Source organism: Flavobacterium sp. LHD-80, from assembly GCF_030929605.1.
Lineage (GTDB): Bacteria > Bacteroidota > Bacteroidia > Flavobacteriales > Flavobacteriaceae > Flavobacterium.
The window spans coordinates 288,356-346,026 of sequence record NZ_JAVFVS010000008.1; the positions used below are offsets into that span (position 1 = coordinate 288,356).

The 57,671-nt window shown below is 33.3% G+C and carries 52 protein-coding genes and 1 pseudogene (1 of these 53 cut by a window edge); 43 read left to right on the plus strand and 10 right to left on the minus strand.

What is annotated here, in order from left to right; translation table 11 throughout:
• Positions 1 to 24: 24 nt before the first annotated feature.
• The 30 genes from RB619_RS12740 (at position 25) to RB619_RS12885 (ending at position 33,412) form a co-directional block, all read left to right on the plus strand.
• On the plus strand, positions 25 to 807 hold the full coding sequence (locus RB619_RS12740; RefSeq protein ID WP_308097985.1) for a hypothetical protein: 783 nt from the start codon (positions 25 to 27) through the stop codon (positions 805 to 807).
• Between the two features lie 90 nt (positions 808 to 897).
• Positions 898 to 1,467 carry a DUF3109 family protein gene (locus RB619_RS12745; protein ID WP_308097987.1) on the plus strand — a complete coding sequence of 190 codons (570 nt, stop codon included), beginning with the start codon at positions 898 to 900 and terminating at the stop codon, positions 1,465 to 1,467.
• 336 nt (positions 1,468 to 1,803) lie between these two features.
• Positions 1,804 to 2,781 (plus strand): ribonucleotide-diphosphate reductase subunit beta, encoded by a 978-nt coding sequence (locus RB619_RS12750; RefSeq protein WP_142451695.1) that lies wholly within the window; start codon positions 1,804 to 1,806, stop codon positions 2,779 to 2,781.
• A gap of 266 nt (positions 2,782 to 3,047) precedes the next feature.
• Positions 3,048 to 5,441, plus strand: a complete 2,394-nt coding sequence (locus RB619_RS12755) for a ribonucleoside-diphosphate reductase subunit alpha (RefSeq protein WP_115887403.1) — start codon at positions 3,048 to 3,050, stop codon at positions 5,439 to 5,441.
• Between the two features lie 144 nt (positions 5,442 to 5,585).
• Positions 5,586 to 5,846, plus strand: coding sequence for a histidine kinase (locus tag RB619_RS12760; protein WP_308097991.1), 261 nt, complete (start codon positions 5,586 to 5,588; stop codon positions 5,844 to 5,846).
• Positions 5,847 to 5,911: 65 nt separating this feature from the next.
• Positions 5,912 to 6,259 carry a type II toxin-antitoxin system RelE/ParE family toxin gene (locus RB619_RS12765; RefSeq protein WP_308097993.1) on the plus strand — a complete coding sequence of 116 codons (348 nt, stop codon included), beginning with the start codon at positions 5,912 to 5,914 and terminating at the stop codon, positions 6,257 to 6,259.
• Positions 6,243 to 6,548 carry a helix-turn-helix transcriptional regulator gene (locus RB619_RS12770; protein WP_308097995.1) on the plus strand — a complete coding sequence of 102 codons (306 nt, stop codon included), beginning with the start codon at positions 6,243 to 6,245 and terminating at the stop codon, positions 6,546 to 6,548. Before RB619_RS12765 ends, RB619_RS12770 begins: the two co-directional genes overlap by 17 nt.
• A gap of 167 nt (positions 6,549 to 6,715) precedes the next feature.
• A complete protein-coding gene (locus tag RB619_RS12775; protein WP_308097996.1) occupies positions 6,716 to 8,113 on the plus strand; it encodes a DUF1800 domain-containing protein in 1,398 nt (465 codons plus the stop codon).
• Between the two features lie 12 nt (positions 8,114 to 8,125).
• Positions 8,126 to 9,295: a DUF1501 domain-containing protein gene (locus RB619_RS12780; protein WP_308097998.1), complete on the plus strand. Its 1,170-nt coding sequence runs from the start codon at positions 8,126 to 8,128 to the stop codon at positions 9,293 to 9,295.
• Between the two features lie 544 nt (positions 9,296 to 9,839).
• Positions 9,840 to 10,679 carry a prephenate dehydratase gene (locus RB619_RS12785; RefSeq protein ID WP_308098000.1) on the plus strand — a complete coding sequence of 280 codons (840 nt, stop codon included), beginning with the start codon at positions 9,840 to 9,842 and terminating at the stop codon, positions 10,677 to 10,679.
• 102 nt (positions 10,680 to 10,781) lie between these two features.
• On the plus strand, positions 10,782 to 11,927 hold the full coding sequence (locus tag RB619_RS12790; protein ID WP_308098002.1) for an aminotransferase class I/II-fold pyridoxal phosphate-dependent enzyme: 1,146 nt from the start codon (positions 10,782 to 10,784) through the stop codon (positions 11,925 to 11,927).
• A gap of 136 nt (positions 11,928 to 12,063) precedes the next feature.
• Positions 12,064 to 12,924 carry a prephenate dehydrogenase gene (locus RB619_RS12795; protein ID WP_089054267.1) on the plus strand — a complete coding sequence of 287 codons (861 nt, stop codon included), beginning with the start codon at positions 12,064 to 12,066 and terminating at the stop codon, positions 12,922 to 12,924.
• A 13-nt stretch (positions 12,925 to 12,937) separates the two neighbouring features.
• The gene (locus RB619_RS12800; RefSeq protein ID WP_026728420.1) at positions 12,938 to 14,020 is read left to right on the plus strand and encodes a bifunctional 3-deoxy-7-phosphoheptulonate synthase/chorismate mutase type II; all 1,083 of its coding nucleotides are present in this window, start codon (positions 12,938 to 12,940) and stop codon (positions 14,018 to 14,020) included.
• Positions 14,021 to 14,330: 310 nt separating this feature from the next.
• A complete protein-coding gene (locus RB619_RS12805) occupies positions 14,331 to 15,032 on the plus strand; it encodes a VIT domain-containing protein (RefSeq protein ID WP_308098006.1) in 702 nt (233 codons plus the stop codon).
• 38 nt (positions 15,033 to 15,070) lie between these two features.
• On the plus strand, positions 15,071 to 15,328 hold the full coding sequence (locus RB619_RS12810; protein WP_308098009.1) for a hypothetical protein: 258 nt from the start codon (positions 15,071 to 15,073) through the stop codon (positions 15,326 to 15,328).
• Between the two features lie 114 nt (positions 15,329 to 15,442).
• Positions 15,443 to 17,974, plus strand: coding sequence for a carboxypeptidase-like regulatory domain-containing protein (locus RB619_RS12815; protein WP_308098011.1), 2,532 nt, complete (start codon positions 15,443 to 15,445; stop codon positions 17,972 to 17,974).
• A gap of 138 nt (positions 17,975 to 18,112) precedes the next feature.
• Positions 18,113 to 19,090 carry a ribosome small subunit-dependent GTPase A gene (rsgA, locus tag RB619_RS12820; protein WP_308098013.1) on the plus strand — a complete coding sequence of 326 codons (978 nt, stop codon included), beginning with the start codon at positions 18,113 to 18,115 and terminating at the stop codon, positions 19,088 to 19,090.
• Positions 19,091 to 19,120: 30 nt separating this feature from the next.
• Positions 19,121 to 19,483 carry a four helix bundle protein gene (locus RB619_RS12825; RefSeq protein WP_308098015.1) on the plus strand — a complete coding sequence of 121 codons (363 nt, stop codon included), beginning with the start codon at positions 19,121 to 19,123 and terminating at the stop codon, positions 19,481 to 19,483.
• A 34-nt stretch (positions 19,484 to 19,517) separates the two neighbouring features.
• On the plus strand, positions 19,518 to 19,970 hold the full coding sequence (gene dtd / locus RB619_RS12830; protein WP_308098018.1) for a D-aminoacyl-tRNA deacylase: 453 nt from the start codon (positions 19,518 to 19,520) through the stop codon (positions 19,968 to 19,970).
• Positions 19,971 to 20,033: 63 nt separating this feature from the next.
• Positions 20,034 to 21,290, plus strand: coding sequence for a DUF3857 domain-containing protein (locus RB619_RS12835; RefSeq protein WP_308098020.1), 1,257 nt, complete (start codon positions 20,034 to 20,036; stop codon positions 21,288 to 21,290).
• A 195-nt stretch (positions 21,291 to 21,485) separates the two neighbouring features.
• On the plus strand, positions 21,486 to 21,941 hold the full coding sequence (locus tag RB619_RS12840) for a hypothetical protein (RefSeq protein ID WP_308098022.1): 456 nt from the start codon (positions 21,486 to 21,488) through the stop codon (positions 21,939 to 21,941).
• Between the two features lie 37 nt (positions 21,942 to 21,978).
• On the plus strand, positions 21,979 to 22,278 hold the full coding sequence (locus tag RB619_RS12845) for a hypothetical protein (protein WP_308098023.1): 300 nt from the start codon (positions 21,979 to 21,981) through the stop codon (positions 22,276 to 22,278).
• Between the two features lie 8 nt (positions 22,279 to 22,286).
• Positions 22,287 to 23,993, plus strand: coding sequence for a transglutaminase domain-containing protein (locus RB619_RS12850; protein ID WP_308098024.1), 1,707 nt, complete (start codon positions 22,287 to 22,289; stop codon positions 23,991 to 23,993).
• Position 23,994: 1 nt separating this feature from the next.
• A complete protein-coding gene (locus RB619_RS12855; RefSeq protein WP_308098025.1) occupies positions 23,995 to 25,917 on the plus strand; it encodes a transglutaminase domain-containing protein in 1,923 nt (640 codons plus the stop codon).
• A gap of 3 nt (positions 25,918 to 25,920) precedes the next feature.
• Entirely contained in the window at positions 25,921 to 27,912 is a 1,992-nt protein-coding gene (locus RB619_RS12860; protein ID WP_308098026.1) for a DUF3857 domain-containing protein, read from the plus strand.
• Positions 27,913 to 27,914: 2 nt separating this feature from the next.
• Positions 27,915 to 28,241: a nucleotide pyrophosphohydrolase gene (locus tag RB619_RS12865; RefSeq protein ID WP_012022600.1), complete on the plus strand. Its 327-nt coding sequence runs from the start codon at positions 27,915 to 27,917 to the stop codon at positions 28,239 to 28,241.
• A gap of 134 nt (positions 28,242 to 28,375) precedes the next feature.
• A complete protein-coding gene (locus tag RB619_RS12870) occupies positions 28,376 to 29,605 on the plus strand; it encodes a 3-phosphoshikimate 1-carboxyvinyltransferase (RefSeq protein WP_308098027.1) in 1,230 nt (409 codons plus the stop codon).
• Between the two features lie 364 nt (positions 29,606 to 29,969).
• Positions 29,970 to 31,019 (plus strand): tRNA preQ1(34) S-adenosylmethionine ribosyltransferase-isomerase QueA, encoded by a 1,050-nt coding sequence (queA, locus tag RB619_RS12875; protein ID WP_308098028.1) that lies wholly within the window; start codon positions 29,970 to 29,972, stop codon positions 31,017 to 31,019.
• A 352-nt stretch (positions 31,020 to 31,371) separates the two neighbouring features.
• Positions 31,372 to 32,649 (plus strand): kynureninase, encoded by a 1,278-nt coding sequence (kynU, locus tag RB619_RS12880; RefSeq protein WP_308098029.1) that lies wholly within the window; start codon positions 31,372 to 31,374, stop codon positions 32,647 to 32,649.
• Positions 32,650 to 32,986: 337 nt separating this feature from the next.
• Positions 32,987 to 33,412: a YMGG-like glycine zipper-containing protein gene (locus tag RB619_RS12885; protein ID WP_308098031.1), complete on the plus strand. Its 426-nt coding sequence runs from the start codon at positions 32,987 to 32,989 to the stop codon at positions 33,410 to 33,412.
• A 60-nt stretch (positions 33,413 to 33,472) separates the two neighbouring features.
• Here the strand turns inward: RB619_RS12885 and RB619_RS12890 are convergent, their stop codons facing one another.
• Positions 33,473 to 35,281, minus strand: a complete 1,809-nt coding sequence (locus RB619_RS12890; protein WP_308098032.1) for a hypothetical protein — start codon at positions 35,279 to 35,281, stop codon at positions 33,473 to 33,475.
• Between the two features lie 245 nt (positions 35,282 to 35,526).
• Here RB619_RS12890 and RB619_RS12895 point away from each other — a divergent pair, with 245 nt between their 5' ends.
• Positions 35,527 to 35,841, plus strand: a complete 315-nt coding sequence (locus RB619_RS12895; protein ID WP_308098034.1) for a GIY-YIG nuclease family protein — start codon at positions 35,527 to 35,529, stop codon at positions 35,839 to 35,841.
• A 103-nt stretch (positions 35,842 to 35,944) separates the two neighbouring features.
• Here RB619_RS12895 and RB619_RS12900 read toward each other — a convergent pair whose 3' ends face one another.
• Positions 35,945 to 37,501, minus strand: a complete 1,557-nt coding sequence (locus RB619_RS12900; protein ID WP_308098035.1) for a hypothetical protein — start codon at positions 37,499 to 37,501, stop codon at positions 35,945 to 35,947.
• Between the two features lie 117 nt (positions 37,502 to 37,618).
• On the opposite strand from RB619_RS12900, the gene RB619_RS12905 reads away from it, so the two are divergent.
• Positions 37,619 to 40,006 (plus strand): penicillin acylase family protein, encoded by a 2,388-nt coding sequence (locus RB619_RS12905; protein WP_308098037.1) that lies wholly within the window; start codon positions 37,619 to 37,621, stop codon positions 40,004 to 40,006.
• Between the two features lie 126 nt (positions 40,007 to 40,132).
• Here RB619_RS12905 and RB619_RS12910 read toward each other — a convergent pair whose 3' ends face one another.
• The 5 genes and pseudogenes from RB619_RS12910 to RB619_RS12930 all read right to left on the minus strand — a co-directional run bounded on the left by RB619_RS12910 (position 40,133) and on the right by RB619_RS12930 (position 45,186).
• Complete coding sequence (locus RB619_RS12910) at positions 40,133 to 40,582, minus strand: hypothetical protein (RefSeq protein ID WP_308098039.1); 450 nt, start codon at positions 40,580 to 40,582, stop codon at positions 40,133 to 40,135.
• Positions 40,583 to 40,754: 172 nt separating this feature from the next.
• A complete protein-coding gene (locus RB619_RS12915; RefSeq protein WP_308098041.1) occupies positions 40,755 to 42,203 on the minus strand; it encodes a serine hydrolase in 1,449 nt (482 codons plus the stop codon).
• A 363-nt stretch (positions 42,204 to 42,566) separates the two neighbouring features.
• A pseudogene (locus RB619_RS12920) lies at positions 42,567 to 43,550 on the minus strand (serine hydrolase domain-containing protein); the annotation flags it as partial.
• Between the two features lie 171 nt (positions 43,551 to 43,721).
• Positions 43,722 to 44,516 carry a helix-turn-helix transcriptional regulator gene (locus tag RB619_RS12925; RefSeq protein ID WP_308098044.1) on the minus strand — a complete coding sequence of 265 codons (795 nt, stop codon included), beginning with the start codon at positions 44,514 to 44,516 and terminating at the stop codon, positions 43,722 to 43,724.
• Between the two features lie 76 nt (positions 44,517 to 44,592).
• The gene (locus RB619_RS12930; RefSeq protein ID WP_308098046.1) at positions 44,593 to 45,186 is read right to left on the minus strand and encodes a GNAT family protein; all 594 of its coding nucleotides are present in this window, start codon (positions 45,184 to 45,186) and stop codon (positions 44,593 to 44,595) included.
• 226 nt (positions 45,187 to 45,412) lie between these two features.
• Here RB619_RS12930 and RB619_RS12935 point away from each other — a divergent pair, with 226 nt between their 5' ends.
• The gene (locus RB619_RS12935; RefSeq protein ID WP_308098048.1) at positions 45,413 to 46,765 is read left to right on the plus strand and encodes an NAD(P)/FAD-dependent oxidoreductase; all 1,353 of its coding nucleotides are present in this window, start codon (positions 45,413 to 45,415) and stop codon (positions 46,763 to 46,765) included.
• 130 nt (positions 46,766 to 46,895) lie between these two features.
• Here the strand turns inward: RB619_RS12935 and RB619_RS12940 are convergent, their stop codons facing one another.
• Positions 46,896 to 48,413: a helicase HerA-like domain-containing protein gene (locus RB619_RS12940; RefSeq protein ID WP_308098050.1), complete on the minus strand. Its 1,518-nt coding sequence runs from the start codon at positions 48,411 to 48,413 to the stop codon at positions 46,896 to 46,898.
• A 380-nt stretch (positions 48,414 to 48,793) separates the two neighbouring features.
• Between RB619_RS12940 and RB619_RS12945 the strand changes: the two genes are divergently transcribed.
• The 8 genes from RB619_RS12945 (at position 48,794) to RB619_RS12980 (ending at position 55,285) form a co-directional block, all read left to right on the plus strand.
• Entirely contained in the window at positions 48,794 to 49,618 is an 825-nt protein-coding gene (locus tag RB619_RS12945) for a MotA/TolQ/ExbB proton channel family protein (RefSeq protein WP_133527305.1), read from the plus strand.
• A 60-nt stretch (positions 49,619 to 49,678) separates the two neighbouring features.
• Positions 49,679 to 50,305, plus strand: a complete 627-nt coding sequence (locus RB619_RS12950; RefSeq protein ID WP_308098052.1) for a biopolymer transporter ExbD — start codon at positions 49,679 to 49,681, stop codon at positions 50,303 to 50,305.
• Between the two features lie 19 nt (positions 50,306 to 50,324).
• On the plus strand, positions 50,325 to 50,879 hold the full coding sequence (locus RB619_RS12955) for a biopolymer transporter ExbD (protein ID WP_308098054.1): 555 nt from the start codon (positions 50,325 to 50,327) through the stop codon (positions 50,877 to 50,879).
• 37 nt (positions 50,880 to 50,916) lie between these two features.
• A complete protein-coding gene (locus RB619_RS12960) occupies positions 50,917 to 51,717 on the plus strand; it encodes an energy transducer TonB (protein WP_308098056.1) in 801 nt (266 codons plus the stop codon).
• The gene (locus tag RB619_RS12965) at positions 51,717 to 51,947 is read left to right on the plus strand and encodes a hypothetical protein (RefSeq protein ID WP_133527309.1); all 231 of its coding nucleotides are present in this window, start codon (positions 51,717 to 51,719) and stop codon (positions 51,945 to 51,947) included. The genes RB619_RS12960 and RB619_RS12965 overlap by 1 nt, the downstream gene beginning before the upstream one ends.
• Before the next feature lies 1 nt (position 51,948).
• The gene (locus RB619_RS12970; protein ID WP_374119701.1) at positions 51,949 to 52,869 is read left to right on the plus strand and encodes a PstS family phosphate ABC transporter substrate-binding protein; all 921 of its coding nucleotides are present in this window, start codon (positions 51,949 to 51,951) and stop codon (positions 52,867 to 52,869) included.
• Positions 52,870 to 52,885: 16 nt separating this feature from the next.
• The gene (locus RB619_RS12975; protein ID WP_308098059.1) at positions 52,886 to 54,553 is read left to right on the plus strand and encodes a tetratricopeptide repeat protein; all 1,668 of its coding nucleotides are present in this window, start codon (positions 52,886 to 52,888) and stop codon (positions 54,551 to 54,553) included.
• A 99-nt stretch (positions 54,554 to 54,652) separates the two neighbouring features.
• The gene (locus tag RB619_RS12980) at positions 54,653 to 55,285 is read left to right on the plus strand and encodes a 7-carboxy-7-deazaguanine synthase QueE (RefSeq protein ID WP_133527312.1); all 633 of its coding nucleotides are present in this window, start codon (positions 54,653 to 54,655) and stop codon (positions 55,283 to 55,285) included.
• Between the two features lie 60 nt (positions 55,286 to 55,345).
• On the opposite strand, the gene RB619_RS12985 is transcribed toward RB619_RS12980, so the two are convergent.
• Both RB619_RS12985 and RB619_RS12990 read right to left on the minus strand, forming a co-directional pair.
• Positions 55,346 to 55,891: a YfiT family bacillithiol transferase gene (locus RB619_RS12985; protein ID WP_308098060.1), complete on the minus strand. Its 546-nt coding sequence runs from the start codon at positions 55,889 to 55,891 to the stop codon at positions 55,346 to 55,348.
• A gap of 13 nt (positions 55,892 to 55,904) precedes the next feature.
• A complete protein-coding gene (locus RB619_RS12990; protein WP_308098061.1) occupies positions 55,905 to 56,609 on the minus strand; it encodes a class I SAM-dependent methyltransferase in 705 nt (234 codons plus the stop codon).
• 74 nt (positions 56,610 to 56,683) lie between these two features.
• Between RB619_RS12990 and RB619_RS12995 the strand changes: the two genes are divergently transcribed.
• Together RB619_RS12995 and RB619_RS13000 are read left to right on the plus strand one after the other, a co-directional pair.
• The gene (locus RB619_RS12995) at positions 56,684 to 57,178 is read left to right on the plus strand and encodes a YkgJ family cysteine cluster protein (protein ID WP_308098062.1); all 495 of its coding nucleotides are present in this window, start codon (positions 56,684 to 56,686) and stop codon (positions 57,176 to 57,178) included.
• Between the two features lie 107 nt (positions 57,179 to 57,285).
• Positions 57,286 to 57,671 carry the start of an FtsX-like permease family protein gene (locus RB619_RS13000; RefSeq protein WP_308098063.1) on the plus strand. It continues 850 nt past the right edge of the window, so only the first 386 of its 1,236 coding nucleotides appear in the window; it begins with the start codon at positions 57,286 to 57,288; the stop codon falls past the right edge of the window.

Sequence of the window (57,671 nt, forward strand, 5' to 3'; positions counted from 1 at the left end):
TGTTGTAACTTAAAAAGGAAGGTTATGAAAAAGATGATGTTTGTTATAGTTTTCTTGTGTTTATTGTTTTCGCCTAATAATTCACAAGCCCAAATCTGGCAACAAATTAAAAAAGCAGCGCAACAAAAAGGCCAAAATGGCAGCGGAACTGCTGATCAAAATGTAAATATGGAAAATGCCGTTTTAAGTTACGGTAAAAACAAAGTTGATCCCTCGGTTGTGCCAAATTCCTATAATTTTAGTTGGAAATATATAATGGAAATTAAAACCGATGAAGGAAAAGCAATGAATGCAAATTATTTATTAGAACCTAATGCGGCTTATTTCGGAATGAATATTTCGCAGGGACAAGGACAGGATATGTTCATGATCATGGATTCTAAAAACAGTATTACGGTAACTGCTTTTGGAAACGGCAAGGAAAAAATGGCATCAGCGTCAAAAATGGCTGATTATTCGGGCATGGCAAAAAAAGAAGGAGAGAAGTCTAAATTTACTTATAAGACGCTTCCAAACAAAACCTTTTTAGGCTACAACTGCAAAGGAATTCAGATGACGAATGATGAATATGATATTATTTGTTATTACACGAGTGAAGCAAAAGTGAGTTTTGGTGATATGTTTAAAAACCAAAAAGGCTGGAAAATGCCCGAAGGATTGTCGAGTTACTTTAAACCTGAAGATCGTACTTTATTAATGGATATGACCATGAAAGATTTAAAAAGCCGAAAAGTAACCACAATGAAATGCCTCAGTTTAGAAAAAAGCGCTTATACATTTAATAAATCCGACTATAAATTTATGTAGATAAAATGGTAACATTCTAAATAAGTTGGGTTTGCAAACATATATTGACGAGCGGTTTTTATTTCCTGAATCTTTAATTACCTTTGCAAAATGTTTCAACTAGGAAAAACCATCGTATCAGAGGATATACTCGAAAAAGAATTTGTTTGTAATTTATCAGCATGCAAAGGGGCTTGTTGCGTCGACGGAGATGCTGGCGCGCCTTTGAATGAATCTGAAACTAAAATCTTAGAAGAGATTTATCCGAAAGTAAAACCTTTTTTAAGAAAAGAAGGGATTGCTGCTATTGAAGCCCAGGGAACTTGGGTAAAAGGAACAGACGGTGATCTTGAAACGCCATTAATTGATGAGAAAGATTGCGCGTATGTTATTTTTGACGGAAAAACGGCACTTTGCGGTATCGAGCAAGCTTACAATCAAGGAATCGTAGACTGGAAAAAACCAGTTTCATGTCATTTATATCCAATCCGTGTGAAAGACTTTACGGAATTTGCCGCGGTCAATTACGATAAATGGGATATTTGCGATGATGCCTGTTCTTTAGGCAAAGAATTAGAAGTTCCGGTTTATAAATTTGTTAAAGAAGCCTTGATTCGCCGTTTTGGTGAAGATTGGTATTTGGAACTTGAAAAAGTTGCTGCCGAACTTAAGAACTCGTAAAAATCAAGTGTAGAAAAGACCCTATTGCGAGGGCGTGATTTAACTCAAAAAAATAAAGTTTTAGCTCAAAAAAAACTTTTAAAAACAATTTAAAATTTCTTGCTTTTTATTTCAAAAAGTCTATATTCTACGGGACTTCAAGATGCTATTTATGCTTTTAAAGTGTTCATTTGCAATAAATTAATTATTGTATGAAAATCATTTCAAATTTCACCCGTTGTTAAAAACTACAGCGAATTGTGAATAAGTTTGACTTTCATTTTTGGCAGTAATTGACAATCTTTGTAGTCTACTGAATTAGTAAAGTTTCAGTATAAAAATTAAACAAAAATTGTCATGTCACAAGTCGAACCAATATTACAAGAAAATAAAAATCGTTTCGTTATTTTTCCAATTAAACATCATGATATTTGGGAATGGTACAAAAAGATGGAAGCTAGTTTTTGGACTGCGGAAGAAATCGACTTGCACCAAGATTTGACAGACTGGAATAACAAATTAAATGACGATGAAAGATATTTCATCAAACATATTCTTGCATTCTTTGCTGCTTCTGACGGAATCGTAAACGAAAATCTTGCTGAGAACTTTGTAAACGAAGTTCAATATGCAGAAGCGAAGTTTTTCTATGGTTTTCAAATCATGATGGAAAACATTCACAGTGAAACGTATTCTTTATTGATTGATACTTACGTTAAAGACGAAGCTGAGAAAACAGAATTATTCAATGCTTTAGAAGTTTTCCCTGCAATTGCTAAAAAAGCAGAATGGGCTTTAAAATGGATCGAGTCTGATTCATTTGCTGAAAGACTTATTGCTTTTGCTGCTGTTGAAGGTATTTTCTTCTCTGGTGCTTTTTGTTCAATTTATTGGTTGAAAAAACGTGGTTTAATGCCAGGTTTGACTTTCTCTAATGAGTTGATTTCTCGTGACGAAGGCGTACATTGTGATTTTGCGGTTCATTTGCATAACCATCACTTGGTTAACAAAGTTCCAAAAGAGAGAATCAAAGAAATCATTGTTGATGCTCTTGATATCGAAAGACAATTTGTGACAGAATCTCTTCCGGTAAGTTTAATTGGTATGAACGCGACTTTAATGACGCAATACTTAGAATTTGTTGCCGACAGATTATTAGTAGAATTAGGTTGTGAGCGTGTGTATGGATCAGCGAATCCGTTTGATTTCATGGACATGATCTCTCTTCAAGGAAAAACTAATTTCTTTGAAAAACGTGTTGCCGAGTATCAAAAATCGGGTGTGATGAACACAGATAGTGATGCTCAGAAAATTTCATTTGACGCAGATTTTTAGAACAACAGTATTTTAATTTTGGCTGATTTTATCTAAGGCTTTAATTAATTATTTACAGAACATTTATTAGGTTGAATCTCTATCACCCAAATCGGAGATTTAATAGCAATTTTAACGGCTTTTCGGTTTGATATTCAAATTGGAAAAGGACAACTATTGAGAATCCTGTAATTCTCGAAAAATAATTTAAAAACACGCAATGTTTAAGTGCTAGAATTCGTTTTCTAGATGCTTTCATTTTTTCAATAACTATAAATAGTAAGCTTATGTATGTAGTAAAAAGAGATGGCCACAGAGAGCCCGTAATGTTTGATAAGATTACAGAAAGAATCAAAAAATTGTGTTACGGCTTGAATGAGCTCGTAGATCCGGTTAAGGTAGCGATGAGAGTTATCGAGGGATTGTATGATGGGGTTTCTACTTCTGAATTGGATAATCTTGCAGCAGAAACAGCGGCTTCTATGACTATTGCGCATCCAGATTATGCACAATTGGCAGCGCGTGTGGCAATTTCAAACCTACATTCAAATACTAAAAAATCGTTCTCTGAAACGATGAAAGATATGTATCACTACGTAAATCCAAGAAATGGTCAAGATGCGCCATTAATTGCTGATGACGTATTTAAAGTGATTCAGGAAAATGCTGCTTTTTTAGATTCTCATATCATTTATACAAGAGATTTTAATTACGATTATTTTGGCTTCAAAACTTTAGAGCGTTCTTATCTTCTTAAAATAAACGGAAAAATAGTTGAGCGTCCACAACACATGTTAATGCGTGTTTCTGTTGGTATTCACTTAGACGATTTAAAATCGGTTATTGAAACGTACGATTTAATGTCTAAAAAGTTCTTTACGCATGCAACGCCAACGTTGTTCAATGCTGGAACTCCAAAACCACAAATGTCTTCTTGTTTCCTTTTGGCAATGCAGGATGATAGTATTGATGGTATTTACGATACATTAAAACAAACAGCAAAAATCTCGCAATCAGCGGGAGGAATTGGTTTGTCAATTCATAATGTTCGTGCAACAGGATCTTATATTCGTGGTACAAACGGAACTTCAAACGGAATTGTTCCGATGTTGAGAGTATTCAATGATACTGCTCGTTACGTAGATCAAGGTGGTGGAAAACGTAAAGGAAGTTTTGCGATTTATATCGAAACTTGGCACGCTGATATTTTCGATTTCTTGGATTTGAAGAAAAATACAGGAAAAGAAGAAATGCGTGCGAGAGATTTATTCTTCGCCATGTGGACTTCAGATTTATTCATGAAACGCGTTCAGGAAGATTCAACTTGGACTTTAATGTGTCCAAACGAATGTCCTGGATTATATGATGTTTACGGAGATGAATTCGAAGCATTATATACGGATTACGAATTTAGAGGAAAAGGAAGAAAAACAATCCGTGCTCGTGAATTATGGGAGAAAATCCTAGAATCACAAATCGAGACTGGAACACCTTATATGTTGTACAAAGATGCAGCAAACCGTAAATCAAACCACAAGAATTTAGGAACAATTCGTTCTTCTAACTTGTGTACAGAGATTATGGAGTTTACTTCTAAAGATGAAATTGCAGTTTGTAACTTGGCTTCTATTTCGTTGCCAATGTTCATCGAAAACGGAAAATTTGATCACGAAGCGCTTTACAATGTTACAAAACGTGTAACTCGTAACTTGAACAAAGTAATCGATAGAAACTACTATCCAGTAAAAGAAGCTGAAAATTCAAACATGCGTCACCGTCCGGTTGGTTTAGGTGTGCAAGGTTTAGCTGATGCTTTTATCATGTTGCGTTTGCCGTTTACAAGTGATGAAGCAAAAGCGTTGAACCAAGAAATTTTCGAAACATTATACTTCGCAGCTGTAACCGCTTCTATGGAAATGGCAAAAGAAGAAGGGCCATATTCAACTTTCGAAGGTTCGCCAATGTCACAAGGAGAATTCCAACACAATATGTGGGGAATGAAAGATGAGGAATTATCAGGCCGTTGGGATTGGGCTTCATTAAGAAAAGAAGTTGTAGAGCACGGAGTTCGTAACTCATTGTTAGTTGCGCCGATGCCAACTGCATCGACTTCTCAAATTCTTGGAAACAACGAGGCTTTCGAGCCATATACATCAAACATTTACACACGTCGTGTATTGTCTGGAGAGTTCATTGTAGTAAACAAACATTTACTAGAAGACTTAGTAAAACTAGGTTTGTGGAACGAAGATTTGAAACAAGAAATTATGCGTCATAACGGATCTGTTCAAAATATTGATAAGATTCCGCAAGACTTAAAAGATCTTTATAAAACAGTTTGGGAAATGTCGATGAAAGATATTATCGATATGTCACGTCAAAGAGGATACTTTATTGACCAATCTCAATCGTTGAACTTGTTCATGCAAGATGCAAACTATTCTAAATTAACGTCAATGCACTTTTACGCTTGGCAGTCTGGTTTAAAAACAGGAATGTATTACCTAAGAACAAAAGCGGCTGTAGATGCGATTAAATTCACATTAAACAACGATAAAAAAGAAGAAACCGCTCCAGCTTTAGTTGCTGAAACTGAAGAAATCAGTGTTGAAGACTATAAAGCTATGTTGCTTAAAGCACAAGCTGCAGGTCCTGAGGATTGTGAAATGTGTGGGTCTTAATCTTTTTTAGAAGAAAGAAAATAGAACAAAGAAGAAAGATTTATTCTTAATTTATAGAAAAGCAGTTATTGTAATGATAACTGCTTTTTTTGGCTATATTTGTTTTTTATTAACAGTAAAAATACTACTTTTAAATTGTCTTTTATGAAACTTGAAATTGAAAATTACAATAAAATTGCCAAAGAATTGAAAGAAGAATATTCAAAATTATCTGATTTTGAAGTTTTGTCATTAGCGATTCAAATACAAAGAAACCAAATTTTAGAAAATGGATTAGTAGTTAGTTCGTCAGACAAACATCCAGTTGGTTTAGAAGCGATAGCGATCGCTTTAGGTTATGAAGGAAATAAATCAATTACTATTACTGATGTTTTGCGAAATATTGCAAATAGAGAGGAAGTTTAATTGTTTTAAATGTTTTTTGAATTAACAAGTTGCACTTTCGTGCAACTTTAATACATTTGTACTTTATGAGTAATAATCAAAAGATTAGAACTGTTATTTTTTTTAAAAATTATTTCAATGAGTTTTTTGTCAAGCAAAAAGAAAAAGTACAACAAAAAATTGTTTGGACGATTGATTTAATTGAAGAATTAGATAGAATTCCTGAAACATATTTGAAGTATATTGAAAACACAGATGGACTTTATGAAATTAGAATTCAACAAGGAAATGACATTTTTAGAATTTTTTGTTTTTTTGATGAAGGAAAGTTAGTTGTATTAACTAATGGATTTCAAAAGAAAACTCAGAAAACACCAAAGAGAGAAATTAAAAAAGCTTTAAAAATTAAAAAGAATTATGAAAACGAAAAATAAGAATCTAACAACTTTAGAAGAGTTTAAAGAGCTTCATTATGGGAAAATTGGAACACCAAAACGAGATGAACTAGAAGCTGGTTATGAGAATTTTAAAATAGGAGTATTACTTCAAGAAGCAAGACTTCAAAAAGGAATGACTCAAGAAGAACTTGCAATAAAAGCAGGAACAACAAAATCATATATTTCTAAGATTGAGAATAACGTAAAAGAAGTCAAATTTTCAACACTTCAAAAAATCGTAGAACTTGGTTTGGGAGGGCATTTAGAGTTGTCAATTAAATTTTAAATTTGCAATTCTTCTTTTTCCAAAAACAATATCTTCAAAAATTCCCCGTTCTAATTATTACCAAAGATTTTTAAAACTTAGCATCTCAGTAACTAAGTAACTCAGCATCTTTCTCTAAATTAAACCTTTAAGAGAAAGTCAAGTCTTATTGTAATAATTTCTGCATCATGAAAAAAAGCAATCTTTGGTCACTACGATTAGGTTTTTCGGGGAAACAAGCAGCTCAAATTGAGAAATTAGGTTTAGAGAAATTTCTAAAGCATTCTTTTGATTCAAAATTTGATGACAAGCTTCCTGCTTTTTTAGATGATGATCCCAAAACATTAATCGAACTTAAAGAATTAAAAGAATCCATAAAAACCGCCGATTCTGAAGCTAAAAAGAAACTTCTCAAAAAAGAGGTTTACTCTTCGGTTGAATTAAAAAAATGTTGGATTTCTAAAATGCGCAATGACGAGTTTCCGTTGCGTGAAAATATGGTTTGTTTTTGGCACAATCATTTCGTTTCCACTTCTCAAAAAGTAAAAGTCAATTACTGGATTTATCAGCATAATATGATTTTGCGTGAAAATGCTTTTGGAAATTTTAAAGAATTGACCAAGCAGATTTTGAAATCAAACGCCATGATAAAATATCTGGATAATGTCGATAATAAAAAAGGAAAATTCAACGAAAATCTAAGCCGTGAATTACTCGAATTATTTACACTCGGAATTGGGAATTACTCCGAAAGTGATATTAAAAACGGCGCAAGAGCTTTGGCGGGATTAAATTACGGAAATGAAGAAGCGCATTACAGAAGCCTTGCTCAAGATTTTTCAGATAAAACCTATTTCGGCAAAACCGGAAACTGGAATTCAGATGATTTGATTGACATTATTTTCGAGCAAAAAAATATTCCGTATTTAATTACCAGAAAAATTTTAAAATGGTTTATTGACGATTCTCCGTCAGAAGATTTAGTAGTTTATTATGGAGATTATTTCAGAAAGGTAAAATTCGAAATACAGCCTTTATTGATCAAGATTTTTATTGAAGAATATAAAAAAGAAAAGTCGGGAACAAAAATCAAAAATCCGCTCGTTTATATTTTACAGCTTTTGGATGAGCTTCATATTGATGATCTCGACGACGAAATGATTTTGTTCTTCTTGAAACAGCAAGGAATGGATTTGTACAATCAGGTCAATGTAAAAGGTTGGGACGGCGGGAATTCATGGCTGACGTCACAAATTTATCTGCAAAGAAATAATACTTCAGATTTGCTTTGCAGCGGAAGAAGCATTACCAGAAAAGTATTAAATAACATGAATGCTGATGATGAAAAGCCAAAAGCAGCATTGGAGAAAATTGATGTAAAAATCGATTTTGACACGAACGGAAATAATAAAACCATAATTTCAGAATTATCCAACCGATTGTTATTTAAAGTAAATGATTCGATGCAAAAAGACATGGAAAATTTGCTGAAATATGATTTTGATCCACAAGAAGCACACGCCAATTTTGCTGTAATAAGACTCTTTAATTACATTACAAAATTACCAGAATATCAATTAATTTAGAAAGCTACAGCTATGAACAGAAGAAATTTTCTAACATTGACAGGAACTTTTACAGGTGGAATGCTGGTACTTCCTGATTTTTTACATGCTTTTGGTTCACAGAATAATTTAATAATTGGAGAGCAATGCGTTGTTTTTGTGCAATTGAATGGCGGAAACGACGGATTAAATACTTTCATACCATATGATGATCCTTTATATTATGAGTATAGAACCAAAATTGCGTTGAGTAAAGATTTGGTTATCAGTAAAAATAAAGGAATGGCGTTTCATCCGTCATTGAAAGATTTTGCCCAAATGCAACAAAACGGAGATTTGACCGTAATTCAAAATGTGGGATATCCGGAGCCTATTCGTTCTCATTTTAGAAGTCAGGAAATTTGGCAGACTGCAACTGATTCTAATAAATATATAAACGAAGGCTGGCTAGGAAGATATTTAGATTTGCAATGCAACGGACATCAGGCGACAGCCGGTATAAATTTAGATTCAATTGATAATCTTGCCTTAAAAGGTATCGAACCTAATTTTATAACGGTAAAAGATCCAAGCCGATTTAAAATAAAATCAGATAAAGAAGAAGATGTGACGCTGTCAAATAATCCGCATTTGGATTTTGTTCGAAAAATTGCCAATTCGGTTACTGAAGGTTCAGATGAAATTCAGAAAGCTTTGGCAAAATCAAAAGCCGAAATAAGTTATCCAAAAACAGAATTATCCAAAAAACTTGAATGGATTGGAAGATTGATAAAAGGAAATTTGAATTCGAAAATATATTACACTTCGCTTGGTGGATTTGACACGCATGACAATCAGCTAGCAATTCACGAACGAAAATTGACAGATTTGAACGATTCGTTATATAGTTTTTATCAAGATTTGAAACAAGCGCAATTATTGCAGAATGTGACCGTCGTTGTTTTTTCTGAATTTGGGCGACGAGTAAAAGACAACGGCAACGGAACTGATCACGGAACGGCTGCGCCAATGTTTATTATTGGAGGAAATAATAAAGGAACGATTTTAGGAAATAATCCAAATTTAGCCGACTTAGATAACGGCGATTTAAAATATCAAACTGATTTTAGAAGTGTTTATGCGTCTTTATTAAAAGAGAAATTGAATTTTGATTATTCTAAAATCGGGATTTCAAATAAACCGGTTTCTGGAATATTTGGATAATCGCAATCTTGTCATTCCGAGGAACGAGGAATCTTCGTAAGTAACTCCGCAATCAAAAGCGCCAATCTTTGTAGAGCTACTTACGAAGATTCCTCGTTCCTCGGAATGACAAGAAAGGAGAAAAACATTCTTTAATTAGAGAAATTGAATGCTAAAAGGACAATGATTTACAGTAATTCGTGAATTCGTGGTGAAAAAAAACTTAGTGACTTAGTATCTCAGCATCTTAGAACCTCGTTTTAATATTCTCATTTTAAGCCCATATTTTTATATTATCATACAAAACCTGCTAAATTTGTTAAGAAATCCCTTTTTGTTTCATAAAATGCAATCTTTTTTTTGGTGCGGTAAAAATAATTTATACATTCGCAGAGAATTTAAACAATAACACAAACGAAATGGCATCTAACCGTTTTTATTTTAGCAACTCTTTTTATTTCTTCTTTAGTAGAAGTGAGGATTGTGCTATGGTTATTTGAGAAATATAAAGACAAATAAAACTAATATACAATCCTGATGCAAATCAGGATTTTTTTTTGAATATATGACAACGAAAATTGCAATACAAGGTATAAAAGGATCTTTTCATCATCAAGTTGTGAAGGAGTATTTCTCTGAAAATGTGGCTATTGATGAATGTTTGTCTTTTGAAGAATTAATCGACAGCCTTCTTTCAGGAAAATCTGATCAGGCGGTTATGGCGATTGAAAATTCGATTGCAGGTCCAATTATTCCGAATTATGCTTTGATTGACAAGAATAATTTACACATTATTGGAGAGCATTATTTAAATATTAGTCAAAATTTAATGGCTTTAAAAGGTCAGAAAATTGAAGACATAAAAGAAGTTCATTCGCACCCAATGGCCATTTTGCAATGCATGGATTTCTTAAAGCAATATCCAAATATCAAATTGGTTGAGGATAAAGATACAGCTGAAACGGCAAGAAGAATTCAGGAAAAACAATTAACCGGAATTGCAGCAATTGCAAGTAAAACGGCTTCTGAAATGTATGATTTAGATATCATTGCGCCGGAAATTCAAACGATCAAAAATAATATGACTCGTTTTGTGATTATCAAAAAACAAAATTCATTTTTGCCAGAAAGCGAAATCAACAGAGCGTCTATCAAATTTGAATTGGATCACAAAAGAGGAAGTTTAGCGGCGGTTTTGAATGTAATGAGTGACTGCAAATTGAATTTGACAAAAATTCAGTCGCTTCCAAAAATTGAAACACCTTGGAAATATTCATTTTTCGTAGACGTAACATTCGAGAAATACGAAGATTTTGCAAAAGCCAAAACGTTATTAAACATCATGGCAGAGTATTTTAAAGTGTTGGGAGAATATAAGAATACAAAACCTTTAAGTCAGTCTTAAAGTTGGAAAGTCGAAAGTCTTAAAGTCCAAAAAGCAGAAAACAAATTAAAAAGTTTAAAAGAGCCTAAAGCCTAAAGCTTGTGGCCTAAAGCAATAAAAACAATGATTACAACAGCAAAAAGATTAGATACAGTTGAAGAATACTACTTCTCATCAAAATTGAGAGAAGTTCGTCAACTGCAGTCTGAAGGAAAATCGATCATCAATATGGGAATTGGAAGCCCTGATTTGAGTCCGTCAAAAGCAGTAATTGAAGCAGTCGCTGCGGCAATTCAAGACGAAAACGGGCATGGTTATCAAAGCTATCAGGGATTACCGGAATTGAGAAAAGGGATGGCCGATTTTTATCAGAATCAATTTGGTGTTGAATTAAATCCGAATAATGAGATTTTGCCTTTGATGGGTTCGAAAGAAGGAATTATGCACATTTCGTTAGCATTTTTAAATGAAGGCGATCACGTTTTAATTCCGAATCCGGGTTATCCAACTTATACTTCGGTAACAAATTTGGTAGGAGCTGCTCCGGTTTATTATGATTTGAAAGAAGAAAATGGCTGGGAACCAGATTTTGAAGCTTTAGAAAAATTAGATCTTTCGAAAGTAAAAATTATGTGGTTGGGATATCCCCACATGCCAACAGGAGCGAGAGGAAGTTTAGCGTTATTTGAAAAATTGGTTGCTTTTGCTAAAAAACACAATATATTATTGATCAACGACAATCCATATAGTTTTGTTTTGAATGATAATCCGATGAGTTTATTGCAAGTTGAAGGAGCGAAGGATGTAGCTTTAGAATTAAATTCATTAAGTAAAACCTTCAACATGGCAGGCTGGAGAGTCGGGATGGTTTTAGGAAATCCTGAAATTATCGATGCAGTCCTAAAAGTAAAAAGCAATATGGACAGCGGAATGTTCTACGGAATCCAGAAAGGTGCAGTTGCAGCTTTAAATTGTGATAAATCTTGGTTTGAAGATCAAAACAAAATCTACAGACGCCGAAGAGAATTAACAGAAAAACTAGCAGAGAAATTAGGTTGTAAAGTCTATAAAGAAGGAGTTGGGCTTTTTGTTTGGGCAAAACTTCCGGAAGGAATCGAATCAGCAGAAAAGTTCATTGACGAAATATTATATGAGAAACACATTTTCATTACACCGGGAACTATTTTTGGTAGCAACGGCGAAGGTTATATCAGATTCTCATTGTGTGTGAAAGAAGAAAAAGTACAGGAAGCGATAGATCGATTTTGAAAATTTTAGATATCAGATTTTAGATTTTAGATTGTCAGGCTGAGCGAAGTCGAAGCCCACGTTCCAATTGGAAAACCCTTCGACTTCGCTCAGGGTGACAAGTCGAAAAACAAGATTTGAAAATTAAAGAAATAGTATGAAAGTATACGTAATAGGAATAGGATTAATAGGCGGTTCGATGGTGCTGGACATCAAAGACCAACATCCTGATTCGACCATTTTTGGAATCGACAGCAATGAAAAACATTTGCAGGAAGCCATTGATCTAGGGGTTATCGACGAAGCGGGAAGTTTTGAAGATTTGGCTGAAGCTGATTTTGTAATCGTTTCGGTTCCGGTGGATGTGGCGCTGACGGTTTTGCCAAAAGTTTTGGATTCAGTTGGAGATAAAACGATTGTTTTTGAAGTTGGTTCGACAAAAAAACCAATTTGTGATGCAGTTGCCAATCATCCGAAAAGAAGGAATTTTATTGCCACGCATCCAATAGCAGGAACGGAGTTTTCAGGACCTTCGGCGGCGATAAAAGGTTTGTTTAAAGGAAAGACAAACATCATTTGCGAAGTGGAAAAAACCACTTTTAAATTGCAGGAAAAGGCTTTGAAGCTTTTTAGCGAAATTGGAATGAGGATTCGATATATGGACCCGACTTCGCACGATAAACACATTGCTTACGTTTCGCATTTGTCGCACATTAGTTCGTTTATGCTCGGGAAAACCGTAATGAATAAAGAAAAAGACGAGCAGGATATTTTTGACATGGCGGGAAGTGGATTTGAAAGCACCGTTCGTTTGGCAAAAAGTTCTCCAGCAATGTGGACACCAATTTTTAAGCAGAATAAAGAACACGTTCTGGAAACATTAGAAGAATATATTTCAAATCTCAGTCGGTTTAGGGATTTGTTGAAAGACGAAAATTACAATGCCATTTTTGAAGAAATGGAAAGCACAAATAAAATAAAAGAAATACTAAACGGATTAACAACAACTAAAAAGTAAAATTAGAATTAAGATGGAAAATAAGAAAGAAATGAGAAAGTGGTTAGAAGATTTCAATTTAAATCACCCACTTGTGATAGCAGGACCATGTAGTGCAGAAACTGAAGATCAAGTATTGAAAATTGCTCACGAATTGAAAGATTCAAAAGTTAGTGTATTCAGAGCTGGAATCTGGAAACCAAGAACTCGTCCGGGAGGATTTGAAGGTGTTGGAGAAATTGGTTTGAAATGGTTGCAAAAAGCAAAAGCTGAAACTGGTTTATTAATGGGTACTGAGGTTGCGACTGCTGCTCACTGTAAACTAGCTTTAGAACATGATATCGACGTTTTATGGGTTGGTGCTCGTACAACTGCAAACCCTTTCGCAGTTCAGGAAATTGCTGATACTTTGAAAGGAACTGATAAAATCGTTTTGGTTAAAAACCCTGTAAACCCAGATTTAGCTTTATGGTTAGGTGGTGTTGAGCGTTTACACATGGCTGGAATCGAGAAATTAGGAGTTATCCACAGAGGTTTCTCTACTTACGAAAAAACAAAATACAGAAATATTCCAGAATGGCAAATTGCTATCGAATTGCAAAATAAATTCCCTGATTTACCTTTAATCATCGATCCATCTCACATTACAGGAGATCGTAAAATGATTTTTGAAGTAACACAAGAGGCTTTAGATTTGAACTACGATGGTATGATTATCGAAACGCATATTGATCCAGACAATGCTTGGTCTGATGCGGCTCAACAAGTTACTCCAGATGCTTTGAAACAAATCATTAAAGATTTGACGATCAGAAAAACGGATGATACTACAGATGAGTACAGCCAAAAAATGAAAAAACTAAGAGCTAACATCGATGTTTTGGATGCTAACTTATTAGAATTGTTAGGAAAACGTATGAAAGTGGCTGACGAAATTGGTCAAGTGAAAAAAGATGCAAACGTTGCGATTCTTCAAAACAACCGTTGGAACGAAATCTTAGGAAAAATGATTCTTGAAGGTGAGAAAAAAGGTCTTACTGAAGAGTTTGTTTTGAGAATGTTCAAAGCAATTCACCAAGAAAGTATTGGTCACCAAGAGAAAATTTTCAACGCATAATTTTCTTTAAACCATATAAGTGATATAAGTTAATTTTGGTTTTTATAAACTTTGATTTTGAATTTTCTTATATCACGTTTTTAAAAACAGATTGTTTTTTTTATATTAAATCTCCATTGCTTTCGGGCTTTGGAGATTTTTTTTGCGCTTGTTTTAAATAGAAAATAAATCTGCTAATCGGCCAAATCTGCGAGAGAAAATAGTCGCCCAAAAATTTGGCAGATTTAACAGATAAAAATAAAATAATTATCTTCCCAACCTTTTGCAGTTTTTTGTTCTCTATAACAATATAAACCTTAATTTTTGTGTCATGAAATTAAAATCGTTTTCGTCTGTGCCGGGCATTTTTCAAATGAATTTGAATGTGTTGCTTTTCCTTCTGTTTTTTATTGGAACAAAAACTTTCGCACAAAGTCCTGAACTTACCGTTAAAGGAGAAGAAGCAGAAAAAGTACGAATGAATAAACTGTTCGTCAATGTAAAAGTGGTGGGCAACATTGCTTATACAACTGCCGAAATGCATTTTTTTAATTCGGGGACACGACAAATGGAAGCAGAACTTATTTTTCCGTTGCCAGAAAATGTTTCGGTTTCAAGATATGCGATTGACATAAATGGGAAATTACGTGAAGCTGTTCCGGTGAATAAAAATAAAGGGAAACAGGTTTTTGAGGCCATCGAACATCGTCGTGTTGATCCAGGATTATTGGAGAAAGTCGACGGGAATAATTTTAAAACGAGAATTTATCCACTTATGCCAAATGGCGAACGAACTGTTGTTATTGGTTATGAAGAAGAACTTTCGGCTTTTGACAAAGATAATTTGGCGTATCAATTGGTGAGCCGATTTCCGAAAAAATTAGATCAGTTTGAAATTAATGTTTCGGTATTAGGAGCTTCAACCGCGCCAATTGTTACTGGAAATTCAGGAAACGAAATTACTTTTTCAAAGTGGAATCAGGCTTTTCAGGCTTCGGTAAAAAAAGAAAATTATCAGCCTGAGGAAAATTAGTTTTTAAGATTCCGATACAGCAAAATAGTCCAAGTGTTTTGATGCAGAATGCGGGCGGTCAATATTATTTTTACGGAAATACTTTTATAGAAGGAAATAAAAGCGCTAGAAAAACTCCGGATTCAATTGGTTTGATTTGGGATAATTCTCTGAGCTGTAAAAACCGAGATACAAAGAAAGAATTGGATTTACTGAATGCTTATTTCCAAAAGATAAAAAACACAAAAGTGACTTTGTATTTTCTAAATTATACTTTCGAAAAACAAAAAGAATTTGTGATTTCTAACGGAAATTAGTCTGAATTAAGAACTATTTTAGAAAATACAAAATACGATGGCGGAACGCGTTATTCGCAAATCAGTTTTGAAAATCAGGATGAATTTTTATTTTTCTCTGATGGATTATCTTCTTTGAGTGAAAATCTTCTTCCAAAAACTAAAAAACCGGTTTACACTATTACATCCTCAGTTTCTGCAGATTTTGCTTTTCTGAATTTTTCTTCTACTAAAACTGGCGGAAATTTCATCAATTTGAATCAGATAAATTCGGAAACGGCTTTGGATAAAATGACAAATTCAAGTTTGAAGTTTCTTGGTATAAAAGAGAATTTGACTGTAACTGATTTGTTTCCTATGGAAGGAACTTCTGTTTCTGGAAATTTTAGTTTTTCGGGAATTTCTTTGAATCCACAAAACGAAATTACACTTCTTTTTGGCTACGGAAATGAGGTAGTTTTAGAACGAAAAATTTCGCTTGACGTTACAGCTCAGAATGCTGGAGATATTAATGTGGAAAAACTTTGGGCACAGAAAAAAATCGCTAATCTTGAATTGCAATATTCAAAAAATGCAGATGAAATTGAGCTTCTTGGAAAGAAATTCGGAATTGTAACTAAAAATACCTCGTTGATTGTTCTGGAAAATCTAAGTGATTATATTTTATATGATATTGTACCGCCTGCAGAATTGCGTGCCGAGTTTGACCGAATTAAAAAACAGGAACATGATGCTACATTGGCACAACAAAAAAATAATTGGGAAAGTATTGAAAGTTATTTTGGAAGTATAAATGCTTGGTGGAAAAAAGACACGAAGTATTCTGCAACTAAATTAGCGTCAAAATCTAAAGTTAAGAATCCCCAAAGAGCAAATAATAGCAATGTTGCAAATACAATTTTAAGAACTAGCCAAACAGTCCCGGCTGGATTTATTTCTGGAGTTGTTTTAGATGGAAATGATCAGCCATTGCCAGGAGCGAGCGTTAATATAAATGGACGAAATGAGGGAGTTCAAACTGATTTTGATGGAAAATTTAGTATAAAAGCTCCTCAGAATACTATTCTTAATATTACCTATATTGGTTTCGAACCTGCTCGTGTTAATGTTGGCAGAAATAATCTAGTTTCTATAAGATTGAGAGAGAACTCACAGAATTTGCAGGAAGTAGTTACTGTTGGCTACGGTACTATAAAAGGTGATCCTGATGCTGTTTTAACAGTTGATGAACCCGTTGGTAGAGGAACAGCTACGACAGTAATTGAAGAAGACAATAATGTGTATAATACTTCTCCACCGCCAACAGCATCAAAAGTTGATCAGGTAAAATTTGTTGCACCATTAGTAGCAAAATCACAAGAAGTTACCGAAGATATACCGGTAGTCACTGAATTAAAAGATAAAAAAGTTGGAAGTGAAGTAATAAATGGAAGTGCCAGAGAATTAAAAGTAGTTGCAGTTGTTGGACCTGGAACTCAAAAAAAATCAGATGTTGTTGGTGCGATTTCAGAAGGCCTTTTAAAAAATAAGGATCTTTCGGAAGATTTAAATTTCAGTAGAGGTTATTCAACAGGAGATACAAGAAAACCTTTAATTATAGTTGATGGTCAGTTTTATGAGGGTGAATTGACCGATTTAAAGTCAGATGATATCGAAAGCATAGAAGATTTGAAAGATGCTTCGAGAATTGCTACTTATGGCAGTAGAGGGGCAAATGGAGTTATCATTATAACAACAAAAAAGAAGTCTTCAAATAGTGGCGTTGTTCAAACAAAAAGTTGGAATCCAGATCGATTGTATTTAAAAGCATTGGCTTCGGCACCAAAAGAAAAACAATATGATTTGTATTTTGAATTGAGAAAAGCTCAGGAAAGAAATCCGAGTTTTTATTTTGATGTGGCTCATTTTTTCTACAATCAAGGTGATGTAAAAAAAGCACTGCTGATCCTTAGTAATATTGCTGATTTAGGTTTAGAGAATCATCAGCTTTATAAAACTTTGACGTATACTTTGCGTCAGTGGAAAGATTATAATGATGCCGTTTTTACCGCAAAACAAGTTGTAAAATGGAGAGAACATGAACCACAGAGCTTAAGAGATTATGCATTAACACTAGAAGATGCAGGAAAATATCAAGAAGCTTTTGATCAATTAATCAAGGCGCTTGAAGTGAATTATTATGGAGAAATGAGCGGTCAGTATGAAGGTGTAGAGGATATTGTTTTGATGGATATTAATCGAATGATAACAGAACATTCTGGCATAAAAACAGGTAAGCTTGCTAAAAAGTACCTTGCAAAAATGCCGGTTGATATCAGAATCATTATGAACTGGAATCAAATGGATGTTGATTTGGATTTGCATGTAATTGAACCAACGGGTGAAGAATGTTACTACAGCCACACTTCTACACAAATTGGAGGAAGATTTTCTAAAGATTTTACAGAAGGTTATGGGCCAGAGCAATATATACTTCGAAATGCAGTAAAAGGCAAATATCAAATTAAGACTGATTTTTATGGCGAAACAGAATTAACCGAAAATGGTCCAGCAACAATTTTGGTTGAAATTTATACGACTAAAGCCGGAAAAACATCCAGAACTTTGAAAACAATTCAGTTAGGAAAAATTAAAGAGAATGATATTTTAGCCGAAATTATCTGGTAAAGTCTGCATATTAAGCTGATGTCTTTCAAATTTAAAAGGCGAAATTGCGTTGTTCCATTCTAAAAACGTAATTTTGCCTTTTATTTTTTAGGTTTTACAACATTCTAAAATCTAAAATCTACAATCTAAAATTAAAGAATGACAGGAACCGTTTATAAATCTACAGGAAGCTGGTATACCGTAAAATCTGAAAAAGGTGATTTTATCGAATGCCGTATGAAAGGGAAATTTAGAATTAAAGGTATTAAAAGTACCAACCCAATTGCTGTAGGCGATATTGTTGATTATGAATTAGAGGAAACGTCAGATACTTTGACCGGAACGATCCATAAAATTCACGAAAGAAAAAACTATATCGTTCGTAAATCGGTTAACTTATCGAAACAAATTCACATTATTGCTTCCAATATTGATCAAGTTTTTTTGCTGATTACTATTGATAATCCACCAACAACTACAAGTTTTATCGACCGCTTTTTGGTTACTGCCGAAGCATACGGAATTGAAGCAGTTCTGATTTTTAATAAAATTGACACGCTTAACGATCAGACTTTAGATGATCAGCTTTACTTGCAACATATTTATCAGGAAATTGGATATAAATGTCTCCGAATTTCATCTACAGAAAATAAAGGTGTTGATAAGCTGAAAGAAATGATGATTGGTAAAGTAAGTATGTTTTCAGGACATTCTGGAGTTGGAAAATCGACTTTGGTAAATGCGATGGAACCAAGCCTTCATTTAAAAACAACTGTAATTTCTGAGCAAAGCAAGCAAGGACAGCATACGACAACTTTTGCCGAAATGTATGATTTGTCTTTTGACGCTAGAATTATCGACACGCCAGGAATTAAAGGTTTCGGAATTGTTGATATGGAACCAACAGAAATTAGCGGTTATTTTCCAGAATTCTTCAAATTAAAAGATCAATGCAAGTTTAACAATTGTTTACACAAAGAGGAACCGCATTGCGCAATAAAAGCAGCTCTAGAAAGAGATGAAATCGCTTGGTCGCGCTACAATAGCTACCTTAAAATATTGGAAGGAGATGAAGAACATTATCGAACTGACAGCTATGGAGAAGATCGTGCGGCGAGTGATGAAACGAGAAAATAATTGTGAATTGTGAATGGTAAATTGTGAATTATGGCTGATAACATAATAAAAACAAAGTCTTTTAATTTTGCACTTAGAATTATCAAACTTTTTCAATTTTTAAAAGATGATAAAAGAGAATATGTTTTAAGTAAACAATTACTTCGAAGTGGTACAGCTATTGGTGCATTAATTAGAGAATCTGAGCAGGCAGAAAGTAAAAAGGATTTTATTCATAAACTTGCAATTGCACAAAAAGAGGCAAATGAAACAGATTATTGGCTGGAATTGCTTTTTCAATCTAATTACTTAAGTGAAATTCAATTTCAATCTATAAAGTATGATATTGTAGAAATAAATAAAATTTTAGCTTCAATTATTATAACATCCAAGCAAAAACTAAGTACTACATAAATTCACAATTTACCATTCACAATTCACCATTTCTATGAAAATTGTACTTCAAAGAGTTTCCCAAGCGTCAGTAACAGTTGATTCTAAAATTGTTGCCGATATTCAAAAAGGATTATTGATTTTAGTTGGAATTGAAGATGCCGATACTCAGGAAGATATTGATTGGCTTGCTGGGAAAATCATAAAAATGCGAATCTTTGGTGACGAAAATGATGTTATGAACTGCTCGGTTCAAGATATTGATGGCGAAATTATTGCCGTAAGCCAATTTACACTTCACGCTTCTACTAAAAAAGGAAACCGTCCCTCTTATATAAAAGCAGCAAAACCTGATTTTGCTATTCCAATGTACGAACGTTTTGTTGAAGCATTGGAAAAGGAATTCAATAAAAAAATACAAACCGGAATTTTTGGTGCCGATATGAAAGTCAGTCTTTTAAATGATGGCCCCGTAACGATTGTTATGGACAGCAAAAATCGCGATTAAAAAAAGTTTGACAAATGTTAAGGATTTCTAAAAAAAATATATATTTGAAGAAATTACTTACCAATGAGAAGCCCTTTTTTTTCGTTATTTTTTTGTTTAATTGCCCTTACTACATACGCTCAAAAGGTTAATTACAATATTACTTCAATTCCAGATAGTCTAAAACAAAACGCAAATGCAGTTGTTCGATTAGATCAAATGGATATCACGATTGTTTCCCAGCGAAGCATGAATGTGAAAACACAAAGAGTTGTAACGGTTTTAAATGACAAAGGACTTAGTCATATTGATGCTTATAAGCATTATGACAAAACTACTTCAATAAATAGCATCGAAGCTATTGTTTATGATGCAGCCGGAAACGAAATCAAAAAAATTAGACGAAAAGATTTTAGAGATCAAAGTGCTGTAAGCGGTAGTACACTTTTCTCAGACAGCCGTGTTGTTTATTTAAATTATACCCCAATTTCATATCCGTTTACGATTGTTTACACGTGCGAAACAGAAACTTCAAATACGGCTTTTATACCACGATGGTATTTTTTAAGTGGTTATAATGCAAGTGTCGAAAAATGTATTTTGAATGTTTCCTATCCAAGTGATTTAGGATTCAAGAAAAAGGAATTTCAGTTTTCTGGATATAACATAAAAAAAACAGAAGAATCAGCTACAAAACTGAGTTACATTGCAGAAAATATTTTAGCTCAAAAATCAGAAGATTTGAGTCCATCTTCAGAAGATTTGTTTCCAAGAGTCATGATGGGATTGGAAAAATTTCATTTAGAAGGTGTTGACGGAAATGCCACAACTTGGGAAGCATTTGGAAAATGGTACGGAGATAAAATTTTAACCGGAACAACTACTTTGCCAGAAGAAACCAAAGCGAAAATGAAAGCACTTGTTGGCGATGAAAAAGACCCAATCAAAAAAGCAAAAATCATTTACGATTATGTGCAGAAGAAATCAAGATATGTAAATATTGCGATTGGAATTGGTGGTTGGAAACCAATGCTGGCCAGCGACGTTGATCGTTTAGGTTATGGCGATTGCAAGGCTTTGTCAAATTATACAAAAGCACTTTTGCAGGCAGTTGATGTTCCGTCATACAATACAATTTTATATGGCGATTCTGAAAAGGCAAATATTCAGTCTGATTTTGTTTCAATGCAAGGAAATCATATGATTTTGGCAATTCCAAATGGAGATAATTACACTTTTCTAGAATGTACAAGTCAAGATAATCCGTTTGGTTATCAAGGAACTTTTACAGACGACAGAGATGTTTTAGTAGTGAAACCAGAAGGCGGGCAAATTGTTTGAACAAAAGTTTACGATGATAAAGGCAACGTACAAAAAGACAAAGGAATTTATTCGATTGATGAAAACGGACATTTTTCTGGCTCGATTTCAATAACTTCTGAAGGTTCTCAGTATAATGAAAAATACAGAATCGAAACCTATCAGCCAACAGAGAAAGAAGCGCATTATAAAGAATATTGGGACAATATCAATAATTTGAAATTAGGGAAAATTACATTTTCAAATGATAAAGAAAATGTCCGTTTTACTGAAGATGTACAGTTAAGCGCCATAAATTATGCTTCAATTTCGGCTAACAAAATGATTTTTGCAATTGATGCTTTTAATCAAAATGGTGAAAGTGTTAAGCGCATCAGAAACAGAAAAAATCCATTCGAGATTCAGCGTGGTTATTTAGATTCTGACGAAATCGAAGTTAATCTTCCGCCTGGTTTTACAATCGAATTTCTTCCAGCAAATTATGAACTTAAAGGGAAATTTGGTGAATACAAAACTGAAATTATCAAAAAAGACAATAATAAACTGATTTACAAACGCAGCATGTTTTTAAACAAAGGAAAATATTCAAATAAAGAATATGATGAGTATCGACTTTTTAGAGAACAGATTTCAAGGAATGATAATGCAAAAATTATTTTAATAAAAAACTAACATACCAATAAATAAACTAACCAAGACCTAACCCCGCATGAAATTAATTAAAATCTTAAGCCTTTCAATTGTGCTTTTAGTTGTATCAAAAACAACAGCACAGGAGTTTAAATTAGGAAAAGTATCTGTTTCTGAATTAGAGCAGAAAGTACATCCTAAAGATTCTACGGCACCTGCTGCTATTTTGTATAAAAAAGGAAAAGCCAGAATTGAGTATGATCAAACAGAAGGCAACTTTATAACCTTGACCGATGTTGAAGTCCGAATAAAAGTATATAAAAGGAAGGCTACGAATGGGCAAATAAGGAAGTATGGTATTTTAAAACACCTGGACTAACTGAAAAAGTGTTTTTTTCTGATGCTTACACTTATAATTTGGTTGGTGGCAAAATTGAAAAAACGAAACTTAAATCAGAAGGTACTTTTGATGAGGTTTTAAATAAATTTAGAGCTCAGAAAAAAATTACAATGCCAAATGTAAAAGAAGGTTCTGTAATTGAATATAAATATACGATCAAAAGTCCAAGTGACCGACTTATAAGAGAGTGGAACTTTCAAGAAACTATTCCTGTGAATTATTCGGAATTTATTACTTATGTACCTGAATATTATGTTTTTAATTCAAGACAAAAAGGATATTTTTTTCCGAAAATGACTGTTGAAAAAGGCCCTCGTTCAATAATGTTTACAAGTAAAGAAAGATCTGAGGGACGTGTAACGACAACTACATTTTCAACTGACAAAATTGATTATACTGAAACAAGAACAACTTATATAGCACAAGATTTTCCAGCAATGAAAGAAGAATCTTTTGTAAACAACATGGATAATTATGTTTCAAGCATTCAGCATGAGTTATCGATGACGAAGTTCCCAGGTTCCCAAATGAAAATGTATTCTACAGATTGGGAATCGGTCGTAAAAACAATCTACGATTATGAGAGTTTTGGCCCAGAATTAAATAAAACAGGTTATTATGAAGATGATCTAAAAGTATTGCTTGCTGGAAAAAACACGCCTGAAGAAAAAATTTGGACTATCTTAAATCACGTGAAAGCAAATGTAAAATGGAATGGCTATACGGGTTATGATTGTGATAATGGAGTTAAAAAAGCATATAAAGAAAAAACAGGAAATATTGGCGATATCAATTTAATGCTGACTTCAATGCTTCGTTATGCGGGATTGACTGCAAATCCAGTTTTGTTGAGTACACGTGAAAACGGAATTGCATTATTTCCTAACAGAACTGCTTTTGATTATGTAGTTGCAGCGGTTGAAACCCCACAAGGAAATTTATTGTTAGATGCTTCAAATAAATTCTCAACACCAAATATTCTTCCTTTTAGAACCATTAACTGGACAGGAAGGTTGATTCGTAAAGATGGCACTTCTGAAGAGATTGATTTGACGCCTAAAAAAGTATCAAATGATATTGTCTTTTTAAGCTATAGCATTGATGCTGAAGGAAAAGTTTCAGGAAAAACCAGAAGACAATACACAGATCACATGGCGATGATTACCAGAGAAAGAATTGACGGTGTGAAGCAAGAAGATTATCTTGAAAAGCTTGAAAACAAAAGCGGAAAAATAGAAATTAGTGATTATAGCAGAACTAATGAAAAAGAAATTTTATTGCCTGCAATAGAAACATATGCCTTTACCGGAAATGATTTATGCGAGATTATTGGCGGTAAAATATACATTAGTCCAATGTTATTTTTTACCAATGATAAAAACCCTTTTAAGCAAGAAGTAAGAGAATATCCAGTTGATTTTGGATTTCCGCAAATGGATAAATACAATATTACAATTCAAATTCCCGAAGGTTTTGCCGTTGAAACATTGCCAGCTCCTGCGCTTATAAATATGGAAGACAATGCAGGAAGTTTTAAATTTAATGTTGCTACAAACGGAAACAGTTTACAGGTAATTATTGCAAATCAAATTAATGAAGCTATTTTTTCTGCAGAAAAATACGAAATGCTGAAAGAATACTATAAAGGAATGATTGCGAAAGAAACTGAAAAAATTGTTTTAAAACGTATCTAATATGAAGTTCCAAAACTTCGTAGTAGTTTTTTTTCTGTGCATTGGTTTTTCAAAAATCAATGCGCAGAATTTTGCATTAGGAAAAGTAAGTATTGCCGAGCTGGAGGAAAAAGTACATCCAATAGATTCTTCTGCTCCTGCAGCAATTTTGTTTACAAAAGGTCTTGTCAAGATAAACAATATGGGCTATACAGAACGTATCACGCAGACAAGAATAAAAATCTACAAAAAAGAAGGTTATCACTGGTCTAATATGCAATTTACATTTCCGTCGGGGAAATTAAGCGCGATCAGTATTACCGATGTTTACACGTATAATTTAGTTGACGGAAAAATTGTCAAATCTAAATTAAAGTCAGAAAGTGAGTTTTTAGATAAAATCACAAAAGATTTTTGGGCTAAAAAGTTTGCATTTCCAGATGTCAAAGAAGGTTCAATTTTAGAATTTCAGGTCAAAATTATTGGAGGTTCATTAAACATTCCGGATTGGGATTTTCAAAAAAGTATTCCGGTGAATTTTTCAGAATTCAGAACTATTATTCCAGATGTGTTTTCATTCAAAAAAAACATGAAAGGATTTTTTATTCCAAAATCAAATTCACAAGTCGCGAATACATACGGTTACATGGCGATGGAAAGTATCTATTCACTTCAAAACGTGCCGGCAATGCAAGAAGAGGATTTTGTAAATAATATGAATAATTACCGCGCTTCTATTTCGCACGAGCTTGAGTCGATTTCTATTCCTGGACAACTCTTCAAAACATTTTCTTCAAGTTGGCCTTCTGTTGCAAGAACCATTTATGAGTTTGAAGACTTTGGTCCAGAATTAAGAAAAACAGGTTATTTTGAAGATAATCTGAAATTATTATTGGCAGATAAAATAAAGCCAGAAGATAAGATTTCGACCATTTTTAATTATGTGAAATCAAACATAAAATGGAATCAGCACCTTGGTTACGGATGCGAAAACGGAGTCAAAAAAGCGTATAAAGAAAAATCAGGAAATTGTGCCGACATTAATTTAATGCTTACATCAATGCTTCGTTATGCAGGTTTAGATGCAAATCCGGTTTTGATCAGTACGCGCTCTAACGGAATTTCATTTTTTCCAAGCACTAGCGGATTCAATTATGTAATTGCAGGCGTAGAAACTCCGCAAGGAATGATTTTATTAGATGCAACTGATGATTATGCTACTATAAATGTTTTGCCCGTAAGAGATTTAAATTGGTTTGGAAGATCAGTTCGCAAAGATGGCGCTTCTAAACTGGTTGAATTAATGCCAAAAAAGAGCTCAGCAGATATTGTTGCATTGAGTTTTGAAATTTCGGAATCAGGAAAAATTGAAGGAAAAGCAAGAAGACAATATTCAGATTATCACGCGTTGAATTTTAGAGAGAAAATAGCAAAGGATAATGAAGAGACTTATATCGAAAAATTTGAAAATGAAAACAATAAAATCGAGTTAAGCGATTATAAAAGAGTAAATGAAAAGGAGTTTTCATTGCCAATTTCTGAATCGTTTTCTTTCGCAGGATCTGATTTGGTCGAAATAATCGGTGGAAAAATATATCTAAATCCGATGTTGTTTTTCTTGAGCGAAAAAAATCCTTTTAAACAAGAAAAAAGAGAATATCCAGTCGATTTTGGATTTCCATCTTCGCAACGCTATAATATTGATATAAAATTACCGGATAATTTTACAGTCGAGAATTTGCCAAAACCAATTGCAGTTGTGATGCAGGATAATTTGGGCGTTTTTAAATTTGATATTGCGCTTTCAGAAAACAGAATTCAGCTTTCGATCATTCATCAAATAAATGAAGCCATAGTCCCAATTGGAAAATATGATATGCTAAAAGAATATTATAAAACTATGATTGCAAAAGAAACAGAAAAAATTGTTTTAAAAAGAATATAAAAAATGAAGTTTTCAAGTGTAACGTTTACCATTTTATTTCTCCTTCTTTCACTAAAAGGGCATTCTCAAAACTATGAGCTTGGCAAAGTCACAGTTGCTGAATTGCAGGAAAAATCGAATCCAAAAGATACCGCTGCTCCGGCGACCATTTTATTTAAAAAAGGAAAAAGTTTTTTTACTTATACTAACGATAAAGGTTTTTCGGCAAATCATGTTTATGAATTTAAAATCAAAATCTACAAAAAAGAAGGGCTGAAATGGGCCGATCAAAAGGTACGATTTTTTATTGGTTATGAGAACTTAAACGAAGATCGAGTAGAGTTTTCAAACGCGATTACCTATAATTTGGAAAATGGCACAATAGTAAAAACCAAGCTAGAGAGCCAAGGAACGTTCAAGAAAAAAGTCAATAAATTTTGGAACGAAAAAATGATTACACTTCCCAATGTAAAAGTGGGTTCTGTTATCGAATACAAATATATTTTGAAATCAGAGAATCTTTTGAAATTGCCTGATTTTGAATTTCAGTATGATGTTCCTGTCAATTATTTCGAATATAAAACTGAAATTCCAGAATACTACATTTATAAATCACTCTCAATTGGAAATTTTCCAATAGAATCTGATTCCAAATTGGTTGGAAAGAGTCAAAGTTATGAGAACGAACACAATCAATCTGGAATTCTTTCGTATAAGCAGATCAATACTTTTTATAAAGGAAAAGATGTTCCAGCTTTGACGGAAGAACCGTATGTAAATAATGTGGATAATTACAAAGGTGCTCTACAATTTGAAATTGAACGAGTTCGTTATCCTGATAAACCAGACAAAGATTATTCGGTTACTTGGGAAGGTGTTGCAACGAATATTTTTAAAAATGAGCATTTCGGAAAAGAACTGAACGAAAAAAGTTTCTTGGTTGAAGATGTTAAAAGATTATTGACAGGGATTGAATCTCCTAAAGATCGAATGAATATCATTTTCAAATTTGTTCAAAATAAAATGCACTGGAATGAAGTTAATGATTATTATACTGATAAAGGAATTGCGAAAGCCTATACGGACCAAACAGGAAATGTAGCCGAAATTAATTTTATTTTGATCAATATGCTGAAACTAGGCGGTATTGATGCCAATCCTGTTTTAGTGAGTACAATTGAAAATGGTGTGCCAGTATATCCAACAAGAACGGGCTTCAATTATGTGATTGCAGGCGCACTCATAGATGGAAAATTAGTTTTGCTGGATGCGACAAATAAATACACATGTCCAAATATATTGCCATTGAATGTTTTAAACTGGAAAGGTAGGCTGATTAAAATTGATGGATCTTCGCAAGAAATCAATTTAGACCCAACTGCGTTGTCTAAAGAAACTTCGACTGTTTTTGGCAAAATAACAGATGTTGGTAAAGTTGATGGCAAAATAAGAATTCAAAGAACAGATTATGATGCATATAATTTCAGAACAAAACATTCAGCTCAAAATCAGGAAAATTATCTTGAAAAGTATGAAGAAGAACTGGGAGATTTAAAAATCGCCAATTATAAAATTGAAAACGCGAAGGCTAATTTCGCTGAGCCTGTAACGGAGACTTTTGATTTTACTTCTGATAATGTTACAGAAATTATAGGCGGGCAATTATTTATCAATCCATTATTGTTTTTTACTAGATCTAAAAATCCTTTTACACAGGAAAAAAGGCAAATGGGAATTTATTTTGGCTATCCGAGCCAAGAAAAAATGAATCTGAATCTTCAAATTCCAGATGGATATGAAGTAGAATCTATGCCAAATCCAATCCGAATCTCATCAGAAAATAAAGAGATCGTTTTTACATTAAATATTTCGAAACTAGAAAATAAAATTCAGATTAGCTGTATCAAAGAAATAAACAGTAGTATTTTTGCAGCTGGCGATTATAACGGATTGAAAGATCTTTTTCAGAAAATGATTGCCAGTCAAAATGAAAAAATTGTCCTTAAAAAAATATAGCAATGGATTTGAAAAATGCACAATTAGATGTTGATACTTGGATCAAAGAACACGGTGTTCGTTACTTTAACGAATTAACCAATATGGCGCAGCTTACAGAAGAAGTAGGTGAAGTTGCCAGAATTATTGCGCGCCGTTACGGAGAACAGTCTGAAAAAGAAAGCGATAAAAATAAAGATTTAGGCGAAGAATTAGCCGATGTTGTTTTCGTGGTTTTATGTTTGGCCAATCAAACGGGAATCGATTTACAAGCCGCTTTTGATAAAAAAATGGATTTAAAATCGGTTAGAGACAAAGATCGTCACAAAAACAATGATAAATTGAAATAATTGTGAAATATCACTCATAAGTTTTGAATTATGAGTTTTGAATTTTGAATTATGAATGGGGAGTGGTAAATTGCGGGGCTGAATTATGTTTCTAATCATTCATAATTCATAATTCACAACTTACAATTAAAAAAATGAATTTAAAATTAAGCACGAATTCGCAATTCACAATTGATAATTCGCAACTAAATATCACAGGTTCTAAAAGTGAAACGAACCGTTTGTTACTTCTAAAAGCGTTATTTCCAAATATTACTTTAGCCAATACTTCAAACTCTGACGACAGCGAAGTAATGCAGAAAGCATTAATTGGCAATGACGAAATTGTAGACATTCACCATGCGGGAACTGCAATGCGTTTCCTAACTGCTTATTTTGCTGTAAACGAAGGCAGAGAAGTGGTAATGACAGGTTCAAGCAGAATGCAGGAGCGACCAATCAAAATTTTGGTTGATACTTTAAGACAATTAGGAGTTGAAATATCTTATGAAAAAGAAGAAGGTTATCCGCCAATCCGAATTAAAGGAAAAAAAGTAACGGCTTCAAAAGTGAATTTGGCAGCAAATGTAAGTAGCCAATATATTTCGGCACTTTTATTAGTAGCTTCAAAACTAGATAATGGTTTAGAACTTACTTTAGAAGGAGAAATTACTTCAGTTCCTTATATCAAAATGACTTTGGCTTTACTGAATGATTTGGATATAAAAACCAGTTTCGAAGGAAATGTAATCAAAGTTTTTCCTAAAGAATCTGTTGAATCAAGAGAAATGGTTGTAGAATCAGATTGGAGTTCAGCTTCTTATTTCTTTAGTTTAGTTGCTTTGTCCGATGCTGCAAAAATCACATTGAGCAGTTATAAAGAAAACAGCCTTCAAGGAGATTCAGAATTAGTCTCTCTTTATGAAAAAATGGGTGTAAAAACGACTTTCCAAGGAAATAAAATGAAATTGGAAAAAGTTGCTGGTTTCAATTATCAAGATGTAAATTTTGAATTAAACAATACACCAGATATTGCTCAAACAATTGTTGTAACTTGTTTAGGTTTAGGAATTGGATGTCATTTAACAGGACTTCATACTTTAAAAATTAAAGAAACTGACAGACTTGAAGCTTTAAGAATCGAGTTGACAAAATTAGGTGCAAATATTGAGGTGACAAACGACAGTTTGACTTTAGTAAAATCTGATAATATTAATCACGATGTGAAAATTGGAACTTATAATGATCACCGTATGGCAATGGCATTCGCTCCATTAGCAATAAAAGTTCCAATTATTATTGAAGATGCTGGAGTAGTTTCAAAGTCATATCCAGATTTTTGGAACGACTTAAAAGCTTTAAACTTTCAAATTTCAGAATTGTAAAAATTTTTGAAACCATATAAGTTATATAAGTTCATTTAAAAAAGGGCTTTATACAAAACTTAATCACATAGCCTCTGGTTTCAACCAGAGGTTTTTTTATGCGTATTTAAAAGCAAACCCGACAGGTTTTTTAAAACCTGTTGGGTTTAATATTAGGTAAAAAAACAGTTAATATGAACTTATATAACTTACATGGTTCAAAAAAACATTTTTAGTGCTTTCCGAAACCTCACTAAATCAAGGACTTTTGAAAATAAACGTCAAAACACTTGACAACGCCTATCTCACAATCGTATATTTGCAAGCGATTTAAAATTTTAGATAAAAAAGTCTAAGATTGATATTTTAAAATCTAACTTCAAATATGAAATTATCACACTTCAATTTCAATTTACCGAAAGAACTTTTGGCTGAATTTCCAGCAGAAAACAGAGATGAATCTCGTTTAATGGTAATTGACCGTAAAAAAAACACTATCGAACATAAAATGTTTAAAGACGTTATCAACTATTTTGATGACGGAGACGTTTTAATTTTGAATAATACAAAAGTTTTCCCTGCACGTTTGTACGGAAACAAAGAAAAAACGGGAGCAAGAATTGAGGTTTTCTTATTAAGAGAATTAAATTCTGAGCAACGCCTTTGGGATGTTTTGGTTGATCCGGCTAGAAAAATCCGTATTGGTAATAAACTTTATTTTGGTGACGACGATTCGTTAGTTGCTGAGGTAATTGACAACACTACTTCTCGTGGTAGAACTTTACGTTTCTTATACGATGGATCTTATGAAGAATTCAGAAACAAATTGACAGAACTTGGAGAAACTCCAATTCCTAAATACATCAACAGAGAAGTTACTGCTGAAGATGCTGAAAGATACCAAACTATCTACGCAAAAGAAGAAGGAGCGGTAGCGGCACCAACTGCTGGTTTACACTTTTCAAAACACCTTTTGAAAAAATTAGAAATCAAAGGAGTGAACTTTGCTGAGGTAACTTTACACGTTGGTTTAGGAACTTTCAATCCAGTTGAGGTTGAAGATTTGTCGAAACACAAAATGGATTCTGAGGAATTAATTATTACTCAAGAAGCTTGTGATATCGTAAACGAAGGAAAAACAAAGAAAAAACGTATTTGTGCTGTAGGAACAACTTCTATGCGTGCAATCGAAAGTTCTGTTTCTTCTGCTAATACTTTGAATCCTTACGAAGGATGGACAAATAAATTTATTTTTCCTCCACACGATTTCAGTATTGCAAACTGTATGATTACAAATTTCCACACACCAAAATCAACATTATTAATGATGATTTCTGCTTTCTGTGGTCATGATTTAATGAAAAAAGCATACGACGAAGCGATCAAAGAAGGATACAAATTCTATTCTTACGGAGATGCAATGTTAATATTATAATCTGATATATTTTCAGATTCAAACCCGGCAGTTTTTTAAAACCTGCCGGGTTTTCTGTTTTTTAAAGGTTTCAAGTTTCTCCCGAAGCTTCGGGATCAAGTTTGACGTTCGTTGTGTGTTTAACCGCAAAGTTCGCAAAGATTTTTGCTCAGTTTGTGTTTGCCAAGTGCATAAGAACGCAAAGCTTTGCGAACTTAGCGTTTGTAAACGTTAATCTTTATAAAAAAACCTTGCGAACTTTGCGGTTAAACACACAAAGTATATCAACATTAAACGTGAAACATGAAACTTGAAACCTGAAACAAAACAAAACAAACAAAATTTGTTATTTTAGCATCCAAAACAAAAAACAATGACTTTTCAAAATACACGCGAATTTGCACGAGGGCTAGATTCGAAAGACACATTAAATCATTATCAAGACCAATTTATTTTTCCTAAAGTAAATGACAAGCGAGTTATCTATTTTACAGGAAACTCATTAGGATTACAACCAAAACGCACCAAAGCTTACATTGACGAAATAATGAATGACTGGGCTGAATTAGCTGTCGAAGGTCATTTTTATGCTGAAAAACCTTGGTGGGATTATCAGGAAAGATTTGCTGAACCGTTGAGTAAAATTGTTGGAGCGCTTCCGTCAGAAGTTACAGTTATGAATACTTTGACGGTGAATCTTCATTTGTTGATGGTTTCTTTTTATCAACCTAAAGGCAAACGTTATAAAATTATCTGCGAAGAAAAAGCTTTTCCATCAGATCAATATATGTTTCAGAGCCAGGTAAATTTCCACGGTTATAAACCAGAAGATGCGATTGTCGAAATCAAACGTCGTGACGGAGAACATAATATTCGTCTTGAAGATGTTTTAGCCAAAATCGAAGAAGTTGGCGATGAATTGGCTTTAGTTTTAATTGGAGGAGTAAATTATTATACAGGACAAGTTTTCGATATTAGAACTATTACTGAAGCTGGACAAAAAGCCGGAGCAAAAGTAGGATGGGATTTAGCACACGCAGCCGGAAATATCAAATTAGAACTTCACGATTGGAATGTTGATTTTGCCGCTTGGTGCAGTTATAAATACATGAACTCAGGACCAGGAAATGCTTCTGGAGTTTTCGTTCACGAAAGACATCACAACGATCCAGATTTACCGCGTTTTGCTGGCTGGTGGGGACACAATAAAGAACGACGTTTTAAAATGGAACCTAATTTTGATCCCGTTCACGGAGCAGGAGGATGGCAGATTAGTAATCTTCCGGTTCTTTCATTAGCGCCTTATTTGGCTTCTGTAGAAATGTTTGCTGAAGTTGGAATGGACGCTTTAATTGCAAAACGTGACCACATAACTTCATACCTAGAATTTATTCTACACGAAATTGATAAAGAAGTAGAAAGTACTTTCGAAATCATTACGCCTTCAAATCCAGAAGAAAGAGCTTCGCAATTATCCGTTTTCCTTCATGGGCAGGGTCGAAGCTTATTTGACTATTTAATGAAAAATGGTGTAATTACAGATTGGCGTGAACCAAATGTTATTCGTTTAGCGCCAGTTCCTTTATATTCTTCATATGAAGATATGTATGATTTTGGGCAAATTCTGAAAAAAGGAATTTTAGGGAAATAAGAGTGAATTAATCTCGCAAAGTCGCAGAGGCGCAAAGTTTTTTTATTTAAGGAATAGTATCAATTGATGTTGTTTGTCATTTCGAGGAACGAGAAATCTTCACAAGTAGCTCCATAGCGGGAATTGTCAATCTTTGTAGAGTTTCTCGTGAGGATTTCTCGCTCCTCGAAATGACAAAAAATATGTGTCTTTGCGAGATTAAATCATACAGCTTGGAATAGAAATTCTTCCAGAAAGTACAAAATCTTCTAATCTTATAAACTTTCCAAAAAATCTTGTAACTCAAACAAAATGTAACGGCCTTACTTTGTAGTATATAATTTTAAATACTACAATCATGAAAGGCTTATATATTTTATTAGCGGTAATACTTATAACTTCTTGTCAAAATCAGAACAAAGAAGATTTGAATAAAGCCAAACAAGCCAGTATTGATTCAATGAAAGTTGAAATTAACAAACAACGTGTTATCGACTCAATGAAGACTGAAATGGCGAAGGTAGAAGAGAAGCAAAAAGCGGAAGCTCAAAAAGTTGTTGTGGTACATCAAAACGATGGAACAGCAACTGCAACACCAGCAAAAAAGAAAGGCTGGAGCTCAACTGCGAAAGGCGCGGTAATTGGTGCCGGAGTTGGTGCTGCCACTGGAGCAATTGTCAGTAAGAAAAAAGGCGAAGGTGCTATCATTGGTGGATTGGCAGGAGCCGGAGTCGGAGCTGGGACAGGTGCTATTATTGACAGCAATAAGAAAAAGAAAGAGTAGATTTTAATATATCTTAAATAAAGAAACGCCGATTTAGATTTTCTAAATCGGCGTTTTGTTTTATGCTAATTCCAATGTTGGAATCACGATTGCATTTAATTCTGATTTATAAAAATCGAATTGATTTTTGATTTTTTTTTCTTCCATTTTAAAATAGAAAGTTGACGAAAACAGATTCTGATAATATTCAATTCCTTCTAAAATATTTGCTTTAAAAGAATTCCATTTTTTTAGCTGATTTGCTGTAACTTCTCCAGAAATGTTTTCAATTTCGTTTCTAAAATAATCAACATACATTTTTAATTCTTTTACAAATAAATTCGGGCGATCTATCCTTAGAACCGATTTTCCCAGATAAATGTGATGTAGCATTTCTTTCAAAGAAACTTCTTGATCAAAATAAGCCAAATTTGGCCCTGGACAAATTACAACGCCTTGCGTCTGGCCTTTTATTTTAATGTTATTTTCAAGATAAGAAGCATTTGCCAAACCTACGCATAAACATGATTTCTCCGTTATTTTGATTTTGCTTTTCTCGAATTCTTCTCCAGATAAAGAGTCTTTTTTGCTTTCTAATTCTTCAAGTTTGATGTCCTGATATTTTTTTGAAGCTGTACAAATTCCGTGCGGATCGTATTCTTTGCTTAGAGCTAAAAATTTCTTTGGGCATGAACTTCCAGCTTTGTTTTCTTGAATTCTTTTTTGCTTTAAAAATTCATTTGTAGTTCCTTTTAAAGTATTAAACGGAACTCCTAAAGGCGAAATATTACTCAGATAAAAATCATCTTCTTTGGCATTCATCAATAAATTTCGTGTTTCTTGATCTACAGATGTTGCTTCAGGAACCAATAAAAAAGGCGAACCCCAACCAACAGAATCTATTTTATATTCGTCCAATAAAAATTCATGTTCTTCAGCTGTACCAACACCGCCTTGAACGGTAATTTTTAATGCTAAAGGATTTTCTGGGAAAACCTGATTTTTTAACTGTAAAGCTTTAATCATTAAATCGTGTGCCGATTGTACCAATTGCTCTTTTTTCTGCTTGAATTCCTCTAAAATGGTACCTAAAAGAAGTCCGTCAGTAGCAAAGGCATGACCACCGCAGTTTAATCCTGATTCGATTCGGTATTCAGAAACCCAAAGTCCTTTTTTGGCCAAGAAATTTCCCTGAATCATTGCCGATCTGAAATCGCTCACTTTTAGTATGATTTTCTTTTTTAGTTCGTTGTTTTCATTTGGGAAAAAATCTTTGAAGTTTTCGAAATAACCAAACAATCTCGGATTCATTCCTGCAGAAAGCACAACAGAAGATTCTAGATTGCTATTTGCAAAACCTCTTAAAGCAGCATGAGCATCGTTAAACTCAATCGGAAGTTGTTCATTTTTAATGAAGTTATCTTTGTCAAGCTTCGTCATGATGTTAACGTCGATTTCGCCTGGAAAAAGATGGGATTCGATGTAATGTTGAATATTTTCTTTAAAAGAAATTCCGTCGTCCAATAAATTCTGAAATCCCTTTTTAATGTCAGAAGTATTAGGCAACATCGACATGAAATTTTCTAGCGCTGTTTTGCTTTCGGTTAATTCGGTTTTAAAATTTTCGAATTTTTCTTTTACAATTTTATCGACTAAATTTAGATAAGAAGTAATTCTTTCAGCGCGGTAATCGTGAAATTTCTGTGTGATTTCTTCGTAAGGAATATTGAATTTGGTGCTATAAAAATTACGCATCTTTTCAATTAAATCATCATCAGCGAGAGCAATAACAGATGAAATTCCGTACTGTGCCACACGAATCGGGCTGTCAATTGTGTACGCAAGCCCCATTACCGGAATATGAAAAGTATGTAAAGGCGTTTTTGTCATTTGTCTTTAGATTAAAATAAAAACAAATATTGAAAAAAGGATTTTGGTAAAACCTGATAATTATCATGTGAAAATGTGGGTTGTTTAGAAAGTTTTTTTACCAACGAGTGCCGTCAATTTTGTCATTCCGAGGAACGAGGAATCTTCGCATGAAACTCCACATGCAAAATCACATTAGTTTGAAAGAAAGTAAGAATAATCTTTATTTTTGTTTTAAGATTGAGACAAACAATTAATTTGACTAAATGAAATCATTAGAAGGCTATCATACTTATTACGTCTACATTATAACAAATAAGTTTAAAACAGTATTTTATACCGGATTAACAAATAACTTGAGAGTTCGTTTAAGCCAGCATAAAGAAAATATTACAGGGAAAAATAAAACTTTTGCTTCAAAATATAATGCAGAGTTTTTATTGTACTATGAAAAGTTTACTTGGATTCAAGAAGCAATTAGTCGTGAAAAAGAAATAAAAGGATGGACTAGAGATAAGAAAATAGAATTGGTTAAAACGATTAATCCAGACTTAGATTTTTTGAATTATATTTTTTCTTAAGATTATTGATTTTCTAAGTCGAAATACTGTGTCGAGTTTCTTGCGAAGATTCCTCGTTCCTCGGAATGACAAGATTGTGGAGAATGCTTCATTTTAAACGGTTTCATATCAAAATCTTCTTCAAAGACTCAGCAATGCTTCGCCATAAAAAGTTATAGAATGATTTTTCCTGAATTCTTTCGACTTCAACATCAGCGGTTTTTGCTTTGTCTTTTGAATCGTTTTTGACGAGTAAATTTGCAATTGCCGATTTTAGTTTGGCTTCTTTTTCAGGATCTTTCTTTTTGTATAATTTTACTTTCAAGTCATCATAATCTAAAGATGAATTTCCTTTTGAAACATTATCATTTCCGTAGAAATTGAAGCGGTATTTATTGAAAACTCCTGTAAACGAAGCATTCATATAAGGTTTGCTGAATTGTCCCATCGCCCGAACATCAAAATTGGAAATTACGCCCTGAATATGGAAACCGTCGCTTTTATCCAGAACATTAAAACTCCAATCAACATTTAAAGGCGAAGTTTTCATGAAAATACATTTCACTTTTATTTTCACATCGTTGGTTTTCTTTAATCCAAAACCGCTTCGCAGGTTTGTTGCTTGCAAATTGAATTTATCGAAATTTAAAACTCCGGGACCTTTAGAAAAATCCATTTCTTCTTCATAAACTAATTTCGATTTCAGAACCTGTAACGTGTCAATTTGAAGCGGAAATTTTATATTTCGCAATAAATGATTGTACAAGTATTTTTTGCTCAAATCATCTTTTGGCATTTTTCCGCGATAAATATTGGCATCAAAATGATTGATTACAAGCGAGTTTGCTTTAAAGAAAAAGCGATCATTTTTAAATCCCCAATCCATTTTTGAAACTTGAGCCGAATCAAATTTTAAGGTATAAATATCTTTTTCTTTGTCGAGACGTTTTGTGAATTCGCGTCGGCTGAACTGAGGAACATTGGAGAAATTATTGATTTTTAGAAAATTCTTTTCGGTAGTAATTTTTCCAATATTTATATGATAAAAAGCGCTTGGTCTGTAAAATAAACTATCACAGACTAAAGCATAGGTTTTATATTGAAGCGGAATTTTTTCTTTTAAAGTGGCATCGGTTATTAGAATTCCTTCTAATTTCAGAATGATTTTTTTGATGCTGAAAATAGGTTTTTCGGTATCCAAAGAAACAACATCGACAGTACCGTCATTTAAATAAATGTTTGAAACAGCGATGATTTTGCGGAAAGGATCTACAATTTCAGTTTTGATGCTTTTACTATTGTTGAGGAGTTTTTCGCCTTTTTTATATAGAATAACCCGAGGTTTGTCGATGATGATACTTTCTGCCTGAATAATATCTCGAAAAGCCAAATCCCAAATATTGAAGTGCTTGATTGTAATGGATTCAATTTTAGAAAAAAGACCATTTTTGCTGTCTTTTGGTGCATTTTTCGGACTGACTAATAATGTCTGAGCAGAGATATTTCGAGAGAAAAGCGAAACCTCAATTTTTTCGTAATTGATGTTGTAAGCCGTTTTGTTTTTCTCGTGAATAATAATTGGAAGCTGTTTTTTGATCCAGTAATTCAAACCAATATTGATCAAAATTACCAGCAGAAAAAGAGAAATTATTCCAATTGCTATTTTTTTATAGATAGACATTTATAGTATTAATTTTAAATACATAAATTTAGGCTTTTAAAGAGAGAGGGTATTACATTATTCTTCTTTTTAGTTACATCATTTTACAAACCTTATTGTTTATACTTTTTGCAAAATATGAGAAGATTTAAAAAAATTCTGCTAGTTTTAGTATTGCTAATTGTTGTTCTTGCAATTGCATTGTTTGCTTATATTTTTCATTTGAAACCCAAGTACGAAGGGGAACTTCAATTGAAAAATCTCCAAAAAGAAACTACAGTTTATTTTGATGAATTTGGAGTTCCTCATATTTATGCCAATTCTGAAAAAGATGCCATGACAGCGCTAGGTTATGTTCACGCACAGGAAAGATTATGGCAAATGGAATTGCTTCGCAGAATTGCGCCAGGAAGATTATCTGAAATTTTCGGGTCTGTTGCACTTAAAAACGATACGTTTTTCGCCGGAATTGGTATTGAAGAAGCTTCGGCGAAAGCTATTGCCAAATTAGACAAAAACAGTCAGGCTTATAAGTTGACTCAGGCTTATTTGGATGGAATAAATCAATATTTGGAAGAAGGTGTAACACCAATTGAATTTACATTGGTTGGCGTAAAAAAAGAAAAATTTACAATTAAAGACGTTTATAACATCTTCGGATATATGTCTTTCAGTTTTGCAATGGCTCAAAAAACGGATCCGTTATTGACTGAAATTCGCAATAAATTTGGTGCCGAATATTTGAAAGATCTTGGAATAAACGGCGAATTCAATACGACTCAGCTTAAAAGTTCAAAAGAAAATATTGAGGAATATACCGAAATTTCAAAATCGATTACGGCTTTATTGGATAAATCGCCAATTCCGCCATTTATTGGAAGTAACAGCTGGGTCGCTGGTCCACATAAAACAAAAAGCGGAAAAGTAATTTTTGCAAATGATCCGCACATTGGGTTTTCACAGCCTGCAACTTGGTACGAAGCACATATTGTAACGCCGGAACATGAATTGTATGGCTGTTATTTAGCCGGAACTCCGTTTCCGTTATTGGCACACAATCGTGATTATGCTTACGGTTTAACGATGTTTGAAAATGATGATATTGATTTTTATAAGGAAAGAACGCTTGGCGGAGATCCAAATCAATATGAAACTCCAACAGGTTTTGGTACATACGAAATCAGAAAAAAAACAATCAAAGTAAAAGATACATCTGATGTTGTACTGACAATAAAGTCAAGCCGACACGGACCAATCATGAATGATTTTTTAGAGCGTTTGGATAAAAAAAGCCCAATTGCAATGTCATGGACGTATACCAGAGAACCTATTCAAATTTTAGATGCAGTTTACGGACTTTCGCATGCTAAAAGCAAAGATGATTTTAGAAAAGCGGTTCAGTTAGTAGCCGCGCCGGGATTGAACGTTATGTATGGTGATGCCAAAGGAAATGTGGCTTGGTGGGCAACGGGAAAATTGTATAAACACGATAAGGGTGTAAATACCTTTTTGATTTTAGATGGTACAAGCGGAAAAGATGATATAAAGGAATATTTAGATTTTTCGAAAAACCCATCTTCTGAAAATCCGAAATGGGGTTATGTTTATTCAGCTAATAATCAGCCTGAAGCAATAGATGGTTTTTTATATCCGGGTTATTATTTGCCGGAAGACCGTGCCAAAAGAATTTCAAGTTTGATGGATGCCAAATCAGATTGGGATAAAGAAGCAATTAGTAAAATGATTTATGATAATACTTCTCCAACTGCTCCTGGAACGGCTCAAAACTTGATTTCGAGTATAGATAGCGGTAAACTTTCGGCAGAAGAAAAACAAGTTGTTGAAGTTTTAAAATCATGGAAAGGCACAACAAATCGGGAAGATGTTGCACCAACGATTTACAACAAGTGGATTTATCTTTATATGAAAAATACTTTTGAAGACGAATTAGGAAAAGATAATTTCGATTTGTTTTTAGGAACGCATGTTGGGAAACAAGTTATTGCAAGACAGGTTGCGAATGAAAATTCGGTTTGGTGGGATAATATCAAAACAAAAAATGTAAAAGAAACGAGAAAGGATATTGTTTCAAAATCATTTTATGAAGCTGTTGTTGCCCTTCAAAAGCAATTAGGAAATACTATTACAGATTGGAATTGGGGCAAAGTTCATACGGTTGAACACGAGCATCCGTTAGGAAAGATTGCTGCACTTCGTGGTTTATTTAATGTTGGCCCGTTTGATTCGCCAGGATCAAATGAAGTGATTAATAATTTATTCTTCGGATTTAATGAAGAAGGAAAATATTACGTAAAAGGCGGTCCTTCAACCAGAAGAATTGTCGATTTCTCTGATATTGAAAACAGCTGGAGCATTTTGCCAACGGGACAATCAGGAAATCCTTTCAGTAAACATTACAGCGATCAGGCAGAAATGTACAATGAAGGTAAATTCAGAAAAATGAAATTGAATAAAGAGGAAATTGTGAAAACGTCGACTAAATTGGTTTTAAAACCTAAAAATTAGTTTCAAGTTTAATGTTTCAGGTTTCAAGTTTTCGGCTTGTGTAATCTTTGTCAAAGTTTTAAACTTTGACAAAGATGTTGAGGCTAAAAAAACTTAGAAGCTTAGCAACTTAGAATCTTAGTATCTTTATTTAGAAATATACTTCCCTAAAACAATATCATTTGCAAAAATGTTAAGATTATTAGCTAGTGCTTTATTAGCAATCATTACATTTTTAGTTTGATAAGCAGTATCTTTTTCGTACGCTTTTAAAAGTGTTTCTAATTCCACTTCATCATAGAAAGCGAAAGAATTATAAATTGCATCTCTAAAGTTTTTGTAATTGATGCTTTCTGTAATTTCCATTGCTTTTTGTTCGTTCCAACCTTCTTTGGCGGAAGTTTCATTGATTTTGGTCAAGCAATAATCAATTACATAAGTTTTATAATGTGTAGCTTCGATAATTTTGTCAACAATGATTTTGTTTTGCTGAGTAGGCATTGCTGGCGATGCTGGATTATTTTGCGATAAAGATTTAGCAGAAATAAACAGGCATAAAAATGCCGTTAGAAAGCGGTACTTTTTTAAATTTTTCATAGGTTATTTTAGTTGTTTTTGGGTACGGCTAAAATAGTATTTTTAAAGCTAAATCATAGAATTAGAATGTTAGAAATTGTAACAAAAAAACTCCGACAAAACCGTTTAAAGAATCAGTTCTATCGGAGTTTGTTTAAAAACTTGTGTTGTTGACAGGTTTCGGTGTGATTTTTTATTTTGAAATTTCGGCTAATACTTTTTTACCGTTTTCATTAGAAGGATCAAGTTCCACAGATTTTGAGTAATTCTCGATTGCTAGTTTTTTATTGCCATCGGCTAAATAAGCTTCGCCCAGACTATCATAAACATTTCCTGATTTCGGGAAAGTTTCAACATTAATTTTGAAAACTTCAATTGCTTCTTTCTTTTTGCCGTTTTGCAATAATTCATATCCAACTCTGTTCATATCGTCTTCTTTAATACCGTATGTTGGATCACTTTTTAGTTTTTTATAAGTATCAGTTCCCGCTGTAAGTCCTTTTTCTGAAAACACATCCAGCAATTCAAAAGCTAATGATCTTTTTGGCTGATTTAAAGGCTGATTGTATAAAATAGCTCTAATGCCTTCATTCATTTCATCTAGAATGGTACCGCCAGTATTATTCAATAAAACCACTAAATTTTTATCAGCAGGAATGCGCGAAATAACAGTATTGAATCCGTTAATTCCTCCTCCGTGTTCAATGATTTTTAGTTTAGGTTTGTCTCCATTTGAAGCTTCTTCCACAAACCAGCCATATCCGTATGAACCGCCACCGGCTTTTATGTAAGGTTTGAACAATGATTCCATAGAAGTTGCTGAAAGCAGTTTAGTTGTATATAGTGCTTGATCCCAAAGGTATAAATCTTCAACAGTCGAATATAAAGATCCGGCAGCATACGGAATACTCATATCAAGATAATAAGCGTTGATTATTACTTTGCCTTTTTTCTCATAACCTGCTGCACGTTTTTTTATAATGATATCACTGTGATCAAAACCAGTACTTGTCATTTTTAACGGTGTCAGAATGGTTTCCTGTAAATATTGTTCATACGATTTGCCCGAGATTTTCTCAATTATATAACCCAATAAAAAATAACCAGAATTGCTGTAATTAAATTTTTCACCTGGCTTAAACTCAAGTGGCAGACTTGAAAACGTTTTTACAAATTCTTCTGGCGTTACAGGATTTCGGCTTTTGTCTTTAAAGAAATTAGGAGATGCTGTATAATTAGGAATTCCGGATGAATGCGTCAGCAAATGGTGAATCGTTATTTTGTCACCGTTTTCTTTTGGATAATCGGGTAAATAAGTGGTAATTGGAACATCAAGTTTTATTTTTCCTTCTTCGGCTAATTTTACAATTAAAAAGGCCGTAAATTGTTTTGTAATTGATCCTAATCTAAATTTTGTATCTGTTTGGTTAGGAATATTCCATTCGAAGTTAGCAGAACCAAATCCTTTCTTGAAAATTACTTTTCCGTTTTCGGCAACTAAGGCAGAACCGTTAAATTGCCCGTATTCATTGTATTTGGCTAAAAGCTGTTCGATTTGTTTGGCCTTGTTTTGTGCAAAAGTGCTCAGCGAAATGAGCTGTAAAATGGCACAAAAAACAATTAGTTTGATTGAGTTTTTCATAATGATTGCTGATTATGGGTTTTGGATTAATAAATGATTCGCTTTTGATTGATGATTGAAACTTTTAATAAAAAGACATTCAATAAGTTATATCGAAATTACGATTTTTTATCGGTCTAAAATGGATGCGTTTAAATTGTTAGACGATCGATTTAGCATTTGGTTTCAAGAACAATCAAATTTTTTCATATTATTTTAAATCAAAACGAATCTGAGCATAAACTTAAAAAAGATTTTAGCGGTTTATGCTCCCTAACTAACGATTCGTTTTAATTGGCAATCATTCTTTTAAGGCTATAGAATTTTGCTTAAAAGGAGGAGTATGAGGATAATTAATTTTAGCATGACTTTGAAATTAAAAACTTATTTCTTTTCGATATCAATCAGTTTTTGCCCATAATCTCCCAAATATTGCAGCAGTAGTTTTTCGTAAACTTTATAGCCGTCATCAACATTGGTGAAAATTATCAGGCCTTGTTTTGTTTTTGGAAGTAAAAAGAAAAGTGTCTGAACGCCTTGATCAGCGCCGCCGTGCGAAAGTGCATATTCGCCATTTCCAAAATCATAGATTTCAAAGCCTAAACCAAAGTATTTGTCTTTTTTATTTTGGGAAACTTGATGCGAATTCATTTCATCAAAGATTTTTTTGCTCAAGCCATCGCTGTTCATGACACTGCACAAAAAGGTTCCATAATCTTGAATTGTAGTTAATAAATCATCGGCGGCGTTTGCGGTTTTGTTTTTTACAGGTTCGTAAGGATTTCTGTTTTTGTCATAATTCACAGCATATCTGGAAGTATCAACTTTGTCGTTCCATATATATTGAGTATCATTCATTTTCAGTGGTTCAAATATTAATTCTGAAGCCAATTGATTTAAGGTTTTGCCAAATTTCTTCTCCAAAGATTTTCTAAGATATTCCATTCCTTCTCCTGAATATTGATATTGCGTTCCAGGTTTGAACTTAAAATCTAATTTCCCAGATTTATTCATGTATCTCCAATTCGGAAAACCAGTTTGATGGCTTAAAACGATTCTTGTTGTCAGCAATTTTGTATTCGGGTCATTTGCAATATCTGGGTCTGTCCAATATTTATATAAAGGTTCGTCTAAATCCCATTTTCCTTGACTTGCTAATTTTAAAGCCACAATGGTGGTTACTGGTTTTGTTAAAGAAGCAACATTCCAAATGGTATTATAAGGAGCGGAAACATCTTTTTTTAGTTCGCCAAAAACTTTTACCTGTTTTAGTTTTCCATCTGCAATTATTCCGATGCCTAAAGTTGGAATATTATTTTCTTTGAGCCATTTTTCGGTTTCTTGTTGTTTGTCAAAAAGACTGTTTTTTTCTTCCTGCGAAAAGCCATTTTGATTGCTGAAAAATAAAATCCCAGCCAAAAAGATTTTTAAATAAGAAGAAGTACGATTGATGATTTTCATTTTGATAATTGATTGATGATGAATGATTTTGCAATATTACGTCAACCAAAATTATGAAAATTGTACAAAAGCGAAATCTTATCTTTTTTGTGAAAGAAAGTACGAATCGGGATTGAAAGTTTTGGGAGTTGTTTTGGTCACATCTTTGAATTTTTTTATAAAATGCGACTGATCAAAGTACTTGTTGTAAAGCGCAACATCTGTCAGTTTTAATTTTTCTAAATCAGAATTGACCATTTGATCGACTGATTTTCTGAATTTCAGAATCTGAATGTACTTTTTGATGGTAAGCCCTGTGGAGTTTTTAAATTTAATCTGCAATAATCGCTGTGAAGAATTAAATGCCGAACTAATTTCTGAAACCGAAATTTCCTCTTCCTTAGTTTTAATGATTTCACAAATCTTTTCAATTATATTTTTCTCCGAATGTAAGGTCGCTAATTCTTCAAAATAAGCATTAATCGTATTTAATAAAATTTCAATTTCAGTATCAATTTGAACTTTGAAAGGAAGTTCTTCAGGATTAATTTTGATAATTGAATCGGTAAAATTGCTCAAATCATATTTAGGAAACATCGAAAGTGTCCAAGTATGAAGTTGGATTATAGTAACTTTAGTTTTTGGTTTGATATTCACCAAAACTTTGTTGGTCATTTGCGAACAAAAATAAATGCCTTCGTTCATTTCGTATTTGTTTTTGCTCGTATGAACTTCAATTGCATTTCCAGAAACAATGGCAAGATTAAAACAGCCATTTGGCAAAACGAGTTTGTTTTCAATCAGGCTTTCGCCGATGCTGTTGTCCAAACACCAAATTTTATTGACGAACCGTTCAGCTTTTTGAGAGACGTAATGTTCTGAGTAGAGATTCATTTTTAGGATTTGTCTTTGTGTTTTTTACAATCTTAAAATCTAGACTAAAATAAGATTTTTTCTAGTACTATAATATCTAAATAAAATCCCCAAAATAATCTCGTTTAGTATTTTCCCATTCCTCCAAAATCACACTATAATAAACATCATCTTTGCTCTCTCCTTCAGAATCAACATAATTATTCCTAAAAACGCCTTCTTTTACTGCTCCAAGTTTTTCAATAGCTCTTTGAGATTTTAAATTTTCAAGATCAGCACTGAATTGTATTCTTTTAAAATGAATTTTTTCAAAACCAAAATTCAATAATTCATATTTGCAAGCTTTGTTCAAGCCCGTTCCCTGAAAATCTTTTCCATACCAAGTCCAGCCAATTTCGCATTTTTGGCTTGCATGATTCAAATAGCCGTAACGCGTACTTCCGGCAACTCTATTTGTCGCTTTATCTATAATAAGGAAAGGATAACAAATTCCATCAGCTTTTTGTTTTAAAGTGTTCTGGATGTAATTTTCAAAATCCTGATCGTTTCGAACATACATCCCCATATATTTCCATATTTTATCGTCGAAGATAATTTCTTTTAGTTCGATGTTTCTTTCATTTTCAAAAGGAAGTAATACTACTTTTTCGTTTTCTAAAATGATTTCTGATTGTAAAATTTCGCTGTTCATGATTTTTATTAAAATTTTGAAATAAACCCAAAGCAAAACTAATTGTTTAAATTTCTTAAACAAACCTAATAAAATAACATTTTGTTATATTTTTTAAAATAAGTCTGAATCTTAATTAGAGAATTATAAACGGGTATGTTTCGTTAAGAGCAAATAATTTACTTATTTTAAAGCTTATCTATAATTATTACTTATTTTTACGACCATATATATTAGATTTTCCCTGATGCAAACTTCACTCAAAATTGCTGTTGTTGGTTCTGGACTTGTAGGATCACTTTTGGCAATTTATCTTAAAAAAGCAGGCCATACCGTTCATGTTTATGATCGTAGCCCTGATATTCGCAAAATAAATTTCTCTGGACGTTCTATTAATCTTGCTATGTCTAACCGTGGCTGGAAGGCTTTGGACGCTGTTGGCGTTGGTGATTCGGTTCGTGAAATTGCAATTCCAATGGATAAACGTGCGATTCATTTGGTTGACAAATTGAATTTTCAGAATTACGGTCAGGAAGGCGAATCGATTTATTCAATTTCTAGAGGAAAGCTGAACCGAAAGATGATCGATCTTGCAGAAGAAGCAGGAGCGGAGTTTCATTTTGAACAAAAAATTTGGGATGTAACATTAAGTGACGCGACTTTGCACATTGGCGAAAGCGAAAGAGGCGAGTGGGAAGAACATAAATACGATATGGTTTTTGGTGCTGATGGTGCTTTTTCGAGAATCCGTCACAGAATGCAACGCCAAAGCATGTTCAATTATTCGCAGGAATTTTTGAATATGGGTTATAAGGAATTGAATATTCCGGCAAATCCAGATGGTACACATAAATTAGATAAAAACTCTTTTCATATTTGGCCAAGAGGCGAGTATATGTTAATTGCACTTCCAAATCTTGACGGAAGTTTTACATGTACTTTGTTTATGCCTTTTGAAGGTCAGAATTCTTTTGAATCATTAACCGACCGAAAAATGGTAGAAGATTTCTTTGAGAAAAATTTTCCAGATTCTATTGAAGTGATTCCGGAACTGGCAAATGATTTCTTTAAGAATCCAACCAGTACTTTGGTAACTATGAAATGTTTTCCTTGGACATTTGAAGATAAAATTGCTTTAATTGGAGATGCTTGCCACGCTATTGTCCCATTTTATGGGCAAGGTATGAATGCTGGTTTTGAAGATATTACGGTTTTGAATGAAATGATTGAAAAGTACCAAGACGATTGGAAAAAGATATTTTCAGAATATCAGATCTCAAGAAAACCGAATGCTGATGCAATTGCAGAGCTTTCCTATCGCAATTTTATGGAAATGAGTACAAAAACTGCTGATGAAAAATTCTTATTGCAAAAGAAAATAGAAAAGGTTTTTTCAGACAAACATCCTGATAAATGGATTCCGCTTTACAGCCGAGTTACTTTTAGCGATCGCCCGTATGCCGAAGCTTTGGCAATTGGCGATTTCCAAAATGGAATTATGGAAGAGGTTTTAAAACTTGATAATATCGAAAACATTTGGAATACACCAGAAGTAGAAAATAAAATTTTAGAGCTGTTGGAAAAACAGATAAAAATTTAAACCATATAAGTGATATAAGTGAATATAATGCTTTGCGCAAAATAAAACCCGACAGATTTTTATAACCTGTCGGGTTTTGCGTTTTTAAATTAAATGAACTTATATCACTTATATGGTTTAAATAAGTTTTTTATTTTTTGAATATTTTGGTCAAAACGCCAAAAACGCCTCTTATAAAGGTAGCGCTTGTTACCACTTTCAAAACCGATTTTGTGACTACTTCTGTTGTGCTTGGTCCTGATTTTGAAGGTTTTTCTGGAGCTTGTTCTTCTTGTTCAGCAGCAGCTTGATTGGCGCTTTCTATTTTTTGGTTTAGAATTTCGTAAGCGCTTTCGCGGTCAATTTCTTCACTGTATTTTTTAACCAATTTTGATTTTCCGTTGATTTCCTCAATTTCATCATCGGTTAAAATATCCATTCGGCTCATTGGGGCACGCATCATTGTCGCAACTAGCGGTGTTGGAATCCCTTTTTCACTAAGCGCAGTTACTAAAGCTTCTCCAATTCCTAAACTTGTCAGCAATTCATCCGTTTTGTAATAATCAGATGTAGGGTAATTATCTGCCGTTTTCTTGATCGCCTGGCGGTCATTTGCCGTAAAGGCTCTAAGCGCGTGCTGAATTTTTAAACCTAATTGTGCCAAAACACCGCTTGGAACATCCATTGGGTTTTGTGTTACAAAATATACACCAACGCCTTTTGAACGAATCAGTTTTACAATCGTTTCGATTTGTTCCAATAATGCTTTGCTGGCTTCATTGAAGATTAAATGTGCTTCATCAATAAAGATTACTAGTTCTGGCTGTTCTGCATCGCCTTTTTCAGGCATCTTCTGATAAATCTCTGCTAAAAGGCTTAACATGAAAGTGGAGAATAATTTCGGCTTATCCTGAATATCCGTCAAGCGGATGATGTTTACGTAGCCTTTTCCGTTTTCGTCAATTCGCATCAAATCATCAGTTTCAAAAGATAATTCGCCAAAAAACAAATCACCACCTTGTTGTTCCAATTCAATAATTTTTCTCAAAATGGTTCCTGTAGTAGCGGTTGAAATTTTGCCATAACTGGCAGCGATTTCGTCTTTGCCTTCTTCAGTAATATAATTGATTACTTTTTTGATGTCTTTTAAATCTAGCAAAGGCATTTTGTTATCGTCGCAGTATTTAAAGATTACTGCGACAACGCCAGCTTGAGTGTCATTTAAATCTAAAATTCGTGAAAATAGGACAGGTCCAAATTCAGAAACCGTAGCGCGCAGACGAACTCCGTTTTGTTTCGATAATGACATTAATTCAACCGGAAATGAAGCAGTAGTATAAGGAATGTTCATTTTTGCATGACGCTCCGTAATAAAACTTTGTTCTTTTCCTTCTTTAGCAATACCGCTAAAATCTCCTTTTATGTCCATCATTAAAACCGGAATTCCTGCATTCGATAACTGTTCAGAGAAAACCTGAATTGTTTTAGTTTTTCCAGTTCCGGTCGCGCCCGCTATAAGACCATGACGGTTTAAAGTCTTTAAAGGAATTTTTACATGAGCTTCAGCGATTGCTTCTCCATCCAGCATTGCGCTTCCTAAAGTGATGCTATCACCTTTAGAAACATAGCCATTGTTTATGTCTTGAATGAAATTATCTTTTTTATTCATGTTTTTATTTGTAATTTAGATGATTATAAGAGTTTTGCTTCGTTTTTTAACAAATAACTGTTATTTTTTTTAGTAAGAAAATGCTTTTTTTGATTGAAAATGATATAAAAAAAATATTCGCAGCTTTTTAAGAAGATTTCAATGGATTAATTGAATATTTACTAAAACGTTGTAATTTTTTTACTATTCGACCTTTTTTTTGTTTTATCAAAAAAATGATGTCAGCAATTTAATGAGATATTTTTTAAATTGACGTTAAATTTCCTTCAATAAAATTAAAAAAAGTTTTTTTATTTAAACTAAACGTATAAATTTGCTCCTCTACAAGTTAAATATAACTAAAAAATAAAAATTATTTAAAACTATTAAAATTAAAAAAAATGGCAAACGTTAAAGTTAAAAAAGAAAGCACTTCAAATGGAGGAGGAATGATTACTGGAATCATTATTGCAGCGTGTATCTTAGTTGGGGTGTTTATTTGGAAAGTAATCATGGGTTCTCCTGCAAACTTCGAGGGTGGAAATCCTGAAACAGGTCACCCAATCAATACTCTAGGTATGGTATATAAAGGAGGATTTATTGTACCAGTATTATTAGGTATGTTTTTAATGGTTGTTGTTTTTTCTATTGAAAGATTCATTGTTATCGGTAAAGCAGCTGGAAAAGCTAACTTAGATAAATTCATGAAAGGTGTTCAAGCAAGTATCAAAGAAGGAAACATCGAGGCTGCTATTGCTTCATGTGACAAACAACAAGGTTCAGTTGCAAACGCAATTAAATCTGCTTTGATTAAATACCAAGACGTTAAAAAAGAAGGATTCAACAGCGAGGAAGCTTCTGAAGTAATCCACAAAGAAATCGAAGAGGCAACTTCATTAGAAATGCCAATGTTAGAGAAAAACATGACTATCATCTCTACTTTAGTATCTTTAGGTACATTAGGAGGATTATTAGGAACTGTATCTGGTATGATTAAAGCGTTTGGTGCGTTAGCTTCTGCTGGAACTCCAGACCAAGCTGCTCTTGCAACAGGTATCTCTGAAGCACTTATCAACACTGCAACAGGTATCTCTACTTCTGTAATGGCGATCATCTCTTACAACTTCTTTACTGCTAAAATTGACGATTTAACTTACTCTATCGATGAGGCTGGTACTACAATCGTTAACACTTACAGAAAATTCAGAGGAAGTTTAAAACAATAATTAATTTTTGATATATAAATAATTAGATTTAATTATATCAAAAAAATAAAATAAAAGATAATGGCTAAAATTAAAATGAAAAAGAAGTCGACATCGACAGATATGACTGCCATGTGTGATGTCGCGTTCCTTTTGCTTACGTTCTTTATCTTGACCGCTACTGCTAAGGTGCCTGAAGCACTTCCTGTAGATATGCCTGCTTCTACTGTAGAACATAAATTACCAGATACTAATTTGGCAATTATTACAATAGGAAAAGGAAAAGACGGGAAAAGCAAAGTGTTTTTTGACATCAAAGGAAGAGAGATTCGTAAAAAAACTCTTGAAGGAATGGGAGCAAAATTCGGTGTGAATTTTTCTGAAGATGACCAAACTAAATTCTCTTTAATGGATGACTTCGGTGTTCCAGTAGCAGGATTAAAGCAAATCATCGACATGAAATCTGCTGATAGAGCTAAAGCTGACCAACCTGGTATTCCAATCGATTCTTTAGACAATCAATTGAAAGAGTGGCTTCTTGTTTCAAGAAGAGCGGCAATTGATCTTGAAGATAAAGAATTGCAGATTGCGATTAAAGGAGATGCTAAAGAACAATATCCTCAAATCAAAAAGATTATGGATATTCTACAAGATCAGAAAATCAATTCCTTTAACTTAGTTACAGGTACGAGAGGAAAAGACTTTTAATTAAAAAAGATACACTAAAATGGCTGAATTAAATACCGGCGACGGTGGTGGCGGAAAAGGTGGCAAAGTAAGAAGTAAAAAGCAAAATTCGAAAGTCGATTTAACGGCGATGGTGGATTTGGCATTCTTATTGATCACATTCTTTATGTTAACTACTTCGTTGTCAAAACCTAAATCGATGGATTTGTCTCTGCCAGATAAAGATCCGGAAGATAAGACTCCTCCAGTTAAAGTAGATGAGAATCGTACAATGACTGTTATGATGGGTGAAAACAATAAAATGGTTTATTATATGGGATTATTGGTAGCTCCTAAAGTAGGGCCTAAAGATATTGCATATGGTAAAGATGGTATTCGTAGAGAACTATTAAAGCAAAAGAAAGAAGTTTTGGCTTACTCTGCAGCTTTAGGAAAACCTAAGAATGGAATTATAGTTATCATTAAACCAACTAAAAAGTCAACTTACAAAAATTTAGTTGATATGTTGGATGAGATGGCTATTACAGGAGTAGATACTTATGCTATTGTTCCTGAGTTTAGTCCTGAGGAAACAAAATTAATAGATAAACAATAAGATTTATCTTGTTTGAACATCCTAATAATCAAGAAAAATGAAATTAGATATTATAAAAAATCAGTGGCTTGATATCGTATTCGAAGGACGTAATAAGATATACGGTGCTTATGAGCTAAGAAAATCGAACAGTAAAACTACGATAAAAGCGCTTATCCTAGGTTCGATTATTTTTGCCTTTGCTGTAGGAGCTCCTCTTATTGCTAGCTTCTTGCCAGATTCTGGTGAAGATGATATGGATAAGGATATTAAGATCGCTACTGTTAAATTACCTCCTAAGAAAAAAGAAGAGGTAAAACCAAATGAACCGCCACCACCGCCACCACCACCAAAAGTGGATCAGGTGAAATTTGTGAAGCCGGTTGTTGCTAAAGCAAATGAGGTTACTGAAGATCCTCCAAAAATTGAGGAACTTAAAGATAAAAAGGTTGGAGCTGAAACTATTAAAGGAGATCCAGATGCAGTTTTAACTGTTGATGAGCCAGTAGGTACTGGAACTGCTGCAGTAGTAGAAGAAGATAACCAAGTATATAACACAGCTGGTATCGAAGTAAAACCAGATTTCCCTGGAGGAATTGATAAATTCTACAAATTCGTAGGAAACAATTACAAAACTCCAGAAGAAGAAGGTTTAAAAGGTAAAGTTTACGTTACGTTTGTAGTTGAAAAAGACGGTTCATTAACCGACATTAAAGTTTTAAGGGATATCGGTTACGGTACAGGAGCAGAAGCAATTCGTGTTCTTAAAAAATGTCCAAAATGGACTCCTGGCGAGCAAAATGGTAAAAAAGTTAGAGTACTTTACTCTCTTCCTATTACTATTCAATCTGCAGAATAATGTTAAAAGATATGCTTAATAATATTCAGAAGAAATCGCTCAAAGAGCGATTTCTTCTTGTTTTAGGAATACTGTTTTTTTTAATCTATCTTGTGCTAGGTTTAATGATTATGTTCTGGGAAAAGCTTCCTTTAGATATGGAACCTAAATATCGATATGCTTTTGGAGGATTGTTGATTGTTTATTCAGCAATACGCTTCTTAAGATTAATAAATTCTAATACGGATTAATATGTTAAAGTATAGTAAAGTTTTTGGTTTGATTGCTTTTGTCTTTTTGTTTGCGATGTGCAACCAAAAAAGCAAGAATGAATCAAATGAAACAATTTTAAAAGGATCGCTTGATGTTACTGTTGATGAAACGATAGAGCCAATCGTAGACGATCAGGTTGCTGTTTTTGAAGGAACTTACTATGGTGCAAAAATTGCAGTTAAGCCTAAGTCTGAAGTTGAACTGATCAATGATTTACTAAATAAAAAAGCTAAGGTTGTTGTAACAGCACGTAATTTAACTGCTGACGAACTGCAAAGATTTGAGAAAAGCAAGATTAACCCGAGAGTTACGCCGTTTGCTGTTGATGCAATTGCTTTAATTTCAAACAAAAGCAATAATGATACATTAATTGCGTTGAAGTCTGTAATTGATTTTATGCAAGGGAAAAAAGATACAGGGATAAAAGGACTCGTTTTTGATAATCCGAATTCTAGTACAGTTCGCTATATGAAAGATTTAGCGAAAGTCAAAGATATTCCCGCGACAGGAGCATTTTCTTTTAAAACTAATGATGAAGTTATTAAATTTGTTTCTGAAAATGATGGAATGATTGGTATAGTTGGTGTAAATTGGCTTTATCAACCTTCTCCAAATATGGGCGAAACAATCAGTAAAATCAATGTGTTAAGTGTTAAAGGTTTAAATGATGATAAATATTATAGCCCAACGCAAACTGACATTGCATTAAATAAATATCCTTTGGCACGTGATTTGTTTATAATAAACTGTCAGGGTTATACTGGGCTGGGTATGGGACTTGCTTCCTTCATGGCAGGCGAGATTGGTCAAAGAATAGTGTTGAAATCTGGATTAATGCCAGTAAAAACACCAAGTAGAAAGCTTAATATTAGAACCCAAATTTTAAAAGATAAAGAATAAATTAATTACGACAAAGATGAATAAATTTAAAATTTTTAGTCTTGCTTTAGTTGCATCTGCCACTGTTGCACAAGCGCAAGACATCAAAGAAGCAAAAAAAGCAATTGATGCTGAGCAATTTCAAAAGGCAAAATCATTGCTTAAGTCAATCATCAAAGCAAAACCTTCAGATGGTGAGGCTAATTTTGTTTTAGGAAACATCTATTTAAATCAAAGCGTTGTTGATTCAGCGAAGATTTACTATTTAAATGGATTAGAAGCATCAGATAGAAAAAACCTTAATTATATTGGATTAGGTCAAATTGATCTTGATAGTAAAAATGCTGCATCTGCTCAAGCTAATTTTGGTTTGGCTACTAAAGATATGAAGCGTAAAGATGTTGATGAGTATATCTACATTGGTAAAGCTTACAGCAATTCAAATAATCCTGATTATAACGCTGCTATTACTAGCCTAAAACGTGCTTTAGCAATTGAGCCGCAAAATGCGACTGCTTTATTGGCTATTGGTGATGCTTATTACGGAGCAAACAATCAAAATGAAGCTTATAAAGCTTACCGTGATGCTTTTACTGCAGATCCAACACTTTTAAGAGCTAAAATGCAATTAGGTGTTTTATTGAAAGGTGCAAAATCATATGATGAAGCTATTAAAGCTTTTAATGAAGTTATTGCATTAAACCCAAGTTACGGTCCAGTTTACAGAGAATTAGCTGAGACATATTATAAATGGGCAAGAAATAAACCTTCTACATCAAAAACTAATTTACAGAATGCAATCACAAACTATGAGAAATACTTAAGTTTGACTGATTACTCTTTAGATTCTAAAATGCGTCACGCGGATTTCTTGATCTTGGTTAAAGATTATAAGAGCTTAGAAACTGTAGCTAATAAAATGATTGCTGAGGATAAAGTTAATCCAAGAATCTACAGATATTTAGGATATTCTGCTTACGAGAATGGAAATATTGATGTAGCTCTTAAATCATTAGAGGATTACGTAAAAGTTCCTAGCAACAAAGTTATTGCTAAAGATTACTTGTATTTAGGTTTCGCTAAAATTAAAAAAGGAACTGATGCTGCTGGTGTTGTTGAGGCTTCTGCTTTTGAAGCAGGTCTAACAGATATCAAAAAAGCAGTTGCTATGGAACCATTAGCGGTTGAAGATCTTGGTGATTTTGGTAAAGAATTGTTCACTAAAAAACAATACAACCAAGCTGCTGCAATCTATGAATTAAGCGCAGCTAATGCAGATCAGAAAAACTATTTGAATGATAATGTATATTATGGTATCTCATTATACTATGCAAATGCAAATAAAGCTAACGGCGCTGCTGATGCAGCTGCTTTGACTAAAGCTGATGCAGCTTTTGACAGAGTTCTTGTAGCTTCTCCAACTTATGACGAGGCTTACTTATATAAAGGAAGAATCAATAACTTATTGGAAAAAGATGATTTAATTATCAAAAACTACGAAGAGTATATTGCTAAAACGACTGCAAAAGGTGCTGAAGAATTAGCTAAACCTGCAACAGTTAAAAAAATAGTTGAATCTTACAACAGTATTGGTGCCGCTTATGCTAATACAGATAAAGCTAAAGCAATTGAATATTTCAATAAATCTTTAGTTTTAGATCCAACGAATGATTATGCAGCTAAATCTGTAAAAGCTCTAAAATAATATTAGTTTTCTAACTAATTAAAAAACCGGCAGTTCATTGAACTGTCGGTTTTTTTGTTCCGTTAAGAAATGACTATCTTTGCACTTTAAAATTGAATAATGTTAGCAAAAGAAATACAATTAGAAGTTAATAAAGGAGCTATGTTGCCTTTGATGGAAGAATTCTACACCATTCAAGGAGAAGGTTTTCATACGGGAACTGCGGCATACTTTATTAGAATTGGAGGATGTGACGTGGGATGCCATTGGTGTGATGTTAAAGAAAGCTGGAATGCAGAACTACATCCGCCAACAAGTACTGAATTAATTGTTAAGAATGCTTCAGCTTATGCAGATACTGTTGTAATTACTGGTGGCGAACCTTTAACGTGGGATATGACTTTGCTTACTCAGCAGTTAAAAGATAAAAATCTAAAAGTACATATTGAAACTTCAGGAGCTTATCCGTTGAGTGGGACTTGGGATTGGATTTGTCTTTCTCCTAAAAAAAACAAACTACCAACTCAAACAGTTTATGATAATGCGCATGAATTAAAAGTGATTATTTATAATAAACACGATTTTATTTTTGCTGAAGAACAAGCCGAACTTGTGAATGATAATGCAATTTTATTTCTTCAGCCAGAATGGAGTAAAAAAGAAGAAATGACGCCACTGATTGTTGATTACGTAATGAACAATCCAAAATGGCGTGTTTCACTTCAAACGCATAAATACTTGAATATACCATAAAAACAAAAATCTCTTCATTGAAGAGATTTTTGTTTTTATAAATGTATTGATAACTGAATTTTAGTCACAGTTTTTATTTTTTTTAAGATTGGTAATATGTGCTAAATGATGATTACAATGCCAGGCATACATTCCTATGATTCGTTTTAATTTTAATTCAGAATTATTTTCGGGATGAGTAAAGGATTTTTCTAAATCTCTTTCCGATAAATTTCTCATAATGTAAGCTAATCTAAAGTGAAGTCCTTCTAGTAAGCTTAGTGTTGGTACGATCGGCATATGTAAATTATCTGGAAGTTCGCTCCATAAAGCTTCGTCATATGCTTTTATTACTGGATTGTTTTCGGTTAAAGTCCATTTAATTCTAATGTAACAATTCATGTGGCTTTCAGCACAATGGTGAATTACTTGTCTAACCGTCCAACCTCCGGGGCGATAAGGTGTATCAAGTTGCTCATCTGTCAAATGAATGGTTTCGTTTTTTAATTTTTCTGGAAAAGAGGCAATTTCTTCAATTTTATTTGAAATATATTCCTTTGAATAGCTGTCTGGAATTATAAATTTCCCAATCGGATATTTTAATTTCTCTAAATCTAGTTCTTCCATTTTTAGGATGTTTTTATATTGAAAGTTTGGCTAAGTAGTCATAGTGCTCGCCTTCTAAAATTAGCTCGCATTTTAACCCATTTGCAATCGCAGCATTCTGAAGTGTGTTGTAATCTAAATAAAGCCAGTCAAAAGATTCTTCTTTTTCCCCTTTATAAGAAATAGTAAAAGTTAATTCGCCATAATAATCATTTGATGGAATCCATTTTCCGCCATCTTCATCTTCATCAAACATATATATAATATCAGAACTGTCAATTAAAATTTGGCCTCCTGGATTTAATAAAGATTTTAACTTAGATAAATATTGATTGCAGCTTTCTAGTTTTCCAAAAATTCCAGTCCCATTCATTAATAAAAGAATTGTATCAAATTTTTCTCCTTCAAAATCGAGAATGTTTTGAGCTTTTGCGTTATTAACTCCGCGCAATTTGCAGGTTTCGATTGCTTTTTCTGAAATATCAATTGAAGTCACATCCAAATTACGGTCGTTTTGAAGAGAAAGACTATGACTTCCCGCGCCGCATCCAACGTCTAAAATTTTCCCGAAAGATAATTGCAGTGCTTTTTGTTCCAGTTTTGGCATTTCATTATAGGAACGAAATAAATAGGCAACGCTCATTTCGTCTTCTTCAGAAATGGAAGTTTCGGTAATGATGTCTTCTGGCGTATTATTGGTTTGGAAATCGAACATCGCTTTCCCAAAAAGATCTTTCATTGTAATTTAGTTCAAAGATTAAGGTTTCAAGTTTAAAGTTGTTTAATTTTGCAGTTCAACTTTAAATATTAAACTTGAAACAAATTTTAAATAACTTAAATAAGTTAGCCAAAGATAAGCATATCGAAAACAAAAAGTATTTTGATAAGCTTAAAAAGAAACAGCCTAAGAATTTAGACTATGTAATGCAGGACTTGCATGATGCTGAGTTTAAAAAAACAGATTGTCTACAGTGTGCCAATTGTTGTAAAACGACTGGACCATTATTTACTTTGGCCGACATCGAAAGAATTTCGAAATCCTTTAAACAAAAGCCACAGCAATTTATAGAACAATATCTTAGAATTGATGAAGATAAAGATTATGTGTTGAAAAGCGTTCCTTGTACGTTTTTGGACAACGAAAATTATTGTATGATTTATGACGTCCGTCCAAAAGCATGTCGGGAGTTTCCGCATACCGATCGCAAGAAGTTTTATCAAATAACAGATTTGACATTAAAAAATGTTGCAATATGTCCGGCAGCATATAATATTGTCGAGGAAATGAAAAAGAAGCTTCCGTTGTAATAAATCCAAATATTTCTGAATTGTTTTTTGTGGCAATTCAATTCTGATTTTTTAAACGTATTTTTGAATAAATAAACGGTAAATATTACCAACATAACATTATTAAATTGAATTTAGAATATTTTATAGCCAAAAGACTTATTACTGCCAAAGATTATAAAAGCAGTATTTCGGCACCTATCATAAAAATTGCTATTTCGGCAATTGCAATTGGCATTATTATGATGCTGGTTTCTGTAGCAACCGGAATTGGATTGCAACAAAAAATCCGCGATAAGATCTCTGCTTTCAATGGTCAGGTTATTATATCAAACTTTGATAATAATAATTCTGAAGTTACTTTAGTTCCAATTTCTAAAAAACAGGATTTTTATCCCAACTTTAAATCAGTTCCAGATGTAAGACATGTGCAGGCTATTGCAAGTAAAGCTGGTATTATAAGAACATCAAACGCATTTGAAGGTATTATTTTTAAAGGAGTAGGGGCAGATTA

What these genes read in the sequence shown, in the direction of transcription:
- RB619_RS12870 (WP_308098027.1), top strand. Translation starts at nt 28,376, where the DNA reads ATGAATTTAAAATTAAGCACGAATTCGCAATTCACAATTGATAATTCG.
- RB619_RS12960 (WP_308098056.1), top strand. Translation starts at nt 50,917, where the DNA reads ATGAAATTAGATATTATAAAAAATCAGTGGCTTGATATCGTATTCGAA.
- RB619_RS12945 (WP_133527305.1), top strand. Translation starts at nt 48,794, where the DNA reads ATGGCAAACGTTAAAGTTAAAAAAGAAAGCACTTCAAATGGAGGAGGA.
- RB619_RS12965 (WP_133527309.1), top strand. Translation starts at nt 51,717, where the DNA reads ATGTTAAAAGATATGCTTAATAATATTCAGAAGAAATCGCTCAAAGAG.
- RB619_RS12800 (WP_026728420.1), top strand. Translation starts at nt 12,938, where the DNA reads ATGGAAAATAAGAAAGAAATGAGAAAGTGGTTAGAAGATTTCAATTTA.
- RB619_RS12760 (WP_308097991.1), top strand. Translation starts at nt 5,586, where the DNA reads ATGAAACTTGAAATTGAAAATTACAATAAAATTGCCAAAGAATTGAAA.
- RB619_RS12890 (WP_308098032.1), bottom strand. Translation starts at nt 35,281, where the DNA reads ATGACAAAAACGCCTTTACATACTTTTCATATTCCGGTAATGGGGCTT.
- RB619_RS12755 (WP_115887403.1), top strand. Translation starts at nt 3,048, where the DNA reads ATGTATGTAGTAAAAAGAGATGGCCACAGAGAGCCCGTAATGTTTGAT.
- RB619_RS12950 (WP_308098052.1), top strand. Translation starts at nt 49,679, where the DNA reads ATGGCTAAAATTAAAATGAAAAAGAAGTCGACATCGACAGATATGACT.
- RB619_RS12770 (WP_308097995.1), top strand. Translation starts at nt 6,243, where the DNA reads ATGAAAACGAAAAATAAGAATCTAACAACTTTAGAAGAGTTTAAAGAG.
- RB619_RS12805 (WP_308098006.1), top strand. Translation starts at nt 14,331, where the DNA reads ATGAAATTAAAATCGTTTTCGTCTGTGCCGGGCATTTTTCAAATGAAT.
- RB619_RS12865 (WP_012022600.1), top strand. Translation starts at nt 27,915, where the DNA reads ATGGATTTGAAAAATGCACAATTAGATGTTGATACTTGGATCAAAGAA.
- RB619_RS12785 (WP_308098000.1), top strand. Translation starts at nt 9,840, where the DNA reads ATGACAACGAAAATTGCAATACAAGGTATAAAAGGATCTTTTCATCAT.
- RB619_RS12930 (WP_308098046.1), bottom strand. Translation starts at nt 45,186, where the DNA reads ATGAACAGCGAAATTTTACAATCAGAAATCATTTTAGAAAACGAAAAA.
- RB619_RS12825 (WP_308098015.1), top strand. Translation starts at nt 19,121, where the DNA reads ATGGCTGATAACATAATAAAAACAAAGTCTTTTAATTTTGCACTTAGA.
- RB619_RS12990 (WP_308098061.1), bottom strand. Translation starts at nt 56,609, where the DNA reads ATGAAAGATCTTTTTGGGAAAGCGATGTTCGATTTCCAAACCAATAAT.
- RB619_RS12855 (WP_308098025.1), top strand. Translation starts at nt 23,995, where the DNA reads ATGAAGTTCCAAAACTTCGTAGTAGTTTTTTTTCTGTGCATTGGTTTT.
- RB619_RS12895 (WP_308098034.1), top strand. Translation starts at nt 35,527, where the DNA reads ATGAAATCATTAGAAGGCTATCATACTTATTACGTCTACATTATAACA.
- rsgA (WP_308098013.1), top strand. Translation starts at nt 18,113, where the DNA reads ATGACAGGAACCGTTTATAAATCTACAGGAAGCTGGTATACCGTAAAA.
- RB619_RS12910 (WP_308098039.1), bottom strand. Translation starts at nt 40,582, where the DNA reads ATGAAAAATTTAAAAAAGTACCGCTTTCTAACGGCATTTTTATGCCTG.
- RB619_RS12900 (WP_308098035.1), bottom strand. Translation starts at nt 37,501, where the DNA reads ATGTCTATCTATAAAAAAATAGCAATTGGAATAATTTCTCTTTTTCTG.
- RB619_RS12835 (WP_308098020.1), top strand. Translation starts at nt 20,034, where the DNA reads ATGAGAAGCCCTTTTTTTTCGTTATTTTTTTGTTTAATTGCCCTTACT.
- RB619_RS12790 (WP_308098002.1), top strand. Translation starts at nt 10,782, where the DNA reads ATGATTACAACAGCAAAAAGATTAGATACAGTTGAAGAATACTACTTC.
- RB619_RS12980 (WP_133527312.1), top strand. Translation starts at nt 54,653, where the DNA reads ATGTTAGCAAAAGAAATACAATTAGAAGTTAATAAAGGAGCTATGTTG.
- RB619_RS12925 (WP_308098044.1), bottom strand. Translation starts at nt 44,516, where the DNA reads ATGAATCTCTACTCAGAACATTACGTCTCTCAAAAAGCTGAACGGTTC.
- RB619_RS12765 (WP_308097993.1), top strand. Translation starts at nt 5,912, where the DNA reads ATGAGTAATAATCAAAAGATTAGAACTGTTATTTTTTTTAAAAATTAT.
- dtd (WP_308098018.1), top strand. Translation starts at nt 19,518, where the DNA reads ATGAAAATTGTACTTCAAAGAGTTTCCCAAGCGTCAGTAACAGTTGAT.
- RB619_RS12915 (WP_308098041.1), bottom strand. Translation starts at nt 42,203, where the DNA reads ATGAAAAACTCAATCAAACTAATTGTTTTTTGTGCCATTTTACAGCTC.
- RB619_RS12795 (WP_089054267.1), top strand. Translation starts at nt 12,064, where the DNA reads ATGAAAGTATACGTAATAGGAATAGGATTAATAGGCGGTTCGATGGTG.
- RB619_RS12985 (WP_308098060.1), bottom strand. Translation starts at nt 55,891, where the DNA reads ATGGAAGAACTAGATTTAGAGAAATTAAAATATCCGATTGGGAAATTT.
- RB619_RS12775 (WP_308097996.1), top strand. Translation starts at nt 6,716, where the DNA reads ATGAAAAAAAGCAATCTTTGGTCACTACGATTAGGTTTTTCGGGGAAA.
- RB619_RS12940 (WP_308098050.1), bottom strand. Translation starts at nt 48,413, where the DNA reads ATGAATAAAAAAGATAATTTCATTCAAGACATAAACAATGGCTATGTT.
- RB619_RS12935 (WP_308098048.1), top strand. Translation starts at nt 45,413, where the DNA reads ATGCAAACTTCACTCAAAATTGCTGTTGTTGGTTCTGGACTTGTAGGA.
- RB619_RS12975 (WP_308098059.1), top strand. Translation starts at nt 52,886, where the DNA reads ATGAATAAATTTAAAATTTTTAGTCTTGCTTTAGTTGCATCTGCCACT.
- kynU (WP_308098029.1), top strand. Translation starts at nt 31,372, where the DNA reads ATGACTTTTCAAAATACACGCGAATTTGCACGAGGGCTAGATTCGAAA.
- RB619_RS12740 (WP_308097985.1), top strand. Translation starts at nt 25, where the DNA reads ATGAAAAAGATGATGTTTGTTATAGTTTTCTTGTGTTTATTGTTTTCG.
- queA (WP_308098028.1), top strand. Translation starts at nt 29,970, where the DNA reads ATGAAATTATCACACTTCAATTTCAATTTACCGAAAGAACTTTTGGCT.
- RB619_RS12955 (WP_308098054.1), top strand. Translation starts at nt 50,325, where the DNA reads ATGGCTGAATTAAATACCGGCGACGGTGGTGGCGGAAAAGGTGGCAAA.
- RB619_RS12750 (WP_142451695.1), top strand. Translation starts at nt 1,804, where the DNA reads ATGTCACAAGTCGAACCAATATTACAAGAAAATAAAAATCGTTTCGTT.
- RB619_RS12905 (WP_308098037.1), top strand. Translation starts at nt 37,619, where the DNA reads ATGAGAAGATTTAAAAAAATTCTGCTAGTTTTAGTATTGCTAATTGTT.
- RB619_RS12970 (WP_374119701.1), top strand. Translation starts at nt 51,949, where the DNA reads ATGTTAAAGTATAGTAAAGTTTTTGGTTTGATTGCTTTTGTCTTTTTG.
- RB619_RS12860 (WP_308098026.1), top strand. Translation starts at nt 25,921, where the DNA reads ATGAAGTTTTCAAGTGTAACGTTTACCATTTTATTTCTCCTTCTTTCA.
- RB619_RS12885 (WP_308098031.1), top strand. Translation starts at nt 32,987, where the DNA reads ATGAAAGGCTTATATATTTTATTAGCGGTAATACTTATAACTTCTTGT.
- RB619_RS12845 (WP_308098023.1), top strand. Translation starts at nt 21,979, where the DNA reads ATGAAATTAATTAAAATCTTAAGCCTTTCAATTGTGCTTTTAGTTGTA.
- RB619_RS12780 (WP_308097998.1), top strand. Translation starts at nt 8,126, where the DNA reads ATGAACAGAAGAAATTTTCTAACATTGACAGGAACTTTTACAGGTGGA.
- RB619_RS12745 (WP_308097987.1), top strand. Translation starts at nt 898, where the DNA reads ATGTTTCAACTAGGAAAAACCATCGTATCAGAGGATATACTCGAAAAA.